The organism is Synechococcus sp. UW179B (assembly GCF_900474245.1).
In the GTDB taxonomy this organism is placed as follows: domain Bacteria; phylum Cyanobacteriota; class Cyanobacteriia; order PCC-6307; family Cyanobiaceae; genus Synechococcus_C.
On sequence record NZ_UCNZ01000002.1, the window covers coordinates 51,546 to 104,185 of the forward strand.

Annotated in this window: 70 protein-coding genes (1 of these 70 only partly in view); 53 read left to right on the forward strand and 17 right to left on the reverse strand. The window is 53.5% G+C overall.

Annotated elements, in window-relative coordinates:
* The 3 genes from DXY38_RS01210 to DXY38_RS01220 form a co-directional block, all read right to left on the reverse strand.
* Positions 1-116 carry the start of a glycosyltransferase family 2 protein gene (locus DXY38_RS01210; RefSeq protein ID WP_115070129.1) on the reverse strand. Its footprint begins 1,093 nt before the window's first position, so only the first 116 of its 1,209 coding nucleotides appear in the window; it begins with the start codon at positions 114-116; its stop codon lies off the left edge, out of view.
* A gap of 264 nt (positions 117-380) precedes the next feature.
* Positions 381-1,121, reverse strand: coding sequence for a DUF924 family protein (locus tag DXY38_RS01215; protein ID WP_115070130.1), 741 nt, complete (start codon positions 1,119-1,121; stop codon positions 381-383).
* Complete coding sequence (locus tag DXY38_RS01220) at positions 1,121-1,417, reverse strand: hypothetical protein (RefSeq protein ID WP_115070131.1); 297 nt, start codon at positions 1,415-1,417, stop codon at positions 1,121-1,123. Before DXY38_RS01220 ends, DXY38_RS01215 begins: the two co-directional genes overlap by 1 nt.
* Before the next feature lie 54 nt (positions 1,418-1,471).
* Here DXY38_RS01220 and DXY38_RS01225 point away from each other — a divergent pair, with 54 nt between their 5' ends.
* The 3 genes from DXY38_RS01225 (at position 1,472) to DXY38_RS01230 (ending at position 2,533) form a co-directional block, all read left to right on the forward strand.
* A complete protein-coding gene (locus DXY38_RS01225; protein WP_115070132.1) occupies positions 1,472-1,882 on the forward strand; it encodes a hypothetical protein in 411 nt (136 codons plus the stop codon).
* A gap of 104 nt (positions 1,883-1,986) precedes the next feature.
* A complete protein-coding gene (locus DXY38_RS13590) occupies positions 1,987-2,157 on the forward strand; it encodes a hypothetical protein (RefSeq protein WP_170952814.1) in 171 nt (56 codons plus the stop codon).
* Positions 2,158-2,179: 22 nt separating this feature from the next.
* Positions 2,180-2,533 (forward strand): hypothetical protein, encoded by a 354-nt coding sequence (locus tag DXY38_RS01230; protein WP_115070133.1) that lies wholly within the window; start codon positions 2,180-2,182, stop codon positions 2,531-2,533.
* A gap of 251 nt (positions 2,534-2,784) precedes the next feature.
* Here DXY38_RS01230 and DXY38_RS13595 read toward each other — a convergent pair whose 3' ends face one another.
* Positions 2,785-2,943, reverse strand: coding sequence for a hypothetical protein (locus DXY38_RS13595; protein WP_006853116.1), 159 nt, complete (start codon positions 2,941-2,943; stop codon positions 2,785-2,787).
* Between the two features lie 192 nt (positions 2,944-3,135).
* Between DXY38_RS13595 and DXY38_RS01235 the strand changes: the two genes are divergently transcribed.
* The 15 genes from DXY38_RS01235 to DXY38_RS01305 all read left to right on the forward strand — a co-directional run bounded on the left by DXY38_RS01235 (position 3,136) and on the right by DXY38_RS01305 (position 14,400).
* Positions 3,136-3,321, forward strand: a complete 186-nt coding sequence (locus DXY38_RS01235) for a hypothetical protein (RefSeq protein ID WP_115070134.1) — start codon at positions 3,136-3,138, stop codon at positions 3,319-3,321.
* 347 nt (positions 3,322-3,668) lie between these two features.
* Positions 3,669-3,827 carry a DUF2256 domain-containing protein gene (locus tag DXY38_RS01240; protein ID WP_071778021.1) on the forward strand — a complete coding sequence of 53 codons (159 nt, stop codon included), beginning with the start codon at positions 3,669-3,671 and terminating at the stop codon, positions 3,825-3,827.
* 63 nt (positions 3,828-3,890) lie between these two features.
* On the forward strand, positions 3,891-4,841 hold the full coding sequence (locus tag DXY38_RS01245; RefSeq protein WP_115070135.1) for a metal ABC transporter substrate-binding protein: 951 nt from the start codon (positions 3,891-3,893) through the stop codon (positions 4,839-4,841).
* A 14-nt stretch (positions 4,842-4,855) separates the two neighbouring features.
* Complete coding sequence (locus DXY38_RS01250; protein WP_038013367.1) at positions 4,856-5,608, forward strand: metal ABC transporter ATP-binding protein; 753 nt, start codon at positions 4,856-4,858, stop codon at positions 5,606-5,608.
* Positions 5,608-6,453, forward strand: coding sequence for a metal ABC transporter permease (locus tag DXY38_RS01255; RefSeq protein ID WP_115070233.1), 846 nt, complete (start codon positions 5,608-5,610; stop codon positions 6,451-6,453). The genes DXY38_RS01250 and DXY38_RS01255 overlap by 1 nt, the downstream gene beginning before the upstream one ends.
* 240 nt (positions 6,454-6,693) lie before the next feature.
* Positions 6,694-6,912, forward strand: a complete 219-nt coding sequence (locus DXY38_RS13930; RefSeq protein WP_371410975.1) for a DUF3721 domain-containing protein — start codon at positions 6,694-6,696, stop codon at positions 6,910-6,912.
* A 230-nt stretch (positions 6,913-7,142) separates the two neighbouring features.
* Positions 7,143-7,484 carry a c-type cytochrome gene (locus DXY38_RS01265; RefSeq protein WP_006853109.1) on the forward strand — a complete coding sequence of 114 codons (342 nt, stop codon included), beginning with the start codon at positions 7,143-7,145 and terminating at the stop codon, positions 7,482-7,484.
* 15 nt (positions 7,485-7,499) lie between these two features.
* On the forward strand, positions 7,500-8,459 hold the full coding sequence (locus DXY38_RS01270; protein ID WP_115070137.1) for a permease: 960 nt from the start codon (positions 7,500-7,502) through the stop codon (positions 8,457-8,459).
* Positions 8,460-8,463: 4 nt separating this feature from the next.
* Positions 8,464-9,153, forward strand: coding sequence for a TIGR03943 family protein (locus DXY38_RS01275; protein WP_115070138.1), 690 nt, complete (start codon positions 8,464-8,466; stop codon positions 9,151-9,153).
* A complete protein-coding gene (locus DXY38_RS01280; RefSeq protein ID WP_115070139.1) occupies positions 9,150-10,538 on the forward strand; it encodes a hypothetical protein in 1,389 nt (462 codons plus the stop codon). Before DXY38_RS01275 ends, DXY38_RS01280 begins: the two co-directional genes overlap by 4 nt.
* Positions 10,513-11,265, forward strand: a complete 753-nt coding sequence (locus DXY38_RS01285; protein WP_115070140.1) for a metal ABC transporter ATP-binding protein — start codon at positions 10,513-10,515, stop codon at positions 11,263-11,265. Before DXY38_RS01280 ends, DXY38_RS01285 begins: the two co-directional genes overlap by 26 nt.
* 28 nt (positions 11,266-11,293) lie before the next feature.
* On the forward strand, positions 11,294-12,040 hold the full coding sequence (locus DXY38_RS01290; RefSeq protein WP_371410977.1) for a metal ABC transporter permease: 747 nt from the start codon (positions 11,294-11,296) through the stop codon (positions 12,038-12,040).
* Between the two features lie 49 nt (positions 12,041-12,089).
* Positions 12,090-12,986 carry a metal ABC transporter substrate-binding protein gene (locus DXY38_RS01295; RefSeq protein ID WP_115070142.1) on the forward strand — a complete coding sequence of 299 codons (897 nt, stop codon included), beginning with the start codon at positions 12,090-12,092 and terminating at the stop codon, positions 12,984-12,986.
* 40 nt (positions 12,987-13,026) lie between these two features.
* Positions 13,027-14,091 (forward strand): hypothetical protein, encoded by a 1,065-nt coding sequence (locus tag DXY38_RS01300; protein ID WP_244278961.1) that lies wholly within the window; start codon positions 13,027-13,029, stop codon positions 14,089-14,091.
* A gap of 45 nt (positions 14,092-14,136) precedes the next feature.
* Complete coding sequence (locus tag DXY38_RS01305; protein WP_115070143.1) at positions 14,137-14,400, forward strand: 2TM domain-containing protein; 264 nt, start codon at positions 14,137-14,139, stop codon at positions 14,398-14,400.
* A gap of 281 nt (positions 14,401-14,681) precedes the next feature.
* Here DXY38_RS01305 and DXY38_RS01315 read toward each other — a convergent pair whose 3' ends face one another.
* Together DXY38_RS01315 and DXY38_RS01320 are read right to left on the reverse strand one after the other, a co-directional pair.
* A complete protein-coding gene (locus DXY38_RS01315) occupies positions 14,682-15,167 on the reverse strand; it encodes a hypothetical protein (RefSeq protein WP_115070145.1) in 486 nt (161 codons plus the stop codon).
* A gap of 344 nt (positions 15,168-15,511) precedes the next feature.
* Positions 15,512-15,910: a hypothetical protein gene (locus DXY38_RS01320; RefSeq protein ID WP_244278962.1), complete on the reverse strand. Its 399-nt coding sequence runs from the start codon at positions 15,908-15,910 to the stop codon at positions 15,512-15,514.
* 686 nt (positions 15,911-16,596) lie between these two features.
* On the opposite strand from DXY38_RS01320, the gene DXY38_RS01330 reads away from it, so the two are divergent.
* From DXY38_RS01330 to DXY38_RS13935, 3 genes are all read left to right on the forward strand, one after another.
* The gene (locus tag DXY38_RS01330; protein ID WP_170952815.1) at positions 16,597-16,872 is read left to right on the forward strand and encodes a Dabb family protein; all 276 of its coding nucleotides are present in this window, start codon (positions 16,597-16,599) and stop codon (positions 16,870-16,872) included.
* 185 nt (positions 16,873-17,057) lie between these two features.
* Positions 17,058-17,570: a hypothetical protein gene (locus DXY38_RS01335; RefSeq protein ID WP_115070148.1), complete on the forward strand. Its 513-nt coding sequence runs from the start codon at positions 17,058-17,060 to the stop codon at positions 17,568-17,570.
* 586 nt (positions 17,571-18,156) lie between these two features.
* Positions 18,157-18,345 carry a hypothetical protein gene (locus tag DXY38_RS13935; RefSeq protein ID WP_006853093.1) on the forward strand — a complete coding sequence of 63 codons (189 nt, stop codon included), beginning with the start codon at positions 18,157-18,159 and terminating at the stop codon, positions 18,343-18,345.
* Positions 18,346-18,461: 116 nt separating this feature from the next.
* On the opposite strand, the gene DXY38_RS01350 is transcribed toward DXY38_RS13935, so the two are convergent.
* On the reverse strand, positions 18,462-19,058 hold the full coding sequence (locus DXY38_RS01350; RefSeq protein WP_115070149.1) for a PCC domain-containing protein: 597 nt from the start codon (positions 19,056-19,058) through the stop codon (positions 18,462-18,464).
* Between the two features lie 94 nt (positions 19,059-19,152).
* Here DXY38_RS01350 and DXY38_RS01355 point away from each other — a divergent pair, with 94 nt between their 5' ends.
* Positions 19,153-19,389, forward strand: coding sequence for a CopG family transcriptional regulator (locus DXY38_RS01355; protein WP_115070150.1), 237 nt, complete (start codon positions 19,153-19,155; stop codon positions 19,387-19,389).
* An 8-nt stretch (positions 19,390-19,397) separates the two neighbouring features.
* Here DXY38_RS01355 and DXY38_RS01360 read toward each other — a convergent pair whose 3' ends face one another.
* Positions 19,398-20,462 (reverse strand): transporter substrate-binding domain-containing protein, encoded by a 1,065-nt coding sequence (locus DXY38_RS01360; protein ID WP_115070151.1) that lies wholly within the window; start codon positions 20,460-20,462, stop codon positions 19,398-19,400.
* A gap of 311 nt (positions 20,463-20,773) precedes the next feature.
* Between DXY38_RS01360 and pdeM the strand changes: the two genes are divergently transcribed.
* The 6 genes from pdeM to DXY38_RS01395 all read left to right on the forward strand — a co-directional run bounded on the left by pdeM (position 20,774) and on the right by DXY38_RS01395 (position 25,452).
* On the forward strand, positions 20,774-21,502 hold the full coding sequence (gene pdeM / locus DXY38_RS01365) for a ligase-associated DNA damage response endonuclease PdeM (protein WP_244278963.1): 729 nt from the start codon (positions 20,774-20,776) through the stop codon (positions 21,500-21,502).
* Positions 21,499-23,004 (forward strand): hypothetical protein, encoded by a 1,506-nt coding sequence (locus tag DXY38_RS01370; protein ID WP_115070153.1) that lies wholly within the window; start codon positions 21,499-21,501, stop codon positions 23,002-23,004. The genes pdeM and DXY38_RS01370 overlap by 4 nt, the downstream gene beginning before the upstream one ends.
* A gap of 89 nt (positions 23,005-23,093) precedes the next feature.
* Positions 23,094-23,294 carry a hypothetical protein gene (locus DXY38_RS01375; RefSeq protein WP_115070236.1) on the forward strand — a complete coding sequence of 67 codons (201 nt, stop codon included), beginning with the start codon at positions 23,094-23,096 and terminating at the stop codon, positions 23,292-23,294.
* Positions 23,295-23,888: 594 nt separating this feature from the next.
* Entirely contained in the window at positions 23,889-23,996 is a 108-nt protein-coding gene (locus tag DXY38_RS14150) for a DUF4278 domain-containing protein (RefSeq protein WP_071778020.1), read from the forward strand.
* Between the two features lie 426 nt (positions 23,997-24,422).
* Complete coding sequence (locus tag DXY38_RS01390; protein WP_115070237.1) at positions 24,423-24,722, forward strand: DUF3104 domain-containing protein; 300 nt, start codon at positions 24,423-24,425, stop codon at positions 24,720-24,722.
* Between the two features lie 379 nt (positions 24,723-25,101).
* Positions 25,102-25,452, forward strand: coding sequence for a DUF805 domain-containing protein (locus DXY38_RS01395; protein ID WP_115070156.1), 351 nt, complete (start codon positions 25,102-25,104; stop codon positions 25,450-25,452).
* A gap of 154 nt (positions 25,453-25,606) precedes the next feature.
* On the opposite strand, the gene DXY38_RS01400 is transcribed toward DXY38_RS01395, so the two are convergent.
* Together DXY38_RS01400 and DXY38_RS01405 are read right to left on the reverse strand one after the other, a co-directional pair.
* On the reverse strand, positions 25,607-25,885 hold the full coding sequence (locus DXY38_RS01400; RefSeq protein WP_115070157.1) for a hypothetical protein: 279 nt from the start codon (positions 25,883-25,885) through the stop codon (positions 25,607-25,609).
* Positions 25,886-25,900: 15 nt separating this feature from the next.
* On the reverse strand, positions 25,901-26,374 hold the full coding sequence (locus tag DXY38_RS01405; protein ID WP_244278964.1) for a L,D-transpeptidase: 474 nt from the start codon (positions 26,372-26,374) through the stop codon (positions 25,901-25,903).
* A gap of 78 nt (positions 26,375-26,452) precedes the next feature.
* Between DXY38_RS01405 and DXY38_RS01410 the strand changes: the two genes are divergently transcribed.
* Positions 26,453-27,640 carry a hypothetical protein gene (locus tag DXY38_RS01410; RefSeq protein WP_115070158.1) on the forward strand — a complete coding sequence of 396 codons (1,188 nt, stop codon included), beginning with the start codon at positions 26,453-26,455 and terminating at the stop codon, positions 27,638-27,640.
* On the opposite strand, the gene DXY38_RS01415 is transcribed toward DXY38_RS01410, so the two are convergent.
* Positions 27,637-28,107: a CBS domain-containing protein gene (locus DXY38_RS01415; protein WP_006853079.1), complete on the reverse strand. Its 471-nt coding sequence runs from the start codon at positions 28,105-28,107 to the stop codon at positions 27,637-27,639. The two genes, DXY38_RS01410 and DXY38_RS01415, sit on opposite strands and share 4 nt — an antisense overlap.
* 31 nt (positions 28,108-28,138) lie before the next feature.
* Between DXY38_RS01415 and DXY38_RS01420 the strand changes: the two genes are divergently transcribed.
* On the forward strand, positions 28,139-28,687 hold the full coding sequence (locus DXY38_RS01420; protein WP_115070159.1) for a CDP-alcohol phosphatidyltransferase family protein: 549 nt from the start codon (positions 28,139-28,141) through the stop codon (positions 28,685-28,687).
* On the opposite strand, the gene DXY38_RS01425 is transcribed toward DXY38_RS01420, so the two are convergent.
* Complete coding sequence (locus DXY38_RS01425) at positions 28,653-29,576, reverse strand: NAD-dependent epimerase/dehydratase family protein (protein ID WP_115070239.1); 924 nt, start codon at positions 29,574-29,576, stop codon at positions 28,653-28,655. The genes DXY38_RS01420 and DXY38_RS01425 overlap by 35 nt on opposite strands.
* A 107-nt stretch (positions 29,577-29,683) precedes the next feature.
* On the opposite strand from DXY38_RS01425, the gene hisA reads away from it, so the two are divergent.
* From hisA to DXY38_RS01500, 15 genes are all read left to right on the forward strand, one after another.
* Positions 29,684-30,454, forward strand: a complete 771-nt coding sequence (hisA, locus tag DXY38_RS01430) for a 1-(5-phosphoribosyl)-5-[(5-phosphoribosylamino)methylideneamino]imidazole-4-carboxamide isomerase (RefSeq protein ID WP_115070240.1) — start codon at positions 29,684-29,686, stop codon at positions 30,452-30,454.
* A 107-nt stretch (positions 30,455-30,561) separates the two neighbouring features.
* Positions 30,562-30,993: a Fur family transcriptional regulator gene (locus DXY38_RS01435; protein WP_115070160.1), complete on the forward strand. Its 432-nt coding sequence runs from the start codon at positions 30,562-30,564 to the stop codon at positions 30,991-30,993.
* 69 nt (positions 30,994-31,062) lie between these two features.
* Positions 31,063-32,712: a DUF3685 domain-containing protein gene (locus tag DXY38_RS01440; RefSeq protein WP_115070241.1), complete on the forward strand. Its 1,650-nt coding sequence runs from the start codon at positions 31,063-31,065 to the stop codon at positions 32,710-32,712.
* A 14-nt stretch (positions 32,713-32,726) separates the two neighbouring features.
* Positions 32,727-33,323 (forward strand): thylakoid membrane photosystem I accumulation factor, encoded by a 597-nt coding sequence (locus DXY38_RS01445; RefSeq protein WP_244278965.1) that lies wholly within the window; start codon positions 32,727-32,729, stop codon positions 33,321-33,323.
* Between the two features lie 59 nt (positions 33,324-33,382).
* Positions 33,383-34,549 carry a F420-0:Gamma-glutamyl ligase gene (locus DXY38_RS01450; protein WP_115070161.1) on the forward strand — a complete coding sequence of 389 codons (1,167 nt, stop codon included), beginning with the start codon at positions 33,383-33,385 and terminating at the stop codon, positions 34,547-34,549.
* Between the two features lie 17 nt (positions 34,550-34,566).
* Positions 34,567-35,631, forward strand: a complete 1,065-nt coding sequence (locus DXY38_RS01455; RefSeq protein ID WP_244278966.1) for a hypothetical protein — start codon at positions 34,567-34,569, stop codon at positions 35,629-35,631.
* 23 nt (positions 35,632-35,654) lie between these two features.
* Positions 35,655-36,110 carry a Holliday junction resolvase RuvX gene (ruvX, locus tag DXY38_RS01460; RefSeq protein WP_115070163.1) on the forward strand — a complete coding sequence of 152 codons (456 nt, stop codon included), beginning with the start codon at positions 35,655-35,657 and terminating at the stop codon, positions 36,108-36,110.
* Positions 36,111-36,129: 19 nt separating this feature from the next.
* On the forward strand, positions 36,130-36,675 hold the full coding sequence (locus DXY38_RS01465; protein WP_006853069.1) for a DUF3727 domain-containing protein: 546 nt from the start codon (positions 36,130-36,132) through the stop codon (positions 36,673-36,675).
* Positions 36,675-37,184 carry a YqeG family HAD IIIA-type phosphatase gene (locus DXY38_RS01470; protein ID WP_115070164.1) on the forward strand — a complete coding sequence of 170 codons (510 nt, stop codon included), beginning with the start codon at positions 36,675-36,677 and terminating at the stop codon, positions 37,182-37,184. The genes DXY38_RS01465 and DXY38_RS01470 overlap by 1 nt, the downstream gene beginning before the upstream one ends.
* Entirely contained in the window at positions 37,181-38,296 is a 1,116-nt protein-coding gene (gene proB, locus DXY38_RS01475) for a glutamate 5-kinase (protein WP_006853067.1), read from the forward strand. The genes DXY38_RS01470 and proB overlap by 4 nt, the downstream gene beginning before the upstream one ends.
* Before the next feature lie 4 nt (positions 38,297-38,300).
* Complete coding sequence (gene lpxD, locus DXY38_RS01480; RefSeq protein WP_115070165.1) at positions 38,301-39,341, forward strand: UDP-3-O-(3-hydroxymyristoyl)glucosamine N-acyltransferase; 1,041 nt, start codon at positions 38,301-38,303, stop codon at positions 39,339-39,341.
* Positions 39,342-39,371: 30 nt separating this feature from the next.
* The gene (gene leuB / locus DXY38_RS01485) at positions 39,372-40,445 is read left to right on the forward strand and encodes a 3-isopropylmalate dehydrogenase (RefSeq protein ID WP_115070166.1); all 1,074 of its coding nucleotides are present in this window, start codon (positions 39,372-39,374) and stop codon (positions 40,443-40,445) included.
* 74 nt (positions 40,446-40,519) lie between these two features.
* Entirely contained in the window at positions 40,520-41,422 is a 903-nt protein-coding gene (locus tag DXY38_RS01490; protein WP_006853064.1) for a phosphoribulokinase, read from the forward strand.
* Positions 41,423-41,473: 51 nt separating this feature from the next.
* The gene (locus tag DXY38_RS01495) at positions 41,474-41,803 is read left to right on the forward strand and encodes a hypothetical protein (protein WP_115070167.1); all 330 of its coding nucleotides are present in this window, start codon (positions 41,474-41,476) and stop codon (positions 41,801-41,803) included.
* 17 nt (positions 41,804-41,820) lie between these two features.
* Complete coding sequence (locus DXY38_RS01500) at positions 41,821-42,633, forward strand: A24 family peptidase (RefSeq protein WP_115070243.1); 813 nt, start codon at positions 41,821-41,823, stop codon at positions 42,631-42,633.
* A gap of 115 nt (positions 42,634-42,748) precedes the next feature.
* On the opposite strand, the gene DXY38_RS01505 is transcribed toward DXY38_RS01500, so the two are convergent.
* Positions 42,749-43,147, reverse strand: a complete 399-nt coding sequence (locus tag DXY38_RS01505) for a hypothetical protein (RefSeq protein ID WP_115070168.1) — start codon at positions 43,145-43,147, stop codon at positions 42,749-42,751.
* 534 nt (positions 43,148-43,681) lie between these two features.
* Between DXY38_RS01505 and DXY38_RS01510 the strand changes: the two genes are divergently transcribed.
* From DXY38_RS01510 to DXY38_RS01525, 4 genes are all read left to right on the forward strand, one after another.
* Positions 43,682-44,140, forward strand: coding sequence for an SET domain-containing protein-lysine N-methyltransferase (locus DXY38_RS01510; protein WP_115070169.1), 459 nt, complete (start codon positions 43,682-43,684; stop codon positions 44,138-44,140).
* Between the two features lie 339 nt (positions 44,141-44,479).
* The gene (gene accD / locus DXY38_RS01515; protein ID WP_006853059.1) at positions 44,480-45,358 is read left to right on the forward strand and encodes an acetyl-CoA carboxylase, carboxyltransferase subunit beta; all 879 of its coding nucleotides are present in this window, start codon (positions 44,480-44,482) and stop codon (positions 45,356-45,358) included.
* Complete coding sequence (locus DXY38_RS01520; RefSeq protein WP_006853058.1) at positions 45,355-45,753, forward strand: hypothetical protein; 399 nt, start codon at positions 45,355-45,357, stop codon at positions 45,751-45,753. The genes accD and DXY38_RS01520 overlap by 4 nt, the downstream gene beginning before the upstream one ends.
* A gap of 19 nt (positions 45,754-45,772) precedes the next feature.
* Complete coding sequence (locus DXY38_RS01525) at positions 45,773-46,852, forward strand: Gfo/Idh/MocA family protein (RefSeq protein WP_115070170.1); 1,080 nt, start codon at positions 45,773-45,775, stop codon at positions 46,850-46,852.
* Between the two features lie 533 nt (positions 46,853-47,385).
* Here the strand turns inward: DXY38_RS01525 and DXY38_RS13605 are convergent.
* Positions 47,386-47,529 (reverse strand): hypothetical protein, encoded by a 144-nt coding sequence (locus DXY38_RS13605; RefSeq protein WP_170952817.1) that lies wholly within the window; start codon positions 47,527-47,529, stop codon positions 47,386-47,388.
* A gap of 73 nt (positions 47,530-47,602) precedes the next feature.
* Between DXY38_RS13605 and fba the strand changes: the two genes are divergently transcribed.
* Positions 47,603-48,676, forward strand: coding sequence for a class II fructose-bisphosphate aldolase (fba, locus tag DXY38_RS01530; RefSeq protein WP_115070171.1), 1,074 nt, complete (start codon positions 47,603-47,605; stop codon positions 48,674-48,676).
* An 86-nt stretch (positions 48,677-48,762) separates the two neighbouring features.
* Here the strand turns inward: fba and DXY38_RS01535 are convergent, their stop codons facing one another.
* From DXY38_RS01535 to purS, 3 genes are all read right to left on the reverse strand, one after another.
* The gene (locus DXY38_RS01535) at positions 48,763-49,695 is read right to left on the reverse strand and encodes an LD-carboxypeptidase (protein ID WP_115070244.1); all 933 of its coding nucleotides are present in this window, start codon (positions 49,693-49,695) and stop codon (positions 48,763-48,765) included.
* A 255-nt stretch (positions 49,696-49,950) separates the two neighbouring features.
* Positions 49,951-50,610, reverse strand: a complete 660-nt coding sequence (purQ, locus tag DXY38_RS01540; RefSeq protein WP_115070172.1) for a phosphoribosylformylglycinamidine synthase subunit PurQ — start codon at positions 50,608-50,610, stop codon at positions 49,951-49,953.
* Entirely contained in the window at positions 50,607-50,861 is a 255-nt protein-coding gene (gene purS / locus DXY38_RS01545; RefSeq protein ID WP_006853053.1) for a phosphoribosylformylglycinamidine synthase subunit PurS, read from the reverse strand. The genes purQ and purS overlap by 4 nt, the downstream gene beginning before the upstream one ends.
* Positions 50,862-50,962: 101 nt before the next feature.
* Here purS and DXY38_RS01550 point away from each other — a divergent pair, with 101 nt between their 5' ends.
* From DXY38_RS01550 to DXY38_RS01560, 3 genes are all read left to right on the forward strand, one after another.
* Entirely contained in the window at positions 50,963-51,307 is a 345-nt protein-coding gene (locus tag DXY38_RS01550) for a hypothetical protein (protein WP_244278967.1), read from the forward strand.
* Positions 51,308-51,321: 14 nt separating this feature from the next.
* Positions 51,322-51,900: an isoprenylcysteine carboxylmethyltransferase family protein gene (locus DXY38_RS01555; RefSeq protein WP_115070173.1), complete on the forward strand. Its 579-nt coding sequence runs from the start codon at positions 51,322-51,324 to the stop codon at positions 51,898-51,900.
* Positions 51,901-51,979: 79 nt separating this feature from the next.
* Positions 51,980-52,612: a L,D-transpeptidase gene (locus DXY38_RS01560; protein WP_244278968.1), complete on the forward strand. Its 633-nt coding sequence runs from the start codon at positions 51,980-51,982 to the stop codon at positions 52,610-52,612.
* Positions 52,613-52,640 lie beyond the last annotated feature (28 nt).

Genomic DNA, 52,640 nt, shown 5'->3' on the forward strand with positions numbered 1-52,640 from the left:
TCGTTGTGGTGCCAGAGCGTTGGAGCTGAGGCAAACACGCGTTGTAGGCCGAGAAGAAGGATGCTCAGTCCAAGCGCAGCCGCTAGGGCTGTGACTCCTACAACGCAAGCCACCATCTGGAACAGGGTCAAGAGCTGGGCCGCTTCTGCTGCCTACTTTGACCAACTTCGGCCTCGATGTTGTCTTTGCAGGTTGAGCAAAGCAGATGACCCTTGTGTTTCCAATAGGTGCGGGTGGAACGTTCGATTGTCTGCTTGCAGAGCAAACACTGAAACATGGGGCTCATGGTTGAAATGCCAGCAGGTCTACCCCTTATCCCACGGGCCCCAAACACGTTTTGTTCATGGGGATTTTTTTCTTAGCTCAGATGGATTCGTTGTTTATCGGCGTTGTCGGTCGCGGCGGTTTGCTTTTCGCGTTCCCCCATATTGATAACCGGGATGGTTTTGCAGCTTGTTCCAGCAGCTGGGGCATGCCAATTGCCAGTGAGGTTGGGCTGCAGTTTTCACCCTGTAATGAATAGGCCCATGACTGGAGCATTGATCACAAGCATGAGATTGGGAGCGATTGCGTTTGCCACGGGATTGCCAATCCTTTAAAAACTTCAGTTCCTCGTCGCTGGAAGCCCTTCCCAGGGCGGCATTGCGTTGGGGATAACGTCCGAAACGCTGGATCAGATTCTTGTGGCGTGAGGCGACTGCAACGGTGGCTGGGTCGCTCCAGCGCTCCAGGTAGGTGACCGCTTCCTGAATCACTGCCCAGTCCTCACTGTGCAGCATTGGCATCAACCAAAATTGGCGACGCACCCGTTCTGGTTCTTCGGCGATCCATCCCTCCGTGATCGCTTTGCGGGTAAGCCTTAGGGCATAAGCATCGCCAGCAAACGCACGGGGTTCGTGCCTCCATATCTGCCGGGTGAACTGATCCATCATCAAAACCAGTGCCAAAGCACTGGTCGCGTTTTGCTCCCAGTGGGTTAGTTCACCTTTCAATGCTGATGACGTGATCTTGCCGAAGCGGTCCAACACCACCTGATCAAACTCCGCATTGCTGCGAAACCATTGGTGCGGGCGACAGTCTTGAAACCAGAAGTGGAGCACCGCTTTCGGGCTGGTCTCCATCAGTTGTCTTGACGCACTGCCTTCACAGCCAAGCCTGCTTCCGCGCTCGTCACAGCGGCGAGAACAATCAAACCGATCAGTCCAACGAGTTGGTTTTGCGGTTCAGCTGCAGTCGCGGCGTTTTGAGCCAAGACGGCACCCACCACAAACCAGGTTGTGGCCAGGAGCGAGGTGATCCAGTAAGCCTTCCAGCGTCGTTGGTACAAATAACCAGCCCCAAGACCGGGCACCACGTTGAGCACAACAGCCACCCAGCCAGCGGATGCGGCGAGCACCTGTTCTCTTGTTGGAGTCATCAAAACGCTTTGTCTTCACGACACTCTGTCGTGTTCAGTGCTTGGGTGGGGTGAATGACTTCGCCTGCCTTGCGCTCTCTGTTTTCGTTGTGTTTTGTGGCTTTGTGTTGGCTCGTGCCCTGTGCGCCTGTGTTTGCAGACAGCTATTGGTGTGAAGGAGACCTGCTGACGGTGGAGCGAACCAATTTGGGTCGGGAGGCGATCGGCGCTGTGGTGGAACCGATCCCTAACAGTGCCGATGGAACAGTGCCTGGCGATGGGATCTTGATCCATTGGCGAGACCTCAGCCTGCAACTGCCACGCACCAACAATGCAGGTCCACCCAGCTACACCGATGGCCGTTGGTGGTGGCGGGTGGAAGATGCGGATCATCCTGAATTCCGTCAGAGGAAAGCCTCGATTGAAACCTATGCCTGTGAGGCTCAGGTGGAGGGGGCTAACCCTCTCAACAACAAGAATTCATAGATCGCGACTGCGCTGACTAACAGTCCAATGGCTCCAACCACGAGCTTGCCGTTCATCGCAGAAATCCTCACAGCCACCATCATGGAGGTATTCACAATGTTGTCGTGCACGGTTCTGCTTGGATCTTGTTGGCTTGGTTCGTCGTCGCGATTGCCTGCGCAACCCGTTTCTGGCGGATCACAGCAGCCTTTCGTCGAAACAATGGATTGGCTGAGCCCTCTAGCAAAGCGATGAGAGAGGCCCTCGAACGGGCATGGGAGCGCAGTCCGCGCTGAAAACGGAGATAAAATTGGGGGTATGGAACCCTCCTTCACTACGGACAAACTTGAACAAGAGCTCAAGCAGGCACAACAGTTCGGACGCTGGCTTAGCGATGAAGAACGTTTGGCCTTGGAAGAGGAGAAGACACAAGCGTTGAGAATGATCGAACAGCAGCGTCATCGACGCCTGCGTCTCATCGTGTTGACGGCTGTTTGTCTAGTCATTCCTCCTCTTTGGGGTATTGCTGCAGGTCTCAGTTTTTATTTGCTGTTTCCAGAAACTGCAAAACGGCTCGCTTTGATTGCCAGTGGTGGGCTGATTGTTCTTGCCATGTTGTCGGCCTTAATGATTGGATTCTTGCTAATAACCATTGCTGATCTACTGTTTTGAATTTTAGATTGATTGAATTTAAGTTAATTTGATTTTGTATCACAACCGCCAGGTCGCAGACTAAACTGTGTCTGTAAGCGTTTGAAACTGAATTCAAAAATTAAACTAAACAAGAAATTGCAAGCGAGATTTAAATTTTAAGAATCAGCCAAGCGAGTGAGCAACTTGCGACCAATGAAATAATTCCAGCAAGCGCTCTCCAGAAACGGGGGTCATTCGTTTGATACATGGAGACTCCCTCTACAGATCGTTCAGGATGACAGCTGAATCGTTCCTGCTTCAATGCGTTTTAAGAGATTGCTTCTCAGTTTTTGGTCTTGTTCATCCATTCCGCGGTTCAGTAAAACCTCGCGATAGTGCTCAACACTGATCTGGTTGTGCAAGGTGGCATCCAGGTAAAGCTCGACCATGACGTGTCAATGAGAAGTTATGTAAAGCTATGCGCCTCAATCGGCGTCTGCGTGCAATTTTTCGTTCGGTTCTCCACCGCTCAGGGATGGCAGCAGCTGAAAGCTGTTGTGTTTGGCGGTCGTTGTGCAGGTTTTGCTTGGCTCCTCCCTCGCTGCACCCTGCTTGGACTTCGATGATTATTGCTTTCGCTTATGGACCATCGCTTGCGTCAATACAGCCGTTTTGGTTTAAAAGCGTTGCGCATCGCGGCAAGCACTTTGGCCTTGATTGAGTTGCTCCGCTCTGATTGGGTGGCGGGAGCAGGAGCCTCGTTGGCTTGGTTTCTGTTTGTTCAAGTTGAGCGCCGATGGACAGATTCAGCAGATGTAGATTCCTGATCTTTGGAAGTTGCGGCTCGTGAAGACGTCACGCATCTGACGCTTGATCATAAAGAAGCGAGCACCCCTGATTGAAATCCTTGATTGGGGTGTGAATTGAATTCATCCTTGGAATGATCTAGTCATGATTTCTGTTGATTGACTTGCCATTCATTGGCAGGAATGAAAGCAGCAAATAAACAATTGGTGCTCAAGAGACATTGCCGGCCATTTGAAGCAAAACCAACGTGGCCTCCTCCTCTGCTTCATCATTCAATGAGGCTCAACTCAGCATCATCAGCCTTTAAAATGGACAGGATCGGGGTTTTCTAAGCCTGATTAGCCGTTCCTTAGGGTGTTCTCATCTGATGGCGCCATCGCTGGATCGCCCCACAAAAATCTGTGCCGTCTGCGGTCGCCCATTCCAATGGCGACGCAAATGGAAAGATGTTTGGGAAGAGGTGCGTTATTGCTCTGAGCGCTGCAGACGCCGGCGTGGGGAAACTTCAGCACAACGGCCCTCATGAACCAATGATCTTTCCGTCACCTATTCAGCTGTTTTGAAGATCATCAGCATCTACCTAGCAAGGATGTTTGGACGTCGTTTTTTGCGACGCTTTACTGCACTTGCTATCGCTTTACCCCTTGCTGTTGCTTGCACAAAGCAGGATTACTTGTCTGGGAAACGAAGTAATCATTCTGATGATCGTCCGATTGTTTTGACAACATTTACGATCCTCGCTGATATGGCCCGTCAGGTTGCGGGTGATCGCTTACAAGTTAAATCCATTACGAAACCAGGAGCAGAAATTCATGGATATGAGCCTTCTCCCAAGGATTTAGAGCAAGCATCAGGAGCAGATTTAATTGTAGAAAATGGGTTGGGATTGGAACTTTGGGCTCGTCGTTTTGTTCAATCGGCTGGTGATGTACCCACGGTCACTCTCACCGAGGGGATGGAGCCCTTGCTCATTGAGGGGGATGCCTATGCCGGTAAGCCCAATCCCCATGCCTGGATGTCACCTCTTCGGGCTAAGGGATACGTGGATCGACTTGTGGATGCTTTTTCTCAACTTGATCCAGAGGGGGCCGAGTTGTATCGAAACAATGGCAACCGCTACAAGCTCCAGTTGGAACAATTGGATACTGAGTTACGCAACCTGCTCGCTGTCATTCCCAAGCAACAGCGTGTCCTTGTCAGCTGTGAAGGGGCATTTTCTTACCTCGCCCAAGACTATGGATTTGATGAGGCGTATTTGTGGCCGGTGAACGCTGAAAGTCAGATCACTCCAAAACGCATGGCCCGTTTGATCGAGCGTGTCAAGAACGATCAGGTTCCCGCCGTGTTTTGTGAAACCACAGTGAGTGATAAGGCCCAACGGGAGGTGGCTCGAGCGTCGGGTGCTCGATTTGGTGGCAGCTTTTATGTGGACTCTTTATCAAAACGCAACGGTCCTGCGCCAACGCTGCTCGACCTTCAACGCCACAATGTGAAACTTCTTAGGCAGGGGTTGGCTGCGTCCGCCGAAAAGTCCTCATGACTCAGAGTGAATTGATGCGGATTGAAGCCGATCAGATCTGTGTTGACTACAACGGCACAGTGGCTCTCTACGACGCTTCTCTTCATTTGCCTTCGGGATGCATCTGTGGATTGGTGGGCATGAATGGGTCCGGCAAATCGACCCTCTTCAAGGCGCTAACTGGCTTTATCCGCCCCTCTCGCGGCCACATCAGAATCAATGGCCGCAGTGTTGCCCGGGCTCAGCGCGATCAAGCCGTTGCCTATGTGCCTCAGAGTGAAGGCATCGATTGTGATTTCCCCGTCTCTGTTTGGGATGTGGTGATGATGGGTCGCTATGGAGCCATGAATGTGCTCCGGATTCCACGACAGTCAGACAGGGTGGCCGTTCGCGATGCCCTGGAGCGCGTTGAGCTTCTTGATCTCAGGGATCGTCCGATCGCTGCTCTCTCTGGAGGTCAAAGGAAGCGCACATTTTTGGCAAGAGCCATTGCCCAGCGTGCATCGGTGTTGTTGTTGGACGAACCCTTCAATGGCGTGGATATACGTACGGAAAAGTTGATGGCCGAACTGTTTTTTCAGTTGCGTACGGAAGGACGCACCATTTTGATTTCCACCCACGATCTCAGTCATGTCAGAGACTTCTGCGATCTCACAGTTCTGATCAATAAAACGGTCTTGGCTTACGGTGAAACCTCTGAGGTGTTCACTCCGGAAAATCTTTCCCTGGCCTTCGGGGGCCTTCCTCCAGATTTATTGACCGGCCATAGTTCCTCGGAGGACGCTTGATCACATTTCTGCTTGAGCCTCTTCAGCACGCCTTCATGGTGCGGGCTTTGCTGATCAGTGCCACCGTCGGTGGTGTCTGTGGTCTCCTCTCTTGCTATATGACCCTGAAGGGTTGGGCTTTGATGGGTGATGCTGTTTCGCATTCTGTCTTGCCAGGAGTGATCTTGGCCTATGCATTAGGGCTACCTTTTTCGGTTGGGGCCTTTGTCTTTGGCGTGGGATCAGTGGCCACGATTGGTTTCGTTAAGCAGAAATCTCGAATCAAGGAAGACACCGTGATTGGCCTCGTGTTTACAGGCTTTTTCGCTCTGGGGCTGGTGTTGGTCTCTAAGACGCGTAGCAATATTGACCTCACACATATTCTTTTTGGCAATGTGCTTGGCATCTCTATTGCAGATATCCAGCAAACCATGCTGATTTCAGCCCTTGTAACGGCTGTTCTTTTGTTGTTTCGTCGTGACCTGCTTCTGTTTTGTTTTGACCCTACGCATGCACGCTCGATTGGCATTAATACCGGCGTTCTCCACTATTTGCTTCTCTCCGTTCTTTCTCTAGCGGCGGTTGCTGGCTTGCAAACCGTAGGCATTATTTTGGTCGTTGCCATGTTGGTGACTCCTGGAGCTACCGCTTATTTACTCACCGATCGCTTTGATCGAATGAGTTGGTTGGCGATAGGAAGCAGCATCCTTTCCAGCATTCTTGGGGTTTATACAAGCTATTGGACGGATAGTTCCACCGCTGGTTGCATCGTTCTTGTGCAGACCGGCTTGTTCTTGGTTGCGTTCCTCTTTGCGCCCAAGCATGGAATTTTGCGCCATCGATTCGCATCCTCAATGCCAATTTGAACAGTGCCTAATCCCTGAGGATTTGCTAAAGAAGATTGCTGAAGAAGAAAAGTGTTTTGAGGATCATTGGGTTGTTTTTTCAACTCAATCGGAACTGCGATGATGGCTGGGTGCAAAACGGGGGTATCGCTCTCTTTTCGCCTTGTTAAGCCGTGAATTCGTCCAGCGGGCTTGATGCATCAAACTGAATTTGTTGCCAGTCATTCTGAGATGCGTCTATTTCGATCAGCTCAACTGCTCATGAGCTTGCTGGCTTTGACAACTCCGTCCATAGCTCTTGCGATGGGGGAAGAGCCCTCCCCATCGAAACTCGGCACTGCGCCCATCAAAGCGATGTATGACACCAAGGCAGAGGCAGAGGAGGCCGCAACCTTGTTCAACTGCAAAGGCGCTCATCAGATGGGGGCGAAATGGATGCCTTGCGACGCTCATAATCACGGCCCCAACGCAGGCCCCTGAATAATCCCCCCATCCCCCTCCCTTGCCCTTCTCTTGCTGGTGTTGATGGGTGTGCAGGGTCTGCGCTGGCTGAACTGATTGTTGGCGCTCAATCCAGACGTCTGCTCGCCTGCTTGTTTGGATGCCCTAACGATGGAACCGCTGACAGATTCATTCCATAACGATCTGCAGCAACGTCAGCACCGGTGCTTCAGATCTCCTGAGAATGGTGAGGATTGATATTGGGAACCATGCGTTTTTTGCTATCTGCAGCTTTTGCTTTGCTGCTGGTCTTAAGCATGCCAATGCGTGCGATGGCTTCTGACACCGTGAGGGGTGGTCAGATTTTTAATACCAATTGCGCCGCATGCCATGCCGGCGGTGGAAATATTGTGAAGAGTGAGCGGACGTTGCGGCAGGCCGACCTTGAAGCTTTTCTCCCCAACTACGTGACTGGGCATGAAACCGGAATCGTGGCTCAGGTCACCTACGGGCGTAACGCAATGCCAGCATTTCTGGATGTGCTCAGTGAAAATGAAATTGCCGATGTTGCGGCCTACGTTGAAGATCAAGCCAGTCATGGCTGGAGTTAGCCACTTCAAGGGTTGATGACTCGTTTCGCCACTGGCTGGGCCATTTTTCAAGGTCTGTTAATCGAAGCGCTCCCCTTCTTGCTTCTGGGCGTTGCGATTGCTGGTTTGGCGAGATGGCTGGTCCCCCAGTCATCATGGATCAAGCGATTGCCACGCCACCCGCTTCTGGCCCCAGTTGTTGGGGCTTTGCTTGGATTTGCTTTGCCCGCCTGTGAATGCGGGAATGTTCCCGTTGCACGACGTCTGCTTGCAAGCGGAGCACCGCTGGGCACTGGTTTTGGTTTTTTGTTTGCAGCGCCAGTTCTCAATCCGATCGTGTTAGCGAGCACTTGGGCAGCCTTTCCAGACCAGACCTGGTTGCTTTGGGGACGACCCATTGGTGCCTTTCTGATTGCGATCGGGCTCAGCGCTCTTCTCGGCTTGCTGCCTGAATCACGTTTGTTGGCGTCTGCCTTGCTCGAAGAGCGAAGACTGAGTCAACCCCTCTCTCGCGTTGGACTGCTCGAACGTCGTAGTGGGCTGGTGGGTGTGGACTTCAATGCTTCGGAACGTCGGCTGGAGGAGGTTCCGCTGCGACCTGCAGAGCTGCTTCAACACAGCACGCGTGAATTCTTGAGCTTGCTCACCCTGCTCGTGTTTGGCTGTGCCCTTGCCGCTGCGGTTCAAACCTGGTTGCCACGAAGTTGGCTCTTGGCTTTGGGGTCAGGCCCTACCGTTTCGGTGCTGGCTTTGATGGCCTTGGCACTCGTGGTTTCGGTGTGTTCCAGCGTTGATGCCTTTCTTGCGCTTGGCTTTGCAGCTCAGGTCACACCGGGAGCTTTGCTGGCCTTTCTGCTTCTTGGTCCAGTGGTCGATCTCAAGCTTGCTGGCTTGTTCACGGTGCTTCTCTCCACGCGGGCCATTGCAATCACCGCAGTTGCAGCAACGTTGTTCGTTCTTCTGATTGGCCAGTGGGTCAATCTTGTGATGCTCTAAAGCGATGCCACGTCTGAACGGGATTCGACAAACGCGATATCTACCACCCCTTGTATTGCTGCTTTGGGGATGGGTGTTGGTCTGGAGCAGTGTGTCGGCTCGTTTGGATCTGCTTCTGAATGCGATTTTTCATCCAGTGGTTGCGATTGCAGGCGTTGTTCTGATGGTGCTCGGTGCTCTTCAGCTGCGCTTTGCTTCACGCTCAAAAACGTCTCCAGCTCCTTTGAGCTGGCTGATTTCGGTTGCGGTGGCCTGTTTGGTTTTGCTGTTTCCCCCATCACCCTCCTTCAGTGATTTGGCTTCGAATCGCAGCGATAACTTGCCTGAGGCGCCGCGATTGAGTTTTTTCCTACCTCCTGAACAACGCACGTTGACCGAATGGGTGCGGCTGCTCCGCAGTCAACCCGATCCCAATTTGCATGCAGGCGATCCCGTGCGGATTAGCGGCTTTGTGCTTCAACGTCCAGGGATGCAACCCCAGCTCGCCCGTCTCACCGTGCGTTGCTGCCTGGCTGATGCCACCCCTGCTGGACTGCCGATTGAATGGCCTGAGAACGCGGATCCAAAGCCGGATCAATGGCTGGCCATCGAGGGGACGATGACAACGCAGACCCAGGATGGACTGCTGATCAATGTGGTCAAACCCACCACGATTCAATCCATCCCGCGACCTGAGCGGCCTTTGGAACCATGAGCTCAAAGGGGGTTGGCCCATCAACGGGCAAGGTTCGACTCTTGAGCATGGCTCTGCTGGGCCTGGGTCTTGTCGCTTTGGTGCAGCAGCAGATTTTGCTGCGTCGTCCCCCGCGTTTGCGATCCGTCGCGATTCAATCCATTCGTTCAGGTGCTGCAGCCCTTGACGTGCGTTTCAGTCGGACGATGAACCGCGCGTCGGTGGCTCAAAACAGTCGTCTTGTCCCCCATCAGCCCCATCAGTGGTTTGGCCAACAGGATCAGTTCCGCCTGCTGCTCGATCCTGATGCCCTGATTCGTTCGCCCCAGAAGCTTGTTCTTGCTGCTGATGATCAACGGGGGCTGGTCCTGCCTAGCCGTTCACTTTGGTGGGATCCTCGTTCGTCTCTCGTGGCAGTGATGGTCGAGAAGGAGGGAGAGCAGGTGAAATTGCGCCGCAAGGATGGCAGTTGGTTGCCGCTGTCGTCTATTGAGCAGCGCATTCTTCAGCTTGAGCCCTTGGGCAATGGAGAGGGCGTTGCCTTCGTGACCGATAACGATGCTTCCAAGCTTGAGGTGTTGCTTCGCCAGCTCACTCCGCGGGCCATTAGCCATCAAGCGGAAGGATTGGCAGATCCCCTCCCAGGTGCCATCCAATCCTTGGCGTCTGGGTCGCTTTTGTTTGCCCACTTAAGTAGCAATCAGCGAGGGGAATTACTCGTGCAGGTGGGAGGTGTTGAAGCTGGTAGCGATCGAACCTGGGTTCGTTCAGCTAACGCCAAACGCCGTGACCTCAACCTGGAGGTTGCGGGCGCGATCCGTCTGCTTCCGGATGGCAGCGGAATGGTTGTTCCTTCCTATGACGGTCTTGATCTCTTGCCCATGAACCCTGATGGGAAAGGGACTTCTCCCCAAAGCCTCCCCGGCAGCCGCGAACTCAAGTCGTTTTGCTCTGGTTCCGGCCGTGCGGTGTTGTTGAGAAATTGGCCTGATTACCGACGTTCGATTGAGCTGGTGATTCCCGGACAACCTCCACGAGAGGTCTGGTTGGGGGAGGCGGGGGTCATGGCCACAGCTTGTGATAACAGGGGAGAAAATATTTGGATTGTTCTTCGCGATGCAGAGCCAGCCCTTCAAGACGAATTACTCCTTGTCAATAGTTCTGGATCAGTGCTCAAGCGAAGGACTATTCCGGGATGGTTTTTAGCTTCAGGAGCGGTTCTTGATGTGGATCCCGCCACGAATCGTCTTCTTACGGTGATGACGAATGGCGATGGCGAAAGACGTCGAGTTGCCCTCATTGATGGCAGCAGTTTGGATTTTGAACTCCTTAATCCACAAGTTGTGTTGGCAAGATGGTTGCCTGCGGCTGGTGAGTTGGATGAATTTCATCCAGTCCGTCGATAGGTTGAGCCAACTTGATGGTTCGATTTTGGGAGAGCCAGTTCTGAGAGCAGAGGGCGTTGATGTGCAATACGGCGATCGTGTTGTGCTCGAAAACGTGGCAATGACGCTGCACTCAGGCACGTTGACGGCGCTGGTTGGTGCGAATGGAGCCGGTAAATCCACCCTGCTGCATGTGCTCCAGGGGCAACTTCGTCCCCGAGGTGGCTCGGTTTACTGCGATGGAGATCCGATCGAGGAGTGTCGCGAACGGGTGGTGTTGATGCCTCAGCGCAGTCGGATTGATTGGTCGTTTCCGATCAGCGTGCGAGATCTTGTCGATCTTGGATCGATGAATGGCCAATCTCTTGGATGTTGCGATCGGGAGGCAGCACTTCAACGCGTTGGCCTTTCCGCTCTTGCCAATCGACGCCTTGATTCTCTTTCAGGCGGACAACAGCAACGCGCGTTGCTGGCCCGTTCGCTGGTGCAACCCTCTCGAATGCTTCTCCTCGATGAACCCTGTGCCGCGATCGATCCTCCTTCCCGTGATCAACTGTTGCTTCTGATGCGTCAGTTGGCTGATGCCGGTCATACCTTGTTGGTCAGCAGCCATGACTGGGGCGAAGCGCTTGATTCCTACGACAGAGTCATCGTGCTTGATCGGAGTGTTCTTGCCGATGGACCTCCCGCTGAGGTGAGGCGCTCTCTCAAGGGTTTGGTGAATCCGGGGAATCATCACTGTGGATGAGGTTGTTTTTTGGTTGATACCTCTGCTGATGGCAGTGTTGGTGGGGATTTTGTGTCCTGTCACTGGCACGCTCTTGGTGACCCAACGCCGGGTGCTTCAGGCCAATCTCATTTCCCATGCCGTGCTTCCAGGCTTGGCGCTCTCGGTTGCCTTCGGCTTTGATCCAGCCTTGGGGGGCGTGGTAAGCGGCATCCTTGGGGCCTTATTGGCGGAACGATTGCAGCGCAGCTCGAAGCTGAACGGGGAAGCGGTGATCAATACGGTGCTTGCTGGCTTTCTTGGCCTCGGAGTTCTGCTCATCCCTTTGCTGAGTCTGCGCCTTGACCTTGAGGCCTTGCTGTTTGGTGATTTGCTGACGGTGGGTTGGCTTGATGTGGGTCGCGTGTTGGTTGCTTGCCTGGCCTTGGCCATCCTTCTGGGCACTCGCTATCGCGAGCTTGTTTATTTGGGGGTTGATCCAGAGGGTGCTGCCTCGGCGGGATTGTCGGTGCGTGGGCTGCGGCTGGCCCTTTCTGCCGTCACAGCTGTGGTCATTGTTAGTGCCATGGCAGCGGTGGGAGTGATTTTGGTGATTGGTTTGCTGTGTGCCCCCGTGCTTCCAGGGCTTCATCGGGTGACCAGTTTGCGCGCTGCGATGGTTCGGGCTGCATTGGTGGGTTTGGCCCTCAGTGGCGGTGGATTTCTTTTGGCCTTGCCCCTCAATCTCCCTCCCGGACCGTTGATTGGAGTGGCTTGCGTTGTGTTGCTTTGCCCACTGGCCCGGAAAAGCACCTAGGCAGCGGTTTTGAGAATGATTATCATTCTGGGAAGTTCCAAGCTTTCTTGTGCCACTGCCTGTCTCCGTACCTTTTGCCAGTGTCTTGCTGGCGGCAGCCAACACTGCGAGTCCAACAGTGGTGGCCGCGGATGGGATTCTTTGCGATCTCACGCGCACCCTTGCTGGGCCTCAAGCCAACGTGATTTGCTTGACCAAACCCGGCTCAGATCCTCACACCCTGGCGTTACGCCCAGCTGATCGAGGCAATCTCGCGAAAGCCCAACTTGTGTTGCTGAATGGATATAACCTCACGCCAGCGCTTAACAAGATCAAAACCCCTGGGACTGTTGTAACGGTTGGAAATAAAGCAGTCCCTAAGAACCCTCTCAAAGATCCTCACATTTGGCATGACCCAGCCAATGTGAAAGCGATGGCCAACTCCGTGGCATGGTGTTTGAAACCCTTATTTGATGCCAAGGGTGATGCTGCAATTGATCAACGCCGAGCGAAGGTTGATGGTGTACTTGCCTCTCTTGGTGGCTGGATTGGTCAACAAATTGCCACTGTTCCACAAAAACAGCGCGTTCTGGTGACCGGGCATCGAGCCTTTTCTTTTTTAGCCAAGCGTTACGGAGTGCGTGAATTACCCGTGCTTGATGACTTCACCACGGGGGGAACGCTCCGACCCTCGAGTTTGTCTGCGATTAGCAAGTCGATCAAAGCATCTGGAAGTAAGGCCATCTTCGCTGAGTCAATTCCACCGTCTAAAACGATGCGACGAATTAGTCGTAGCAGTGGCGTTCCAATCGCCAAGCAAGCACTTTTCGCTGATGGTCAAGCACCAGGCAAAAGTTTGGTTCAAACAGCTACGAATAATGTTTGCATTTTCGTCGTGGCTCAAGGAGGTAAATGTGATCGCAATGCTGCTTCTCAACTGCAGCGGCGATGGTCTGCGATCCAATAAACCTTTTTGACTCTCTTTTCACTAATCAGCCTTTTTTCCCATGAATTTGTTTTTGCGTCGTGTGTTCCAAGGAGGAGCTGTTGTTGGTCTATTGCTAGGCGGTGATCTGGCGCTTCGATCCGTGCGGGCGCATAGTTCCGCTGGTGGGGAGCCGCTCGAACCAGGCGAATTTGTCGCAAGGCCTGTGGTCACCATTGAAGGCCATGGTGGTTTTGAAACCAATCTCGAGGGCCGTCCAGAGCACTACGCCATTGATGGTCAATTTGGTGCTGTCTTGGAATGGGGCCTACCCAACAGGGGAAGTTTTGCGATCGAAGCACAAATCGGTCCCGCACTTGTTTGGGGAGAAGCGGAACATTTTTATGGTCGCGTGCATGTTGAGGAGGGCGCTCATGACGACCATGCGGAAACCGATGGCGAAGAACATGGCGATGATCATGAAGATGAACATGCTGACGATCATGGAGATGATCATGGAGATGATCATGGCGATCATGCGGAAGCTGATGGTGAGTCGCATGCTGGCCATGAAGGGCATGGCCATGGATCGGGAGCTCCATTCCGGCGCACCGATATCAAGGGCTTTGTGCAGGCCCGTTATCAACCCAATGACCGCCTCGCATTGTCATTGTCTTGGTGGCCTTATTACGTCACAGGAAATCAGGGTGAAGACAGTGTTGGTCTGAAAAATGAGGTCGGTGCCAAGCTCGTTTATGCCTTTGGAGATGGCGATCTCAACTTTGCCCTTGGAGATGGTCTTGAATCCGTTCTAGATGGCCTCTTCGTGTCTGTTGAAAATCGCAGCGGCTGGGAGACCGACGGTCTTTTTATTGGTAACTACACAGATCCTTGGCTTGGATTTGGTTTCTTTGTTGACCAGCTCAACGTGACTCTGACCGCTGGTCCTCGCTTCTATTCACCTGGTAATTATTCAGGACTCTCCCAGAGGACAGATTGGGGTGGCGAGATTGAGATGGAATATCCACTTGCAGAAAGTGTGGTGTTATTTGCCCATTGGAAGCCTATCTACAGCACCGCAGGTGGAGAAGGTTGGGGTAAGGGTTGGAGTCATCATGTGGGCACTGGTGTGAGTTTTAGTTTTTAAGGGAATTTCTAGCTATAGAAAGAATCAATTGATCCTTTTGCACGGATGACGATCGACGAACAATCACGGCGTCATGCCATCAGCCGTCTTAGCCGCAAGAGGGCCTATCGGCATCAAGTGATCAATTACCTCTGGGTTAATGCTCTCTTGATTGTTGTGTGGGCTTTGAGTGGATTTGGCTTTTTCTGGCCGATCTACTCACTTCTCGGCTGGGGGGCTGCTCTGCTGATTCAAGGATGGAAAATCACTCACCCTCATCGTCACGCGTTCAGTGAAGAGGAGATCAATCGAGAGATCGAGAGAATCTGAAATCAATTGGTGTTGGGTGCGTGTCTCTTAGATCCGCACTTTTCCAACCTCCGCTTTGATCGGCTCCCTTCCGGTCCCTACAAGAATGGGGAGACGCGTGAAAATTTCAACTCGAATCCCCATTCTTGCAATCACAATGAGGGCACGACTCACAAAAAAGAAGGAAAGAACGATTGCGATCGGCCATCTCCAGCTTGCTAGAGAGTACAAAAAATCGCTCATCTGCTGATGGTATTGGGTTCTCTTTGCAGTGATAGCAAGCTTTTCAGGGGATGAAATGCTTAGAGCGTTTCGGGGTTGAGTCGGCTTGGTCGGTAGGCAATCAGAAATTTCTGCACATGTCCGTTGGTTCGTTTCACGGCTGTGATCAGGTCCTCACCTGTGTTCCAGACCCAGAGCTGATCCTCATAGCTGTCTTCTTTGATTGATGTGCTGATTGGCTTGCCGTGCCGAGCACTTAAACCAGCAAGGACTTCTGTCATGTCATCCATGCTGAACTCGTAAGCCAGTGACTCCAGTCCACCTTGCTCGTTCATGTCCAACGTGAGCTGTGGAACAGGTAATTGATCGAGATGGACGTTACGAGCGATCAAGCGTTGAGAGTTGAGGTCTTCCTGTTTGATGGCACCGTGGAGGTGGTCGTTGATCTCTGATTGGGGCATTCCCCAAGCCAATCCTTCAACACAAGCGATGGCAGTGGACGGATAGATGACGAAGCAGGCCACCAGTGCGAAGGCGAAAAGTGCAGAGTGCACAGTTCGAATCATGGCTCAGTTGATCAAAGGTCCAGAATCAGTCTGTTCGATTTTGGTCTTGACTTTACAAAACAAAAATGAAGCTCTTTCGCGGCGAGTGCCTGACGTCGTGCATTAGATCATTTCCAATGGTTTGGAGACTTTCGAGAGCCTGAAGATGCGCTTGTTTGAGATGAATGCCTCTTTTGACGTTCCATGTTCTGATGCATTCTATTTTTTATTTGCTTTTGTCTGCCGATGTAGATCGAAAGGCTAAGGAATCTATTTTTACGGAGGTTGATTCGCGGGATTTGTGTTGGTATGTTTGGATTTTTACTTTTTATTTTGAGATTATGTCTTAATTCAGATCAATCTCTTTAATTGTTATGATTGTTGCACACAAATTCGCTTTCTTGTTGTGCTTGTGATTGGGGAGTTGCTCTATGCCATCGCATCTTGCTCGTAGCCTCTTCTTTGCTGTAGGTGTCGATTTTGGTGATGTACCAATATCTCATCAAGGTTTTGTCGTCTTTGCATTTTACAAGAATAATGTTGTTGTCTGAGTTTTGATAGGAAAACTCGTTGTCCCCCAACTCTCTTATTTTTTTGATAGAGATCTTTTCGCGTTCTTCTGATATTCCAATATCAACCCATTCTTCATTTTTTTTGTTGTCTGCAGAGACCGGATTTAGGACTGAGAATACTACCAATAGCAAAATGATAAAAGCTTGCATTTTGGGGATAAAAATTTGCATTTCATTGTCCTCACTGGGCAAATTCTACAGACTCATGATTGTATTGTCCTTGGGACCTTGGTTTCTTGGGCTTTTCATGGAGATGTTGTTGATTGCAAGCTGCGAGCATTCGTTAGAACGCATTCGAGCTTTTGTTGAATCATTCAATATTTCTGAAGAGACATGTATTCAGAGTAATTGGACTTTTTTTGAATCTTTGTTTGCGTCGAATATGATGAATGACACGATGCATGCATGCATGCTGCTGCCTTCAGGCAACCGTCTCTATGTGAGCTCATGGCATTGAGCGATCTTGGGTTTTTCTCATTTTCGCCTGATCCGGCCTTGCATGCACTCCTTGAGATCCATTGGCCTTACTGGATTTTTTGGATTGAGATGAGGAATTGAGATATCTTTCGCGAAGGAATAATAAGAATTCGTCACGATCTTTTATTTGTCGTATTGTCTTGATAGCTCCCAAAATAAAAATTATGGCTGAAATTCAAAGACGCATTCGTTTTAACACCATCAGCATGAGCGTACTAATGATCACAATTGCTGTAGGAGTGATGACTGCGATGTGGATGTATGCAGATGCAGGTGTTTGACTCCTAAGCCCAGGCAGGCCAGGTTGAATGCTCAATGAGCTGGTATTTCAGCTCATTTTTTGGTGCTAATGCTTTAGATTTGTTTCTTCAAACGATTATCAATTGATGATTAGGCACATCTTGCTTCTGCAGTTTGCTGCAGATACCTCTGAAGATCAAATCGCTGATATGTTTTCTCAATTCTGTGATCTTCAAACAAGTATCAATGGCATCCAATCAATTGATTTTGGTGTGAACAATAATCCAGAAGGGCTTCATAAGCAATTTACTCATGCCGCTGTTGTGACTTTTACTACTAAGAAAGCTCGTGATCAGTATTTGCCGCATCCTGTGCATCAACAATTTAAGAATACTCTCATGCCTCTATTGGCTGATCTGATTGTACTTGATATCTGAAATGGTGTTGATCTGAGTGAAAAAATTGGCTCCTATATGCTTAGGTCTCGTATTACCCCTTATCGATTGCCTCTACTTTGCGCTGTTGTTCAGTGACCTGTTGACCCGCTTGTTTAAAGCACTTTTGGTGTTGTCACTTGGACAGAGTCGTTACAGCTGTCGTTTCTAACCGTTATTTTGTATGCATGACTATTTCAGAAGACCGTGTCAAGCGATTGGTGGAGCAGTTGTCTGAGCCTTTGGCTGTCGTTGCCTCTGACGTGAGAAAGCGCCTGGTATGGGATTTCAACCTTCCTGTAGCTGTCATTGATGCGCGACAAGAACCACCTGTGTTGATGCAATCGTCGGTGGGTAGTTTGGGAAATGTATTGCGCGTCTCAACCAAGATTGACCATCCTTTAATTCGTCAATTATTTGATATTTACCCTGATCGTGGCTCTGATGCTGCTATCGATGAAATGCTCAACGGTCAGCACGGAAAAGAGTTTGCTGAAGTTTTTGATGAATATCAAGAAGAGAAAAAAGCTGGCACATTGATGTGGGGAGCTGATGATTTAGCTGGTTTTGTTGTTAAATCGCGCACTTGCTTTGAAGATGACGAGTTGGCCATTGCAGCGGTCTTTCCTGCTGAGACAGGTGACAATGGTCATGCACTAGCGACATTTGGTATTCCTTGGAGATACTTTACTGCCCCGTGAATTTAATTTGTTGACGTTTGTTTGGCTTTCTGACGGATTCTTGGTGGGCAATATTAACTGGATTGAATCATAATAATAATAAGCAGGGTTCCGAGTCCGATGGCCCACCAAATCCAGGGCCGATTAACTGTGCGGAATGATTGTTGATTGGCTCTGTAGGTTTGTCCTTGACCAACTGGCGTACCACAATTTGTGCAAACGATGCGTCCACCAAGGGAGCGATCGGCCCGGAGAGAGTTTGATCCACAGCGCGGGCAGGACCGATTGGACATTGACTGTTTTCTCCTGGAGTTATTAGCCCTGCAGGGTACATACTTTGCATCAAAATTATACTCGTTCTAATTGCGGCTTCTCCCATCAGGAATGGGGTGCAGTGATTAATCTCGTCTATTTTACTCAGGCTTTTTGTGGTTAAACCCTTGCTGGATTCATGTTGTCTGTGATAAATGCATTTTTGGTCCACGCTTGAATAGCTTTTTTGCCTTTGGTGGTCTGCCTTGGCTCGCTCAGTACCACTGCTTCGGTTACAAATGCTTCTCAAGATCCCAATGGTGTCATAGTCTCTTTTTGTGAGACACACTCGGCTATGAATTTCACAGCAAAAATTGATGCGTTGCAGCTGATGCTGACGGATCTCAGAACGCGAAACGAGCCGATTCGCCATAAAGCTGCGTTCCGCGGTTGCCAGCCTGAGTTTCAGGCGCTTGTTACGAAGTTGATTCAACAACTAGAAACTGAGTTGCTTCATGAGAAACAGCAGTTTAGAGAAAAGTAATTGTTCACCTTAAAACAACCATCCATTGTGAGAGACTTTTTGTTTTTTCCGGGGCAATCAGAGGATGTTTCTTTTTTAAGTGTTATTTAAATCCTTGATTTTGATGAGTACTGTTCTTATTTGAGTGCGATCAATTCGCCTGATCGCTGTAGCTTTTCAAGACTGTCGAAACCACCCATTGTTGTTCCGTCAATAAAGATTTGTGGGAACGTATTCATCCCACTGCGTTGTTTGCATTGTTGAAAGGTGAGGTCGTTGTCAACAGTGATGACTCGGTGTGGAATGTTGTAAGCCTCTAATAGGCGTAGGGCACTGTTGCACCATGGACATCCAGGAAGGACGGCGATCTCTAAGCGTGTTTTGTGGGCACTTTGCGCTTCTTGACCCTGTTTGAGAATGCCTAGAAGTAGATCGGCACCTTTCATGATCAGCGAGCCCTGTTCGAGATGCCCGCCCCAAACCTGACATGCTCCATCGGAAAGGCTTAAGTGGAGATGAACCCCATCGGCATCAAAGGTGCCATTTAAGGTGATGATCTCTAGTTCACCTTCTAGAACGGTTGGTTTGTCGCGTCCTGGACACTGAAAAGATGCTTTTGATAAATTTCCAACAACCCCGAGTAAAAATCCGCTGATTCGTTTCTCTTGGGCTATCGCCGAAAGTGATAGCAGCAGGTCTTGGCCTGGCTCAAGATGAAGCGTCAGCGTATCCATTCGTCGAGTTGGTCTCCCCTTCAATAACAAAGAGACTAACCGGAGCCAGATGGCTTAATACGGTACGCTTTGGTATCGCCTGCGTAACGTTATCGTGTCATTCCTCGAAAGCCTGCTCCATGAGTTGCAGGATCAGCTCCTTCCTGGGGACTCTGCAATCAGCGCAGGTCAAGTGGCCGAGGCAGCCACGTCCGAGCGGCTGAACGTGACGCTTCCGGTTGGCATTATGAACCGGCTCAAGCAGCAGGCTCTCAAGGAGGGGAGGAGCTGCAGCAGCTTGGCAACATTTTTGATCGAAGATGGTTTAAGACGGCACACGGTTATTCAATAAGAGAATTCCTAGTCCAATAATCTGTTTTCAATTCGTTCTGTTTCTCCATTCCGTTCCATTCCTAGTAGCTCAATATTTAATGGATTCCTTAATGGGCTTCCCATTGGTAGGACGAATCCGTAGGTTTGGAAGGCTAGTGGAAAGTTGGCTAGTTTCAAATGACTCTCTTTGTTTTTTTTGAGATAGTGGCGTAGGGGGGCTTCGTCGAAGATAATTCCTTCCACCTTTCCCTCCTTTAAAATTTCGATTGCTTCGTCGAGATTTTTGGTTAGGAATGGATTGATTTCATATAATCTCCCCCATTTTAGGCTTGTTGTTCCTTCTACGACAGCTATTTGTTTTCCCCTTAAATCACCTTTGTTTCGAATGGATGGAGGTGCCAGTTCCGCTAGTGACAATGTAAATGCTGATGCAAGACCAGCGGTGATTGATGAAACCGCTACCAGTGATATCACCATCCAAACACCAGCAATTGTGCGACCACTTCTTGAAAGTGGTGCCCGATCGCCGTATCCGACCGTGGTGAGAGTGACGAGCCCAAACCACATTCCGTTCCCAACGCCATGCAGGTATTCACGAGGAAACTGTTCCGTGTTTTTACGTCGCTCAGCTAGCCATATGAGATTTCCAAAAATGAATAGAAGTGAAATTAAGATGCCAACCGATGATAAAGCCGCCCAGCCAACAAAAGGTCGTAGACGTGCAATCAGTCCTGGCGCCTTTTTGGGGATGAGTAATCCTTCGTAGCCATGGAAATAGGGTTGGGTGAAATCGATCTTTGGATTGGCTAATCGCTTTGGAGTAATGCTGATGGGGCCAATGGCTAGATCAATTCTGCCCTCTGCGACAGCTTGCACATTTGCATTCGTGTTCGGCTGAGCAACAAATTTGTACTGGTGATCGAGACGGTTGGCGACGTCTTTCCAGATTTCAATACTGATCCCACTCAGCACACCATCCTTTTCCATCACAAAGGGAGGCGATCCGCTGACCCCCACGCGCAACTCTTTGGCGAATCCCTGAATGGGAAGCGAAATCAGGACGATTCCCGTTAATAGAAGAGTTCGGATCACTGTGACCTCGTCTGGTTAGCCCCTTTCAAGGCGTCGAATAATCAAACCCATGGCCATCAACGATCCAAGGAGGGCCAGTAGCAATGCCAGGGTCATCAATTCAATGCGTCTTACTCCAAAGACTCTCATCACAGCTGTCTTCAGGGAACTCCCCAAGCAAGGGATGTGTGATATCTGCAATCAAATGGCTGCCTGAAACCCGTGCTGTGGGATTGGAGGGTCTTGGCAGAAATCCTTTCTGCTTTCCTGGCTTTCACCGGCCTGCTGAAGACGTCAGGATGGTGTGAGGGGGTCACCTTTTGAGTGCAGAGTTGAGCCGATTACCAAACGGTGTCCCTTCGCAAGAAGGGTATGGCACGTCCTGGACCTGGGAGCAGGAGCGGCTTGTGTTGCTCCCTGAGAAAGCTCTCTGGCGTCCTGAAGGGCGTGAACTTCTGATTGCCGATCTGCATTTGGGCAAGGCGGAGGTGTTTCAAGCCCACGGCATCCCCCTGCCCAGTGATGGCGATCGCGGCACGCTCAATCCACTGTTGGATCTCTGCGCGCGCGTGAAGCCCAAGACCCTGATCATCCTTGGTGATTTGGTTCATGGCCCGCTTGGCTTGACCCACTCGCTTCGCGAGACGTTGAAGGCATTGCCTGAGCTCACCGGTTGTGCCATCACCCTGGTGGGTGGGAACCACGATCGACCCTGCCAACTCGTGGGGATGCCTCAGCATCCGAGCTATCAACTCGGACAGCTTTGGTTGAGCCATGAGCCTGAGCATCCACCGGATCATTCCAGCCAAAAAGCTTGTTTGCTTAATATCTGCGGGCACATTCATCCTGTTGCGACCCTCAGTTTTGGGGGTGATCGCCTTCGACTTCCCTGCTTTGCCTACGACGCCACTGAGGAAAGAATGTTGATTCCATCCTTTGGTGAGTTGACGGGAGGACATGAATGCGGTCAGCTTGATCGCAAGTGGCTGGTGGCTGAGGGCACCATCGTTCCTTGGCAGAACCCCGAATCCCGAGCTCGAAAAGGAAGGCTGGTCCGTTGATTCGAAATCGGACGTCCGTTTCTGCTGCAGACACCTCCTCTCAGAAAAAGAAACGTAAGCGCAAGCCCACGCCCCACCGTTCACGCCTCTGGCGCAAGCGCTGGTTGATTGTCGTGATTCCAGTCACGGTGTTTGCGGGCCTGATTGCTCTTGCGCCCGGAACCCCCGAAAAAAAGCAGACTTCCCCTGAGTTCGAGCCTGTTGAAACGTCTAATGCCTTAGCAGGGCCTTTTGCATACCAACCAGACGATGAGGTGTATGCCCTTGATTTCGATCCTCGCGATGTGCGCCTAGGCCTGCTTGAGGGCTGGGATCGTGAACAGGATGCCTTTGAAGATACCGCCGCTCTGGCCTACGTCTCTGGACCGATGTACGAGCGGCATATCGATGAGTTTGGGCAGGAAATCACCGTTCCACTCGGTGACTTGAAACTTGGGAGCAGGGTCTGGCGTGGACGCAATCGAACGGCCTCAAGGCAACGGGCCTTCATTGGCATCCTCAAGGATGGAAGCGTTGACTTTGGATACGGAGAATTAACCCCCGCCCGGGCGAAGACCTACGACATGTTTGTGGGCGGTCTGCACAGCATTTACAACGACCTTGAGGAGCCACCTGAGAGCTACAAGGGGGCTTACAGCATCAGCATGGGGCAACGGATTCGTTACTACCTGCCACGCATTCGCATGGTCTACGGCTTGAAATCTGATGGCCGAATCGAAATGCTGATGAGTAAGGATGGCCTCACGCTGGAGCAGACGAAGGATCTGGCCCGCAGGCGAGGTCTTGTGGCGGCCTACATGCCCGACCACGCATCCAAAAGTCGTCTGATTATTCCGGGAGTGAAAGGTTTCACGGAGGAGGACGCCAACTGGATTAGCGGTGGCGCCACCAGTTTTGTGCATGTTCCCTACTTGCTGCGATTGAGTGAGCGTCGTGTCCCGCTGAAAGGTGGGCTGATGGCTGACTTGACCCGACGGATCGAAAGCAGCAAGAGCTGTGAAGGCCCATCGGACTGCGCCTTTTTCTATGGGGGGCAGCTGATGGACCGCGCCTTGGCTGGTTTGAACCGTGTCATGGAGCAAGGTGTTGAGCCGATTGCGCGCATGATCTGGGCACCTAAGCCCTCACCACGCCTCGATCACAACCAGACCACGCCTGTCACCGAAACGCTTCCTACCAGGCAACCGCTCCGGGAACCACCGATTACTGCTGACCCACTTGTGCTCCGAGAACGGCCTGATGTGGAGGCCGAGCAGGACGAGTCGTTCCAATCAGATGCTGAGACCCAGCCATGGGATTTCGATCTGCCTCCGGATTTACCGCCACCTGTGTTGCTTCAGGAGGATCAGATCCTTCCAGAGGATCCGGAAGCGTGGCCTCAGCCCATCCCTCCAGCCCCTGCGCTCAAAGAACCGGAACCCGTGTCCTCAGCTGATGAGCAGGAGAGCATCATCTATGGAGCACCACCTCCTCCAGTGCTTCCTCCTCCGCCTTTGCCCTGAGGCTGCTGATACCGGGTGGAATGGATCCTCTGACATCTCTGGCTTTTGGGCCGACAGCACGAGATAACTCGGTGATCTTCATCAGATCAATGCCTCAATTCCTCTTCCGCGATGGCTCCCGCGTCACTGTGGAATCAGACCCAGCTGCGTTTGACGTGTGCAGCTATGAGAAAGCCTCTGGTGGTGCCGTGCATGCGGCCCTCTCCCCCCAGGCTGAGAAGGCCGTTCTTCGATCAGTGGATCTGGACAATCTCGTTGGATTGACCAAGACCGCCCCCTCCTTGCTCTGAGGGCGCTGCTGCCATGCCTTGATCTGCCATGCCTTGATCGGCCATTGCTTGATCGGCGATTGTTTGACCTGATCTTTCTTGAGGCTTGATGCCGCATTCAGGGCAGGCATGCCTCAGCCCCGAATGGAAATGTCCGCAATGGATGCAGCAAATCAAAGCCATTGCTCAGCTCGCTCTCGATTACTGAATTCTCGTTGCCTTCCTTGAGACGACAATCAAGTTGAGTGATTTGACTTAAACCAAGCGTTAGAAAACCCGATGAGTCCGGGCTGGCGTTTGGGTGCGAGCCTTAAGCCTCCCCCCTTGTGGGTGGAGGCCTTTGTTTGTTTTGTATCTTGTAAGCAAAAAATCATGGCTTGAACGAAAACTCTGTAGTGAATTGAACAATGGCTGTGTAGCTTTCAGTTTTGTTTTGTATTCATAAGGCACATAAAATCGCCTTCTTTGTATCATGCTGAACGAGATTTGTGTTGACTTGATCGGTATAAAAGAGTGGTAGCTCATCTACTCCTAACGTTCACCTCGTATCCCCATCTGCGAGGCGCAGACAATCCAGGCCAAGGAACGGGGGCCTGTCTTTCTGAGGAACCTCTCATGACTTTGACCTATCGTGGCAAGCAGTATGCACCTGCTAAGAGTGCATCGAGCATCGCTTCTAATAAGATCCGTCTTACTTACAGGGGCGTTGTTTACGCCAAGTGATTGAGTCAGTTCACTTCAAGTTTCCTTCACCGAATCGGTGGGGGTTTTTTATTGCCTCAAGCCGATCTGTGAGCAAGATCACAGATCGGCTTGAGGCTGGTCATCATCTACTCCAAGCATTTGAGAGATGATATTAAAGGCGACGTTGAATGCAAAGTGCCCCCATCTTTAAAGGACGTTATCCTTAAGCCATTGGGTGGTGAAGGAGTGTTCCTGGGACCGCTCGGAGGTGAAGGCGTTTTCAGCGGCGGCAAGATGGAGGCTAAAGGAAGTTATATTGTGGGAGATAATCACTTCCGAGCTTTGTAAAAAGAATGTCAAAAAAGACTCTGCTTGTGATGGCGAAGTCTTTTTTTTGGAGATTAAAGAGTGGCAAAGCTGGAATTAGACATTGTTTAGAACTTGCTCAGCAGATCAGGCATATTGGTGAGCGTTGATCATCTCTCCCCAGCTGTCAGCCCGCTCGTTGGGACACGTCCACCAACATTGCTGAGCCTCAAGCCTGGTGACTTCGTGATCGTCGAAGCAGAGCAGCAGGTCGCATGCCAAATGAATGACGATTGGTGCATGGGGCAGGTTGTCTTCTGTGAAGGAGGTGCCCGTGATCCAAGGGTCAACACACTGTTTCAGGTGTCGAACGTCGATGACGGGTTGATCACCTGGGTCAACGCTGATGAGGTGACACACGTTGTCCGCCCACCCGATGGACTTGCGCTCAAGGCTTGAGGTCGCTTAGGCGTTTGCTGCCAGGTTTGCGAAGGCTGCCATCACCATGATCGCGATGATCACCGTGCCGCCAAAGAAGGCGATGTTGGGATTGCGGTTCATCTTCTGATCCTGAGTCTCGCCACCCTAGTCAGATCGCTTTGCATTCCGTTACATGCGTATTAGGTTCCTGGCAGCGACCTTTGAACGGGATCCGCAAAGAAAAAGGTCCTCGTGCAAGGGGACCTTTTTTAATGTCTGCTTCTGAGCGGTGGCAGTATTTGCTGACCACTTGATGGGCTGCTCGTGAAATAAAAAAGCCTCTTTGGAAAAGTGAACCTTTGGTTTACGATCAATCTGATGACCTGTAGAACAGAGAACAAATAAAAAGCGTCGAATAATGGAACCAATTGAAGCATTCACCACTGCTTGGAGGAGGTCATTTAACTACGGCGGCAGAGCAACAAGAGCCGAGTATTGGTGGTTCTGTCTCTTAGCGTACTTGATTCAATTTTTCTTGCCTTTTCTTTTGGCTTTTGTTCCTGCAATTGGTACAGGTCCAGTATTTGTCTATACGCTCGCACAAATATTTCCTACTATCTCGATTACTGTTCGTCGGCTTCGCGACATAGGAAAAGACTGGAAGTGGCTATTGATTAGCTTTGTCCCATTCATTGGTATTTTCTGCCTTATTTATTTGCTGTGCCAACCCAGCGGCCGTTATGAAAAGGAAGTTCAGCCCATCGTTTAATCACTAGATAGCCTGGTGCTCAACGCTTGGAAGCGACCGACTCGTTCTGTTCTAACGCTTGTTGGATACAAGCTTTGTCCCTTGTTATCAGGCGGTCAACCTCGGAATGCACCGCTGCATAGGCAGACAAGGTGGATGTGCTGCAGCTAGCTGATTATCGAGTGAACAATCCATTGCAATCACCTTTGGGGGGATTGCTGAAACACACATTGTCTGGAGACCAATAGCCCACGGCAGGAAATTTCAGGCCTTTACGGCGGGCTTCAGCGTTCACCGCATCAGCACCACGGGCTGTAATCAGCACATGGCCAGGAGCTTCAACTTGATCTAAAAACTTCTGCTCCGGCATCTCTTGGCTCGATGAGCCTTGAGCTGAAAGTGGGGCGGCGATGCAAGCTGAAATCGCAACCAGAAGAAGTGGATTTAAACGCATGGCTTGATGAAGTGGTTATTTGGATGTCACAACGACGGGCGTCCCGACGTCGACTTGATTGAACAGGTTGATCACATCTTTGTTGAGCATGCGAATGCAGCCAAGGCTGACAGCCGCTCTGAGATTGACCCAGTTGGGCCAGGCTGTTCCATGAATGGCGTATTCACCAGTCCCAAGCTGGAAGTAAGCCATGTAACGGACCCCAACAGGATTCTTTGGACCTGGAGCGATCACTTTCCCTTTCTTGTGATAGATCGGCGCATCTTCCATGCGGGTGATCTCGTAGCTCCCTGCTGGCGTCGGTGATTCCGGCGCACCAATCGCAACGGGATAGCGAGCCACCACAACCCCGGAATCCAGCAGCTTCAAGTAACGATCCTTCAAGCTGATCTCAATCGTCTTCTCAGCGCGTGCTGGAAGCTGTGTCGCTGAAGCGACAACAGTGAGACCGATGCAAAGCGCCATTCGGCGCACCCAAGAACTTGACATGCGGCGCTCGTAAAACTGTGCGTATTTTGACTCATCAAAATAGGGAGCTACCGTCTCTGCACGACAGATGTTCAACCAATGATCCGCCCATCGCGCCAGAAGTCCCGTCACCAACTCCATGGCCGAGTGCTGCTGATCTGTTCTTTGCTGGCGTCAGCTTTGCTGACTCCCCCTCAGCGTGCTCTTGCTGGGTTCACTGAAAAGCAACTGGCTGGTTTTGAGGTGACGGAGCTCACAGGCACCGTGAGTGAAGCTCTGTCCAAAGAGAAGGTGATCGAAATTGTGGATCCTGAGGGGCACACCGAGATCTACACGGTTGGCCTGGATTTAGCGCCCCTCGGCTTACAACCTGGGGATGAGGTGAGCCTCTCCGTTCTCGATGGTTTGTTAGTGGACCTTGAGCCGAGTCAAGATCAAGAGCTGAGCTTTAGTCGTGAAGACATCATCCTTCCCACCGATATGGGGAAGTTGAAAAAAGGAATGCGTGTTGCGCTTGCCTCAGGAACGGGAAGGGTGGTCAAGCTTGATCGTCAAGATGGAAGTCTGAGCCTGATGGGTCCATTTGGCGGCATCAACAATCTCGACGTCCTAGTGACGCCAGAGAATGATCCGCTTGAGGATTTGAAGGTTGGCGAGTTCGTTGATTTCCGCCTGGTTCAGCCCGTCGCCGTAGACGTTCGCAAACTCCCTACTCCTGTGCGCGGCCCTTCTGTTTTCACTCCCCCCTTGGCCGCCGATTTGCTTCGGTCTGGAACCACTCTGAAGGCGGAACTTCTTGAGTCGTTTGAAATCACTCACCTACACGCCACCGTGACCCGCCTTCTTCCAGACCAGCAGGTGCTGGAAATTGAAGGCCCCGAAGGGCACAACATTCTTGTGACCTCAGCCGTGGATCTCAACACGTTGAGGTTGCGTCCTGGAAGCAACATTTCCCTGGATCTTCTCGATGGCTTAGTGGTGGATCTACGCCCTTCCACCAGCAAAGCCCTGAGTTTTGAGCGCCAGGATGTGGAGATCGCTGGAGACTTTGGTCCCGTTCCGAAGGGCACGCGCGTGGCGATGGCCACGGGCAGCGCTGAAGTGGTGAGGATTTCGCGGACCGATCGCACCTTGAGTCTCCGCGGGCCATTCGGGAAGGTTCACAATCTCGACGTCAGTAAGCGAATGCCTGGAACGGTGTTTGACGAGCTAGCGCTCGGCGATTTTGTGGAGTTCCGTTTCATCAAGCCAGTGGCGATTCGAATCACGCCACTCGCGTCTCGTTAAGGCTGCCCTGAGGCCAATGCTCGGACGATGTCCCCCCGTGTCAAAACACCCACGGGGCGTTTGTTGTCGTCCACCACAATCAGGCGCTGGGTGCTGCGTTCATGCAGCAGGGATGCTGCTTTGGGCAGAGGAAGACTCTCTGCGCAACTGTGAAGATCACGTCCCATCAGATCGCTCACCGTGGTGCCCAGCACTTGATGAACCTGCTTATCCCAATTGAGTGGATTCTTCAGATAGATCACGCTGTCCAACAGCATCACGTAGGGGCCGGCATCAACTCCGCTTTCGCGCACCATCAGGTCTTGCTCGGTGAGCTCCCCAATTAAGACTCCGCTCTGATCCACCACTGGCAGGCCACTGATGTGGTGATCGCTCAGCAGACTCACGGCATCTTTTAATGCCGTTTCTGGTGTCACAGTCAATACGGGCGATGACATCACCTCCTTAACCGTCTGCTGAAGCACCATGGAATCCACGCATCTCAATGCATTCTGAGCCTTGATCTCTCCCTGGCGCCTCTGGGCTGATCGACTCACCTTGGTTCGAGCCCTGATGGGACTCCCGCTGCTTCTCGCCCTAGCGACGGATTACGACGCTTTGGCCTGGTGGTTATTGCTGATTGGAGGTTGGAGTGATGCAGCGGATGGCTGGTTGGCAAGACGAGCCGATGGAGGCAGCACCTGGGGAGCTCGCTTGGACCCTCTCGCTGACAAGTTGTTGATCAGTGCCCCTCTGATCTGGTTGGCGTCAGAGGGAATCCTTCCTGTTTGGGCGGTCTGGCTTTTGCTGGCCCGTGAATTGCTGATCTCGGGGTGGCGGGGTGACAGCCGTGATGGGGCCCCCGCATCCACGGCAGGGAAAGCCAAAACAATCCTTCAATTCCTCAGCCTTGCGCTCATGCTTTGGCCCCCCTTTTGGGGGGATCCAGCCATGGTTCAGGGTTTAAAACTGGTTGGTGTGGGTTTGTTTTGGCCCTCGTTGCTGTTGGCTCTGTGGTCAGCCTGGGGGTATCTCAAGCCTCACCGATCAGAGCCTGGTCAGCGCTGAAGTCGGGATCGGACGTGGGCTGATCCTTGTACTCCCGTTGGTAGCTGTCAGCGAGCGAGGCAAAGGCATCAAAGCGTGGTTCCCAGGCCAGTTCACGCCTGACGCGGGTGGTGTCGGTTAAAAAGTGACTGAGCCTTAGAGGAAACGCTTTGCGGGCTTTGGGGTCGAGTCCGCTGGGGTCAAAGGGGCGTAGATCCAGTCCTTTGGGGTCGCGGCCACAGGCCACGGCTGCCGCTTCGATCAAGCCCCGGAAGGTGATGCCCCGGCTGGCGCTGCAGTTGTAGATCCGATTGCTAGCGGCATCCACTTCAAGCGAGCGAGCCATGGCCTCAGCTAGGTCTTCGGCATGGCCGATCTGGGTGATGGTTTCGCCTGATCCTGGAAGAGGAATCGGTCGATCATTGACGATGCGGTCAAAGAACCAACGCTCCACCGGGTTGTAATTTCCAGGCCCCACGATGTAAGTGGGACGGAAGCTGGTGAAGGGAATCCCTTGCTCTTGCAGCCATTGTTCGGTGTCAGCTTTGCCGGAATGGCGACTGGCGGGATCGATGGCAGCTGTTTCATCCAATGGCCACTGCGTCGACGCGGCGTAGACCCCGGCGGAACTCACGTACAGAAAGCGGTGTGCTGGGGCGCCCGTCACGGCCAAAACGCGACGACTGTCGTCCAAACTGCGCCCCGAGCTGTCGATGACCACCTCAAAGGTCCGTCCCTTGAGTTGGTCGAGATCAGCATCAATGCTGCGATCTCCCCGAACGGACTCCACACCTTCGGGTGCGGGAAGTCGACCTCGTGTGAACAGGGTGAGTGCATGCCCCTGCTCCTGAAGCCTTGCCACCAATGGCTTCCCGACAAAGCGGGTGCCACCCATTACGAGAATTTTCATCAGCAAGCCGCTCAACCCAGCCATTGAAGCGCGGCCCTTCAACAGCAGTCATGAACCATGCCCCTCTGGCCTGCAGGATGGGGAGAGCGAAACGTGCCACCGGCGTCATGGAGATCATCCCCGCCATTGACCTCTTGCAGGGCAGCTGTGTTCGTCTGCATCAGGGGGACTACGACCAGGTCACTCGCTTTAGTGATGACCCTTTGGCCCAGGCTCAACAATGGGTGAAACAGGGAGCAACCCGCCTCCACCTGGTGGATCTCGATGGTGCGCGAAGTGGTGAGCCCATCAATGATCAAGCGGTGCGCTTGATTGCCAAAGAATTAGCGATTCCCGTGCAACTGGGTGGCGGAGTGCGCTCGTTGGAGAGGGCTGAAGAGCTGCTCAGCTGTGGACTCGATCGGGTCATTCTCGGCACCGTCGCGATTGAGAAGCCCGAGTTGGTGGTGGAGCTTGCCAGCCGTCACCCTCACAAAATTGTGGTGGGCATTGATGCACGCAACGGTTTTGTGGCCACGCGAGGATGGGTGGAGGAGAGCAACGTCGAAGCGACAGCTCTGGCCAAACGTTTAAGTGCGGCTGGTATCGCGGCCATCATCAGCACCGATATCGCGACAGATGGCACGTTGGCTGGGCCGAATCTCGACGCATTGCGCGCCATGGCTCAAGCGAGTGCGGTTCCAGTGATTGCCTCTGGAGGGGTGGGCTGCATGGCAGATCTCCTGTCACTCCTAGCCCTGGAACCATTGGGCGTGGAGGGTGTAATCGTGGGTCGAGCGCTTTATGACGGTCGCGTCGACTTGCATGAAGCCATCCAGGCCATCGCGGCTGGCCGTCTTCAAGACCCTCTTCTTGGGCAGAGCCGCACAATTGCTTGATTCGAATGCTTGATTCGAAGCTCGCGACGAAGTCTTGAATAGGGTTTTAAGATGCGATCAATAAAATTGCATTAGTGGCGGTCGATAGCACGCATCAAAGTTCGGAAATGTCTGCTGCTTCCAGTGGACTGCAAGCCACTTTTGAGTTGTGCCGAAAGCTTGGGATGCGCCTCAGTCAGCAGAGGCGAATGGTTCTCGATCTGCTTTGGACTGAAGCCAGTCACTTGAGCGCGAGGGATATTTTTGAGAAATTGAATGACCAGGGACGAAGGATTGGACATACATCGGTGTATCAAAATCTCGAAGCTCTTCAGAGAGCTGGCGTGATCGAATGTCTGGATCGGGCCAGTGGTCGCCTCTATGGCTATCGAAGCGACCCACACAGTCATCTCACCTGCCTTGAGAGCGGACGAATCGAAGACCTCGATGTGCAATTGCCTGATGAACTCGTGCGGGAAATCGAGGACCGCACTGGCTACACAATTGAGACTTACACGCTGCAACTCAGCGGACGTCCAAGAGCGTTAGATGGCGATTGATCCCGCCTGCAGGAGCATTTGCTCCTTCACCATTTCCTTGCGATCATTTGTGCGGGACGGATTACAGCGGTGAACGGGATTCCAAACAAGATTTTGCTTATCGCAAGGAATCTGCTTGCTGAATCTCTTTTGTCCGGGCTGGCTGGCAACAAAGAGCTCGTCATTTCTGTTTCAACGGATCAGCTGGATGGCCAACCTGATCTGGTGATCTGGTCCATTGAATCGATTGCCTCGCCGGCCCTTCTTCAGCTTGAGGTCTTGAAGCTTCAAAGTCGTTGGGGATCAACTCCTCTCCTGCTGTTGCTTCCCGCGAAGCTTCCCTGCGATCCCACGGAGCTTTTGTCGCTGGACTGCGCAGGATTGCTTCAAGATCCTGATCTCGCGCAATTGCAGCAGGGCATTGAAACCTTGCTGTCTGGGGGCAGGGTGGTCGAACTGACAGCGCACAGTTCCTGGGAACGAAGCTCTGAGACGTTTGCACCGTTCCCGTCACCAGGGCTGGGTCCTTGGTTGTTGATGACTGGGCTGCAGCAAATCAATCACGACCTGCGCATGATCGAGGTCCTGTTGAATCCCCCTCCAGAGAATCCGCTGTTGCGATTCATGCTGGAGGGTCGCTGTCGTGAACTGCGCAGTGCCCGTCAGCTGTTGCTCTGGATTTGGGGTCCCTTGCAATTAGGTCTTGACGGTGCTGTTCCTCTCCAACAATCGTCTCCTTTCCACGAACCTTCAGGAACCTCGATTCAGTTGAAGGAGAGGAATGGTGCTGCCGTCTGGGATGCGATTCATCAACGTCTAGAAGCAGCGGTGATTGGAGGTTTAAGCAACGCCACGGGGCAGATGCTGGCGATTGAAGGTCTCCAACCTGAACGACGACGCGAGCTCTTGCTGGCCCTTTTGCGACAGCTCAATGAGGTGCTGGATCGGTTGCGCTCTGATCAGCAAGCCTCCGTTGAAAAACGATCGGATCGCGCGCTCTCGGAGCACTGGCAGGCTCTTCAACCTGAATTGCGCCAGCAGGCTCTTTGCACGATGGCGGGTCATTACGTACGCCTTCCCATGGGCGAGGAATTAAGCGGTGTGGCCGATCACCTGCTTCTCAACACAGAGCTCGAAGACACCGACGAGGAACTGCCCAATCCGAAGCGAATGTTGGCCCCTTTTCTCGACGACCAGCCCGTTCTGGTGGATGGGCAACTGTTGCCTGCCGATGATCCCCGCGCCTTGCTGCAGCTCGAAACGTTGGTGAGCAATTGGTTGGTACGCACGGCGGAACTGATTGGTTCTGAGCTTCTTGGCGTCTGCGGAGACTGGCCTGAGTTGAGGCGCTACCTGCTCGATCAACGCTTGATCTCCACCCGTGAGTTGGAACGTCTACGCAACCAACTCAATACCCAGTCCCGTTGGCAAACCTGGATTCAACGTCCGATTCGCCTCTACGAAAGCCAGCGGCTTCTGTATCAACTCAACGATGGAACGATTGCACCGCTCCTGTTAACGGAACCCAGAGACGACGAGTTGCGTCGTCTTGGCTGGTGGCAACAACAGGTTGCGCTGCTATTGGAAGCGCGAGATGCCCTGGCTCCTCAGGTTCAACTACTCGTGCGCAAGGTGGGGAATCTGCTGGCGGTGGTCCTGACCCAAGTGATCGGTCGAGCCATTGGACTGGTTGGTCGAGGCATCGCTCAAGGGATGGGCCGCAGCTTCAACCGAGGCTGATCCCAGCGGTCAGAATGCTGCATCCAGTGTTCGGCGCCATGCCTTTGCTCAGCACCATGCCTCTGCTCAGCATCTTGCGCTCGGTCCTGCGTTCTCTCGTCGCTGCAGGATTGTGCTTGCTGCTGATGGCGAACCCAGCTGAGGCGGCGAGGGACACCGACAGTTACGACGGCAATATTTTTGCGCTGTATGCAGGCAATGGATCGCTTGTTCCTCCCGCGACAACCCTGAAGGACGCCTTAGAGAAAGAACGCACCAGCGTGATCGTTTTTTACTTGGATGACAGCAGCACCAGCAAGATTTTTGCGCCTGTGGTGTCTGAACTTCAGCGTTTGTGGGGGCGTGAGGTGGACTTGCTTCCCTTCACCACCGATGCCTTTCAAGGGGATGCCAGCCAAGACCGATCCGATCCTGCGACCTACTGGCATGGCACGATCCCGCAGGTTGTGGTGATCGATGGCAAGGGCAAGGTCCTGCTCGATGAGGACGGACAGGTTCCTCTGGAAGCCATCAACGCTGCCATCAGTGCAGCCACAGGAATTGAGGCCCCTGCCGAGGGCAGCACCACCATCAGTTTCAACGAGCTCAATACAGAAGTGCTGTCGCGCTGATCAATCCACCGGAACCCTTTACGCTGCTTGATTGTTTCCGGTCGGCTGACCGTTTTCCTATGTGCACGCTGCTGCTGATCTTGCTCCTGCTCGGCATCGGTGTGCTTTGGATTGAGGCGCGGCATCGGCTCAGGCCGTCGTCACCCCTTCAATTACGGGCCCACGATTGGCAGGTGCAGCACACGTCCAAGAGCCTCGTTCTTGAAGGTTGGTTGACGATTACCAACCCCCATCAGCGCATGGAAGTGATGGTGCCAGAGCTGGCCGTGGAACCAACATTGCTCGGGAACAACGACCTGAGTTCCGTCAACGTTCAAACCAAAATCACTCCGCATCACCCTGATGAGGACGCCCGCCCGGATGGGTATTGGGCTGCTTACATCGTGAAAGGTCGTAAGAGCACCCGGGTGAAGGTGCAACTCACCTTCAGTGCCGATCAAGAGGTTGCCATCAACGATCGGGTCGACAGCGTTTGGGTTGATGTGCATTGGGTGAATTACGGGCCCTTTGGCCGTTTGCATCGCCGTCAAGGCATGGTGGTTCCAACCCATCAACCAGAACCCCTTCAGGGGGCTGATGCTGCATTCCGTCAGGGGGATGGATGCGCGGTTTTGCCGATCAAAACGCACTTGCTCGGTCCCTTAGATGAAACGGTTGATGTGCTCAAGCACTACGCAGGTGGTTTGATTCAGCCTGGAGATGTGCTCACGATTGGGGAAACACCCGTTGCGGTGATTCAGGGTCGATACGCTCACCCCTCCACGGTTCAGCCGAGTTGGATCGCCCGCTTGCTCTGTCGTGTGTTCCATCCCACGAGCAGCTTGGCAACAGCCTGCGGCATTCAAACCTTGATCGATCAGGTGGGACCAACACGGGTTCTGGTGGCTTGGAGTGTGGGGTTCGTTTTAAAACTCGTGGGTCTGAAGGGTTGGTTCTATCGCCTTGCAGGTGACCAAGCACGACTGATTGACGACATCACTGGCACCACGCCTCCCTATGACCAAACCATTGTTCTTGGTCCGGACTCACCTGCAGAGCTTTGCAATCTCGCCGCAGAGACGCTTGGCGTGTCGGTGGCGATTGTTGATGTCAACGATCTCGGTCGGGTCAAAGTGCTGGCCTCCAGCCGTGGCTGCGATGAAGCGTTGCTCCACCGAGCCCTGAAGCCAAACCCTGCTGGCAATGCCAACGAGCGGACGCCTCTTGTCTTGGTTCGACCGGCCTAAATCCTCGGCGGCCCGAGGTGAGCGATACATTTATGGTCTACAGCGGACGCGATGTGGATCAAGCATCCGGCAGCTCTCCACGGGTGGAAGCTCTCAACGCAGCCCACATGCGATTGCTGTTGACGTCTGCTCAGGTCAGCACATCGAATCAGTGGGCCGATCAACCGCAGGCCTTGATGCTCCAGACCTGGCTTCTCCGCAAGCTGAGGGTGCTCGTCGCCTTGGAGCAGGACGCCACAAAAGCGGATCGTTTGCTGTCTCTTGTGATTTTGCGGTCGCTCAACCGCCGCAAGAGTTGTTGGCAGCTGGAGCTCGAGGAACGGCAAGAGCCAACGGGTACCAGCAGAATTTCTGTGGTCCGGCAGTTGCTCCATGAAGCCCTGAGCGATGGGGTCGCCCGTTCACAGAGTTGGTTGATCCGATGCGATAGCAACGATCAAGACCAGCTTGACCTTGCCCGTGAACTGGGATTTCAACCGCTGAGACGATTTGGGGTTTGGCGGGTTGATCCGCCGTCCGTTTCGGGGCCACCCGCCTCTGAGTTACCGAGTCAGTGTCGTTGGAGCGCTCTCGACAACAGCACCGCAAGACAATTGTTTGCTCTCGAGCAAGCCTGTTGTTCGACGCATCATCGGCAAATTCTTGATCGCCAATGGCAAGACCTTGTGGATCAACGTTCGAAGGGTTGCGGCCTTTTGGAACGAATCGATTCTGATCAAAATCAAGTGCTTGCAGGACTTGTGGCAAGACCCTCTGGCTTTTCCAGGCCAAGGCTTGAACTGTTGCGTGGTGTGGCCTGGGATGACCGGCTCATGGATGCCTTGCCTCCTGCTTTGGAGCGCTTGGCCCGGCTTCAACCCGCTCCTGAACTCCTGGTGGATGAGGATGATGAACGCCTCCAGGTCATCGTTCAGCGTTGTGGATTCCAGTCGCAGCAAACCCAGCTCGTCCTGGGTCGAAGCCTCTGGCGCAAGCTTGGTAGCCGAGAGCTCAGTGGCATCCGTCCCCTGGAATCGATGCTGGGACGTCTCCAGCCCCAGCAGCCGCCGTTGCCGACGCCAACACTGGGTCGCGAGCGCTGATCTTGAGCCCATCACCCCGATCGATGTTGAGCCTGGATGTGGGCCGCAAGCGCATTGGCTTGGCAGGGTGTGATGCCCTTGGCATCACGGTGCGTCCCCTCCCTGCGTTGTTCCGCAGGACGTTTAAGCTTGACCTGGAGCATTTGGAACAGGTCTGTCTGACCCGTCGAGTGCAGGGCTTGGTTGTCGGTCTACCCCTGGATGCAGAGGGCCAATTCACAGAGCAAGCAGGCCATTGCCAGCGCTACGGACAGCGCTTGGCCATGGCTTTAAAGCTGCCTCTGGCGCTCGTGAATGAACACAGCAGTAGTTGGGCCGCGGCCGACCGACATGGCTTGCAAGGCGATCGCAGCGGCCGACTCGACAGTGCAGCCGCTGCACTGCTTCTTGAGCAATGGCTCTCTGATGGGCCAGAGCCCGAACCGGTCGACATGGCGACCCCGTCTGCTAGCAAGACGGACGGCAATGAAGGATCCTGAAGGTAATGATTCTTGAGCAATGAGTTCTAGCGGCCCGAACAACAGCGGAGACGTACCAACTCTGCTGGTAAAAGACAGTGAAGGGCGTGATCTTCTTTGTTTTCTTGAGCAGCTCATTCCCCTCGATGGTCAGGACTACGCGTTACTCACCCCTGTCGACACACCGGTGTGCTTGTTCCGGTTGAAGGACGGTGATGAGCCTGAGCTGATCGACAGCATCACCAGCAATGAACCGATTCTTTCGGTGGCTGATGTGGTGCTCCAAGAGCATGACCTCACCCTTGTGCGCTCCGCGGTCACCCTCACGGTGAATGGTGAGCTGGATGAGCCCGATCCTGAAGATCTCGATGAGGATGAGGCGGGTGACGATGAATCGGAGACCTATGAATTGCTGGTGAGCTTTTTGGCCGATGACTTGGAATATGGGCTTTACATCCCCTTAGATCCATTCTTTGTTGTCGCCCGCATGGATGATGGCGCTGCGGTGTTGGTGGAAGGGGATGAGTTCGACCAAATTCAACCTCGCATCGAGGCTGAGCTTGATGAGCGTGAGCTATCCGAGTGATGCGTCGTGAATGGCTGCGACCTGACTGGGATCCAGGCTTAACCCTGGCCCATCTTCCTTTGGAACCCTTGCTTGGCAGAGGCATCAAAACTTTGTTGCTTGATGTTGATCGCACGCTCCTTCCAGGGCGCGATGTGGCCTTGCCTCCCTCCGTTCTTCACTGGGCTCAATCAGCTCAACGCCATACGCACCTTCATTTGATTAGCAACAATCCCTCCCGACAGAGAATCGGGGCTGTGGCTGAGCAGCTTGGGATTGAATTCACCAGCTCAGCTGCCAAACCGCGTCGAGGAGCGATCCGACGCGTCATCCAAACATTGGATCTCAAGCCGGAGCAGATCGCCATGGTTGGCGATCGTTTGTTCACCGATGTTCTGGCTGGAAACCGGCTTGGTTTGTATACGGTTTTGGTCAGACCTCTGCGTGAAGACGGAACCCCTTGTCGTCACGATCGCGTTCAAGTGTTGGAGAGGCAACTCGCCCGATGGCTTGGAGCAGGCCACGCATGAGCCTGCGGGTGGTGAAAGTTGGAACGAGTTTGCTGCGCAGCACGGACCATCGCAGCACGGCTGATGCCATCTCAGCCTTGTGTCTGAATCTCGCCCAATGTCTCCAGCGCGGTGACCGAGTCGTCTTGGTCACAAGTGGTGCTGTTGGACTCGGCTGTCAGCGCCTGGGCCTGAAGGCCAGGCCTTCAACGTTGAGCGGTCTTCAAGCGGCTGCGGCGATCGGTCAAGGCCATCTGATGGCTCTGTACGAAGAAGCGATGGCCGTTCATGGCATTCCCGTCGCGCAGGTTTTGCTCACCCGATCTGACTTGGCCGACAGTCGGAGTTATCAAAACGCTTCCGCAACCCTGCATCAGTTGCTCGAATGGAGGGTTTTGCCGGTCATTAACGAAAACGACACGGTGTCTTCGGCAGAGCTGCGTTTTGGCGATAACGACACGCTCTCAGCCCTCGTCGCAGCAGCGATTGATGCGGATGATCTGATTCTGTTGACCGATATCGATCGCTTGTACTCCGCTGATCCGCGCAGTGACGCCTCGGCTCGTCCGATTTCGGACGTTCATCACCCAGCAGACCTGCAGGCCCTTGAACAAGGTGCAGGAGACGGAGGTCGTTGGGGAACGGGGGGGATGACCACCAAACTCGCGGCCGCTCGGATTGCCACCGCGAGCGGAATCACCGTGCATTTGGCGGATGGTCGCGATCAGCAAATGCTGGAAACCATGTTGGCTGGGGGGCGCGGAGGAACGGTTTTTCATCCCCACCCCCAGCCCCTTGGTCATCGAAAAAGCTGGCTGGCCCATGCGTTGCAACCCCAAGGAAGCCTGCAAATCGATCACGGTGCCTGCCAAGCGTTGTGCGACAGAGGTGCCTCCTTGCTGTTGGTGGGAATTACGGACCTAACCGGAGACTTCACGGCCAATCAACCCGTGAGGATCGTCGATCAGGAGGGCCTTGAAGTAGCCCGTGGCTTGAGCTCCCTCAGCAGTGAGTCCCTTCGACGTCTTGTCAAAGAGCCAGCGCGACCCGATCGGCAAGGCAGCTCGCCTGTTGTGGTTCATCGAGACGTGCTTGTCCTCAGCACGCCTACGATCCGCCCATCAGACCCCTGAATCGATGCGTTTCAGCCAGTTAATCGCCGTCCTTCAGGACGGAGAGGCAGGTCTGCTGGAGCATCAGCTCGGCAGCGATCCTGAGCTCCGAGGAGCGGCCTCTTTGGAGAGAGCCGAAGCCGATCAACTCAGCTTTCTTGAAAAGGGCAACGCTCTGATTCAGAGCCTGGAAACCAGCCATGTTGGTGCCGTTTTGATTCCCAATCAGGACGACCTCAAGGCGATGGCTGAGCAGCGCGGGCTGGCTTGGGCTGTGATGGCTGATCCCCGTTTGGCCTTTGCTGAAGCCCTCGAGCGCTTGCATCCTCGCCCCAGACCAGAAGCCACCATCCATTCTTCGGCGGTGATCGGTGACAGGGTTCAGATCGATGCTGGGGTCTCGATTGGCCCTCACGTTTGCATCGGTGACGACACACGCATCAGTGCCAACAGCACCCTTCATGCCGGTGTGGTGATTTACGGGGATGTGAGGGTCGGTCAATTCTGCGAACTGCATGCCAATGCGGTGCTGCACCCAGGCGTGCGATTAGCCGACCATTGTGTGGTCCACTCCAACGCGGTAGTGGGCTCCGAGGGGTTTGGTTTTGTTCCGACCGCCAAGGGGTGGCGAAAAATGCCTCAAACGGGTCTCGTTGTTCTGGAGGAGGGTGTTGAGGTGGGGTGCGGCAGCACGATTGATCGTCCCTCCGTGGGTGAAACCCGGATTGGGGCGGGAACCAAGATCGATAATCTCGTGCAAATCGGCCATGGCGTAGTCACCGGACGGGGCTGTGCTCTGGCCTCGCAGGTGGGCATTGCGGGCGGCGCTCGCCTTGGCCATGGGGTGATTTTGGCTGGACAGGTTGGTGTGGCCAACCGAGCGATCATTGGCGATCGTGCGATCGCCAGTTCCAAGAGCGGGATCCATGGAGAGGTGGAGCCCGGCGAGGTGGTGAGTGGCTATCCGGCGATTCCCAACAGGCTCTGGCTGCGTTGTTCGGCCGCGTTTAGCAAATTGCCTGAGATGGCGAAGCAGATCCGGGAACTTAAGAAAGCCGCTCAGTAACCTCTCTTGTTCTCCCCCCTCTGAGTTCCAATGCCACTGCATCGCGTTGTTTTGCTTCCGGGTGACGGCATTGGACCAGAGATCACGGCTGTGGCGAGGCAGCTCCTGGAAGCCGTGTCGCGCAAGCATGGTTTCACGCTCGAATTCAGTGAAGCGCCGATCGGTGGCTCTGCCATCGATGCCACCGGTGAACCCCTACCAGCGAGCACCCTTGAGGCGTGTAAGGCTGCCGATGCCGTTTTGCTGGCAGCGATCGGGAGCCCTCGATTTGATGCCTTGCCTCGGGCACAACGGCCCGAGAGTGGATTGCTGGCCCTGCGCTCTGGCATGGAGCTGTTTGCGAATCTCCGTCCAGTCAAAATTGTCCCTGCCCTGATTGGTGCCAGCAGCCTGCGACCCGAAGTTGTGGAAGGGGTGGATCTGATGGTGGTGAGGGAACTCACCGGAGGCATTTATTTCGGTCAACCGAAAGGTCGTGTGCAGGCCGACGGTGAAGAGCGTGCGTTCAACACCATGACCTACTCGGATTCTGAGATCGACAGAATCTCCAGGGTGGCGTTCAAGCTGGCCTGTGAGCGACGTGGGCAGCTCTGCTCAGTGGACAAGGCCAATGTGCTCGATGTCAGCCAACTGTGGCGTGATCGCGTGGAGGGCATGAAAGGCGATTACCCCGCAGTGGATGTCAGTCACTTGTATGTGGACAATGCGGCGATGCAACTGGTGAGAGACCCTCGTCAGTTCGACGTGGTGCTCACTGGCAATCTTTTCGGAGACATTCTCAGCGATATTTCTGCCATGCTCACCGGCTCGATCGGCATGCTCCCTTCCGCCTCTCTGGGAAGTGAAGGGCCTGGTTTGTATGAACCCGTTCATGGCTCAGCCCCTGATCTCGCTGGTCAAGACAAGGCCAATCCGATGGCCATGGTGCTCTCCGCAGCCATGATGTTGCGGACCGGTCTCAAACAAAACGCAGCAGCGGACGATCTCGAACAAGCTGTTGACCGTGTTTTAGCAGCCGGATTCCGCACTGGAGATTTGATGTCTGAAGGCTGTACTGCCCTGGGCTGTCAGGCGATGGGGGAGGAACTTCTCAAGACACTCTGATGCGACCTGGCAGGAAAAATGTGGAATTTGCCCTTTGACCTGCCAAACTCATTTGGCCAGATCTTCCTCCGTCGATGTCGAAGCGTCACCCCGTCGTGGCTGTCACGGGTTCCTCAGGTGCAGGCACCAGCACTGTTAAGAGGGCTTTTGAGCACATCTTCGCTCGGGAGAACATCACTCCTGCAGTGGTGGAGGGCGACAGCTACCACCGCTTCGAGCGGATGGCGATGAAGACCGCCATGTCTGAATCGCTTGCGAAGGGTGAGAATTTCTCCCACTTCGGACCCGAAGCCAACCTCTTCGACAAACTCGAAGAGCTCTTCCGCGTCTATGGCGAAACGGGTGGAGGTCAGAAGCGTTATTACCTCCACAGTCCAGAAGAGGCTGCTGAGCACAACGCTCGCCTCGGCGTGAACTTGGATCCAGGTCAGTTCACCCCCTGGGAATCCATCCCTGGTGGGACGGACGTGTTGTTCTACGAAGGCCTCCACGGCGGCGTTGTCGGAGACGGCTACGACGTGGCTTCCCTCGCCGATCTGCTGGTGGGTGTTGTTCCGATCACCAACCTTGAGTGGATCCAAAAGATTCACCGTGATAACGCTGAGCGCGGCTATTCAGCCGAAGCGATCGTGGACACGATCCTGCGCCGCATGCCGGATTACATCAATCACATTTGTCCCCAGTTCAGCCGCACGGATATCAACTTCCAGCGGGTGCCCACGGTGGACACCTCCAACCCATTCATCTGTCGCAACATCCCGACGCCAGATGAAAGCTTCGTGATCATTCACTTCCGCAAGGGAGCTCGTGAGAAGTGGGGAATTGACTTCAGCTATCTGCTGAGCATGATTCATGACTCCTTCATGAGCAGTCCCACTAGCATTGTTGTGAATGGAGGGAAGATGGGCTTCGCGATGGAACTCATCTTGACTCCCATCATTCACCGCATGATTGAAGAGCAAAGCAAGGTCTCCTGATTGTTTCTGCCGAACATCTTGAGCAATCACATCTATCGTGGACTCATCTGAATGATCAGGTGGGTCTTTTTTTTGTCCTCTCCCTCCTTTGAAATTGCAGGTGCCGGTGGATCAACAACTCCATCACCACGCTGGGACAGAGTGGATAGTCGTCGTCTGATTGCCTTGGCACGACGGATCTACTTCCGCTTTTTAAGTGACTCTGGGCAGCAACTTGAACCGATGGGTGTTGTTGTGAATGAGCGCTTAGATGAAGGCAGGGTTGTGTTCGAAAGCCCCACTCTGTTGCTACAAGAACATTTCATCAGCATCGATCTCATCGGCCGTCGGCTGCGTCGCCAGCGTGGCTGGCGAGATCGACCAAGAGGGTCAGGGCTTTGACCGGTTTGCTCAGCCTGATGCTTGTGGTGGGTGGGGCCTGTGTGGGGAGCTTCGCCAATGTGGTGGCCTGGCGGTTGCCGCGCCAAGAATCAGTGGTTTGGCCTGGTAGTCACTGTCCGAAGTGTGGTCAGGCGGTGCGCTGGCACGACAATGTGCCGGTGCTGGGCTGGGTGTGGCTTCGGGGCCATTGTCGCGATTGCCATCAGGGCATCTCGGGCCGTTATCCATTGGTGGAACTCATCAGTGCCCTTCTTTGGTTGAGCGCGTTGTGGGGCCATGGATTGCTTGCCGCGTCTGATCAATTAGGCCTGGCTTTGCTCAATGTGTTGGCGGGGATTGTTCTGATCAGCGTGCTTTTGCCCCTGGTGTTGATTGATATTGATCATCTCTGGCTGCCCGAACCTCTTTGCAGAATCGGGGTGTTGCTCGGCCTTGCCTTCACGGGTGCTCTGTATCTGGTCATTCCAGGGCCGGAAGCGAGTGCCGTGCTCCTCAATCATCTGTTGGCGGCTTCCGCAGGATTGCTGGTGCTGGAAGGATTAAGTGCTCTTGCTGAGCGCATGCTGGGACAACCTGCGCTCGGACTTGGTGATGCCAAATTGGCAGCTGTCGCAGGCGCTTGGCTCGGCTTGGGCGGTGTCTTGGTTTCTTTGGCAATCGCCGTTTTTAGCGGTGCCTTGTTTGGCACGATTGGACGTCTGTCTGGACGGTTAGGGCCGAGACAGCCATTCCCCTTTGGCCCCTTTATTGCCCTTGGAATCTGGCTGACCTGGATCGGAGGTGCTGAGTGGTGGGGTCAGCAATGGTTCGGCTTGTTTGGGGGCATTTAAATCAACAGCTATTAGCACTTGTCCTTCAGCAGAAAGTAAGCTTTTTCTTGCTCACCAAATGAAGAGAGAGAATTCCCTCGATGTTGATCAAGCGGTGTTGATGGCAAGGATGTGACTACTCAGGCCCCTCATACCAGCCATCTTCTATCGCTCTGTGCCATTGATCGATGGAGGCGATGGCCAATTTCCTGGCAGATTCCAGTCCAGGCCAAAACATCAGGGTCAACAGTGTTCTTGCGCTGGTTGACTCGTAAATCTCTAAAGCTTCATTTCTACGGCTTTCAGGGTCAAAGATCACCTGTAAGTTGATCTCCCGATTGACCGTGATGTCAAGCCGGGACAGTCGTTTGGTAATCGTGTTGTCCAGATGGCCGAGATGACTGCAGTTGGTGCCCTCTGAGATGCTCCAACTCCCATCAGGGCAGGAACGAGACTCTCCTTTGACCCAATCGATTTTTTCGCCACCTGCTGACATCAGGGAGTGAATCACATTGTCGATCGTTTCAATGGGCATAAGTTCACATCCAATTGCTTGTGTTTATGTATACAAAAATAGATTTTTTTGTGGCAGCTTATTCGCTCAAAGGAATTCCGTTGGGGATGAGATGTTCTGCTTGAAAGGTTGTCCTGCTTGGCTGAGGCTTGGAGCAGAAAGGTGTTGAAACTCTACGCTTTAGCCATGAAATTCAAGGCCTTATGCATAGTGCTTTTGCCAATTGATCGTAAAAAGCCTAAGAGTGTTGTCGTTTGCTCGGGGAGAAGGTCGCCGTAAAGAGCGACTCAAAAATGTTTGAAGAGTTGGAGTGAATTTTGGTGATAATAACACTAGTTGAAATCGTGTTCTCTCGCGCTACTTGCGTTGGAATAAGAACAATCAAAAGCCGTTATCAAAGCTTGATTTTGCTTGAAAATTTGTTTTTCGTAGAGCGTGGAAAATTCATGCTAAGATAAAAATATTTATTGAAAAAATTGATCCATTAATGGGTACTATTGCTTATTGCAGTAATGTAAAAAGTGATGAGAATGAAGACGTCTTTAAGGTCCTATTTTGTCCGTTGGATATGAAATCAAAGTCACTCCGTTGAGAGGTGATGGGATATTTGCAACCAAGTCTTTCCAGGTTGGTGAAACTGTGATGATTGGGGTGATTGAAAAAGTCTTATCCGCAAATCACTCGCATGCTTCTCAGGTGTCGGCTTCTCAGCATGTTCAGCATGCGGGCTTGATCAGCAAAGTCAATCACTCATGCAATCCTTCCTGTGGTATCTCGCTGAATGCATCTGGAGCGCATGACTTTATTGCGTTTAGGGTTATCGAGAAGGGCGAAGAAATTACCTTTGATTATGCAATGAGGAATTATTCAATCGATTACTTTCCTGACCCTTGTTTATGTGGAGAAGTCACTTGTAGAGTCCATGTGAATGGTTGGAAGGGGTTATCAAGCGAAAAACGGCTTGAATACCAAGGTTTTGTAGCCCCTTATCTCTTGGCCATGATTGAGCAATAGAGCCTTTACGATCCTTGGCTTTTAGGGTCACTTTCGCCGATAGGTTGACCCCTTGATTCACGGCTTGGTTCAAGGCTCGGTTCACGGCTCGTGGGCGATCACTGCTCGTTCTGCAAGGCCGTCAAGAGGGGTGAGCCAAGGAAGGGCTGACCTAAGCCTCAAGAAGACGGTCTTTCTGTGCCGAAGGATCCTCGATCTAGGATCGCGAAATCAATAGAAAACCTTTCCCCTCTTGCCTGGTCATTTGGTCCGTGCTTTTCAAAAGATACTGGTGCATGTATCGGCTGAAATCCACTGCGGCAGCTGGGATTGCTTGCCACTACTGCGGAGTCAAAAGTCATGAGCCTCTTCGACTGGTTCGCTGATCGCCGTAAGGGTCAGTACGTCGGCAAGGTGAATCAAGAACCGGATGAAGGGGATGGCCTTTGGAGCAAGTGCCCAGAGTGCGGTCAGGTGGTGTACCGCAAGGATCTGCTGAGCAACGCCAGTGTTTGCAGCAACTGTGGCTATCACCATCGCATCGATAGCACCGAGCGCATTGCGGTGCTGGTGGATCCCAACAGCTTCGTGGCGATGGATCAAGAGCTGCAACCCACGGATCCATTGGGTTTTAAAGACCGCAGGGCCTATGCGGATCGACTTCGCGAAACCCAGGCCAGCACAGGGCTTCGAGACGGTGTTGTCACTGGGCTTTGTGAGGTTGAGGGGATTCCGATGGCCCTTGCCGTGATGGATTTCCGTTTTATGGGCGGTTCGATGGGGTCGGTGGTTGGTGAAAAGATCACTCGCTTGGTGGAAGAAGCAACCGCCAAAAAGCTGCCGCTTCTGATTGTGTGTGCATCAGGTGGAGCGAGGATGCAGGAGGGCATGCTCAGCCTCATGCAGATGGCCAAAATTTCTGGTGCGTTGGAACGCCATCGCGAGGCGGGTGTGTTGTACATGCCACTGCTCACCCACCCCACCACAGGTGGCGTTACAGCCAGTTTTGCGATGCTTGGTGATTTAATTTTGGCGGAGCCAAAAGCTCTCATTGGCTTTGCTGGGCGGCGCGTCATTGAACAGACCTTGCGCGAAAAGTTGCCGGATAATTTTCAAACCGCTGAGTATCTACAAGACCACGGATTTGTGGATTCGATTGTTCCGCGAACGCAATTGCGCTCCACTCTGGCGAGTCTGCTCAGATTGCATGGCTGTGAATCTCGGGTCCCCAGCTCATGATTCCTGTTTTGGCTTCACGGTTTAGGGCCGTCGTTGTTCTTGTTTTGGCCCTGATTCTTTGGGCGGCTCCTGTTTGCGCAGGTCAGGTCGAATGGAGAGAAGTGCCCTCCAGTGGCGAGGGACAGCAATGGTGGGATGCTGGCAGTTTGCGGCTGAAGAAGGATGGCACCGTGTCAGTGCTGAGCCGCTACAGCTTGCGTCAGGAGGATGATCGCCCCGCCTTGGGAACCCTGGTGGTGATGGAGATCGACTGCAGCCAGCAGTTATATCGAGACAAGCAAAAGAATGGATTGCCCCAATTCAAAGCCGAATGGCAACCTTCTGGTTCTGACCCTTTGATCGACGGCGTTCTTTCCGGTGTGTGCTCATCGGACGAGCTTTCCGCGCTCTCCTGATCCCCACGCGGCTTTTCCTATGGCTCTCCCAACCTCAAGCCCATCTCCCATTGGAGTGGCCATTGCGGGTCTCGGTTTTGGTGAATCGGTTCATCTCCAAGCCCTTGCCTCTCAAGCTGATCTCAAGGCGGTAGCGCTCTGGCACCCCCGTCGTGAACGCTTGGATCAGGCCTGTCAGGAGCACAACCTTCCGGGTTATGACGATTGGGAGGCTCTGCTCAGCGACTCTCGCGTGCAGGCCGTGATCATTGCTACCCCTCCGGAGCCACGCTTTGCCTTGGCCCTTCCAGCGCTGAATGCTGGGAAACACTTGTTGCTGGAAAAGCCTGTCGCCCTCAAGGCGGAATCGGTGGCCGAGCTCCAACGCTTGGCCATTCAGAAGCGGCTCAGTGTTGCGGTGGATTATGAATATCGGGCTGTGCCTCTGTTTATGCAGGCCGCAAGGATGTTGGAGGCCGGTGCCGTAGGCACTCCCTGGCTGGTGAAACTTGACTGGTTGATGAGCAGCCGAGCCGATGCCTCACGACCATGGAACTGGTACTCACAACGGGAAGCCGGTGGGGGCGTGATCGGTGCCCTTGGGACCCATGCCTTCGACATGTTGGCCTGGTTGATCGGACCGATTCGATCCGTTCAAGGCCTCAATAGTGTCTCGATCAAGGAGCGTCCTCGCCCCAGCGGGGGGATGGCCCCAGTGGATGCCGAAGATGTTTCCCTCATTCAGATGCAGCTGGATTGGCAGGGGCGCACGGACCAAACGGTTCCAGCCCAAGTCAATTTGTCGTCTGTGGCGCGCAACGGTCGAGGTTGCTGGCTCGAGATCTACGGATCTGATGGCAGCCTCACCCTCGGTAGCTCCAACCAAAAAGATTATGTCCATGGCTTTGGGCTGTGGCATATGCCCGCGGGAGAGCCCACACGCAATATTGAAGCGGACGTTGACTTCGTCTTCCCCACCACCTGGAGCGATGGCCGCGTGGCGCCGGTGGCTCGCATCCAGAGCTGGTGGGCTCAAAGTATTCGAACCGGAACCCCTATGGTTCCAGGCCTTTCAGAGGGTCTGCTTAGTCAGCAAGCATGCGATCAATCGATTGCATGATCCAATTGGATCGCACAGATTCTCGAACCAATGATCATTTTTTGCGGATCTTGATCACGGATCTGGGTACAAATCTGAGTGTCAATATTGGGCTTCGGCCGAGATTTTTTGGGTAGGTTTTGGCCTGCTTCATTGTTCGTTCGTCATCCCAAGTTCTTTGTTGTCCCAAGCTCTTTGTTGTCCGGAGGTCTTTCTGCGCGTCCTCCAAAGAGTGCAGGGCCCTCGCCAACATTTTCGGACGATCCATACATAATTAGGCGGCATTCATTGGGCAAAGACTGCTCCAACGCAAGAGCCGATTGTTCTTAGCAATCCGATTTTTAAATGGTTGCAAGCATGCGCATCAAGAGTTCGTGCCTTGTGTTGTTGACGAATGCACCTGGACTTGTTCTCTGATCAGGCGGGTTGCAAGGGCGTCTCTACACCTCAGCAACACGAAAAAAGAGGAAACGAATAGCGCAAGGGACTCTCTTGGGCCTTTTGCTGGTTTCGATGGGAGCGAAACACGGGCCAAGCCGTCTGTTGGTGCGGGCTTAGGCCAATTCAGAGATGTAAAAAGCCTGCCGCTTAGCCCCTGAACCATCAGCGGATGAGCAGCTTTTTGGGGCGGGCCCCACTGCCTGAGCGATCAGTTGCTGGCACTCCAGCGTGATTTCTGCAACGGAGTGTCGTGACATTCACACGACTCAAAGGTAAAGTCGCGCGGTTACGGACCTATGTCCGTTGATCGGCCTTCGTTAGGACTTCACTATGGCGCTCGTTCCGCTTCGACTTCTGCTCGACCATGCCGCGGAAAACGGCTACGGCATCCCTGCTTTCAACGTCAACAACCTTGAGCAGGTGCAGTCGATCATGGAGGCGGCTCACGAGTCTGACTCTCCTGTGATCCTCCAGGCTTCCCGTGGGGCTCGCACCTATGCAGGTGAGAATTTCCTGCGTCACCTGATCCTGGCTGCTGTTGAGACCTATCCCGACATTCCCGTCGTGATGCATCAGGACCACGGCAATAGCCCTGCAACTTGCTTCGGAGCAGCCGCCAATGGCTTCACCTCCGTGATGATGGACGGATCCCTTGAGGCCGATGCCAAGACGCCTGCGAGTTACGACTACAACGTCAACGTCACGAAGGAAGTCGTGGATGTTGCCCATGCCATCGGCGTGAGTGTTGAAGGTGAATTGGGTTGCCTCGGCTCCCTTGAAACTGGCAAAGGCGAAGCCGAGGACGGACACGGTTTTGAAGGTGAGCTTTCCAAGGATCAGCTGCTAACCGATCCAGCTGAGGCTGCCGACTTTGTGGCCAAAACCAAGGTGGATGCCTTGGCGATCGCCATTGGTACAAGCCACGGTGCTTACAAGTTCACCCGCAAGCCCACGGGTGAAGTGCTCGCGATCAGCCGAATTGCTGAAATCCACAAGGCCATCCCCAACACTCACCTGGTGATGCACGGCTCCTCCTCCGTTCCCCAGGAATGGTTGGAAATGATCAACAAGTACGGCGGTGCGATTCCTGAGACCTATGGCGTTCCCGTGGAAGAAATTCAGGAAGGGATCCGTAACGGTGTTCGCAAAGTGAACATCGATACCGACAACCGTTTGGCCTTCACCGCGGCTGTGCGTGAAGCTGCGATGGCTGATCCTGCCAACTTCGATCCCCGTCACTTCAACAAGCCGGCTCGTAAGTACATGAAGCAGGTTTGTTTGGATCGCTACCAGCAGTTCTGGGCTGCCGGTAATGCCAGCAAGATCAAGCAACGCGACATCAACTTCTACTCCGGCCTTTATGCAAAAGGCACCCTTGACCCCAAGACAGCAGTTGCTGCCTGATTGTTCGGTCAAAGCCAATCAAGCGGGGGGGCGTGAGCCCCCCTTTTTTGATGGGTTGATCGATGGGTGTCCTATCGATGCCTGTCCTATCGATGGGTGCGCTCAGGATTCAGTTGCAGCGTTCCTCGGTTCGCGTCGAGCGTGGCTGCTGCACCAAGGGGGAGAGCCATGTTGGGAAGTCCATGCCCAAGGGGCAAATTCATGACCAAGGGGATGCCTAGATCAGAGAGCCGCTCCTCGAGGATCCCATCCATGGAGAAATCACCTGGCTCCACCTCCCCTTTCCAGCTGAACCGTCCCGTAGCCACGCCGGCAAGGCCACGAAGCAGCCCAGAGCTGCGCCACTGCGTGAGCATGCGATCCACTCTGTAGGGAGCTTCTCCCACATCCTCCAGCACCAGGATGGATCCACGCAGATCAGGCAACCAGGGGGTGCCAATCAAATGGGTTGCGACCGTGAGATTGGTCACCACGAGCGGACCACTGGCCAGCCCGGGTCGTACGGCACGGCCTTGCAGTGGCGCGACCGGTTCTCCCTTCAGGAGATGGACCGTTCGTTCCCACTGTTGGTCCGGTCCAGTTGTGGATCCGTGGATGGCGCCATGCAAACCCGCCGACCATTGCGCCAGCAGCATCGAGCTGGTGTCAGAAAATCCCAAGGTCCAGAGCGGTCGCTTGGGAAAGCGAAAGCCAACTTCTAAAACCCTGGCGCCTCCCCAGCCAGCACCGACATAAATCAGACCATCAAGAGAAGGATTGTTCCAGGCACGCTCAAGATCATCGGCTCGCTGTTGATCGGTGCCTGAAAACCATTGCCATTGACGCCTCACTGATTCTGGGAACTCAAGCGTCCATCCTTCAGCCTCACAACGCTGCACGAGGAGGCCAAAATCAGTATCAGGATCGATCCAAGTTCCGGCATTGACCGCCCGAAGCCTTGAGCCCCTTTTTAAAGGACGTAGGAAGGATTTTTTTGGGGTCGATGCCGCCAATCCATTCGCAGAAAATGGAACGGCCATCGCCAACGCCGCCGGGATTCCCAACGTTAAAAATGATCGACGACGCATCAAAGGCCTGATTCACCATTGCACTCAAGTCTGACCATGCTATTTAGGGTTACATTCGATCTTAAGAAGATCTTATCTTTGACGTGCAAAAGATGATGGTTTTGTTTATTGATGCAAGCGAATCAATGTGTTTGTTGAATAAATTTCAAGCCCGCATGGATAAAGAATCTTTTTGATTCCCTGTCTTCTTAGAGCTGATCATTCTGGTCATGATTGATCAATCAGCGCCTCGATTAATCGGCGTCCGTCGACGCCACCTGTCGCAGGATCACAAGCCCGCTCAGGGTGAGGCATGAGTCCAAGAACATTGCCAGCTGGATTGGTGATTCCAGCAATATTGGCAACGGAGCCATTGGGATTGTTGGTGTAGCGCAGCGCGATGGCGTCACTGTCTTGAAGGGATTTAAGAGTGTCTTCGCTGCATTGATAACGGCCCTCTCCATGGGCGATCGGCAGCTGGATGTCACTTCCTGCTTTGAACTGAGACAGCCAGGGCGTACGCGCACTCACCACCTCGAGTGGAGCGTCTTCGCAGATGAAATGGAGGCCGCTATTGCGGGTGAGTGCTCCTGGCAATAAGCCGAGCTCAGTGAGCACCTGAAATCCGTTGCAGATGCCCAGCACCCGCCCGCCCTTGTTGGCGAATTCGATCAACGCTCCCAGCACGGGGGCAAATCTGGCGATTGCGCCACAGCGCAGATAGTCGCCATAACTGAAACCTCCCGGCAGCACCACAGCGTCTAGGCCGCTGAGATCTGTCTCCTCATGCCAGAGGTATTGGGTTTGCATACCCAGGCATCCCTGCGTCGCCCAACGGACATCCCGGTCGCAATTGGAACCAGGAAAGACAACAACACCAATGCTCATGACAACTTGAGCTCCATGGTCCAGTTCTCAATCACAGGATTGGCGAGGAGTCGATCGCTCAAGAGTTCAACCTGTTGGCGTGCATCCGCTTCATCCGATGCCTCTAGCTCCAGCTCGACAGCCTTCCCGATGCGGAGCCGCTCGACGCCTTCCACCCCGAGTCGGCTGGCGGCTGAACGGGTGGCCTCACCGGCTGGATCTAGGACAGAAGGGCGCAGATGCACCAGGACACGAGCTTGATAACGCGGCACTGGCTCGGAGCATGAATTGTTAAATCTTGGCAGGCCGTAGTCCCGTTCCAGTCACTTTCTCTTCAGGTTGAAAACAGACCACGACTCCATGTCCTTTGTCTGTGATCCCATCCATCGGATTCACACTCACTCTGATCACACCATTGGTGCTGATCGCACCGGGCATCGTTCGACCTGCACAGGCTGAGCCGGTGGCCGTCGACGTGGAGTGTCGCTGGAGTCATGAGGCTTGGGAACCATGCCGTTTTGAGGCCGATCCCGTGGGTAGCCGTTGGAATTTGGCGTTTAATGACCACCGGATTCAGTTCGAGCATGACGGCACTGGCTTGATGCGGATGCGGATCAATGAGCGTTCTTCTTGGAACAGCGTGCAGGCCAGTTGGAGTGATGAGGGTGCGCTTTGCTGGGGTGAGGTCTGCGCTCGCGGCGACCTACCGATGGATTAATCCTGCGGATCACGATGGAAAAGAAGGGTCTTCCGCTCAAGGAGCCAGGGCTACAGGTTGATTGGCGTGAGAGCTTTCAGGGTTGGGGGCTGAGCTGGATTGGATTGCTCAACAATCAAAAGGGGGAGTGGTGGTTGCTGGCTCAAGTGGTCCTGATCTGTGCTCACATCCTTCCGAGCTGGTCCCCTGAGCTTCTCGATGCCTGGAGTTGGCCTGCATGGCTTCATGTCAGCGGGTTGATGCTGTTTGTTGTTGGGCTTGGCCTGGCTCTGCAGGGTTTCTTGGCGTTAGGCCCCAGCCTTTCTCCATTACCGGATCCCAAGCCCAATGCAGCTTTAATCACGTCTGGGGTGTACGGCCGTTGCCGGCACCCTCTCTATCGCGCTGTTGTGATCTGTTCTGTTGGTGTCGTGCTTGCGAAGGGAAGCCTGCTTCACCTGGCGCTGTTTTTGCTGTTGGTTGCGCTGCTCAACGGCAAGGCCCATCGCGAAGAAAAGCGGCTTTGTGCCGTCCATCCCGACTACTTGATTTATCGCTCCAATACGCCAGCAATTCTGCCCCGCATTCCTGGCTTGGATTGGCGCAAGGGCTAGGGCCAGCTGAGCAACCGTTTCTTTTTTTCAAAAGAACGCAAAAATCCTCTTAGGAAAGGTTCGTTTTCGATCATTTCGGATGCCTCGGTCTATGCCCTTTCAGCGGCTGACGAGCAGGGCCACTCCTTCCCTGATGCTCTTCAGTGCTGTCTGCGTAGGTCTCGGGATCAGTGCTCCGAGTTGGGCCAACGACTTTTTGCTGAACAGCTCCGAACCTGTTGAGGTGAGTTCAAGGTTGTTGGCGATTTTGGAGCCTCCGGTCGCCATACCGGATCCTGAGCCTCAGCTTGTCCTTGGCCGCACCAAGAGACAGATTCGCTCCACTGGAGATCCCATTTGGGATTTAAGGCTTGAGATTCCGGGGGAACCGGCCCGTCACTTCGATGCAGTGAGCGGACGTGCCCACCGCCAGAACGCGGACCGTGATCAGATGGGCAGTAAGGCTCCCCTTCCAACGGGGAGCTACACCCTCGGACCGGTGGAACCCTTGGCCGAGGGTGCTTATCCAGAACTAGGCCCCGTTTGGATTGGCATTGAACCAACCTTCACCACGGGCCGAAGGGTGCTCGGGATTCATCAAGACCCCAGCGCAGGGCTCAATGGAAACAGCGGAACCTTGGGATGTATTGGGCTGATTCGTAAACACGACATGTTGGAACTATCTCAGCTAATTAAAGGCCGTGATGTGCGTTTATTGGTTGTTGAAGACTGAATAAGAAAAAGGTCTAGAGCTTGTTTTA

Excerpts from the sequence above, each read along its gene's own strand:
- DXY38_RS01215 (WP_115070130.1), bottom strand. The coding sequence starts at position 1,121 with ATGGAGACCAGCCCGAAAGCGGTGCTCCACTTCTGGTTTCAAGACTGT.
- DXY38_RS01220 (WP_115070131.1), bottom strand. The coding sequence starts at position 1,417 with ATGACTCCAACAAGAGAACAGGTGCTCGCCGCATCCGCTGGCTGGGTG.
- DXY38_RS01225 (WP_115070132.1), top strand. The coding sequence starts at position 1,472 with ATGACTTCGCCTGCCTTGCGCTCTCTGTTTTCGTTGTGTTTTGTGGCT.
- DXY38_RS01230 (WP_115070133.1), top strand. The coding sequence starts at position 2,180 with ATGGAACCCTCCTTCACTACGGACAAACTTGAACAAGAGCTCAAGCAG.
- DXY38_RS13595 (WP_006853116.1), bottom strand. The coding sequence starts at position 2,943 with ATGGTCGAGCTTTACCTGGATGCCACCTTGCACAACCAGATCAGTGTT.
- DXY38_RS01235 (WP_115070134.1), top strand. The coding sequence starts at position 3,136 with ATGGACCATCGCTTGCGTCAATACAGCCGTTTTGGTTTAAAAGCGTTG.
- DXY38_RS01240 (WP_071778021.1), top strand. The coding sequence starts at position 3,669 with ATGGCGCCATCGCTGGATCGCCCCACAAAAATCTGTGCCGTCTGCGGT.
- DXY38_RS01245 (WP_115070135.1), top strand. The coding sequence starts at position 3,891 with ATGTTTGGACGTCGTTTTTTGCGACGCTTTACTGCACTTGCTATCGCT.
- DXY38_RS01250 (WP_038013367.1), top strand. The coding sequence starts at position 4,856 with ATGCGGATTGAAGCCGATCAGATCTGTGTTGACTACAACGGCACAGTG.
- DXY38_RS13930 (WP_371410975.1), top strand. The coding sequence starts at position 6,694 with ATGAGCTTGCTGGCTTTGACAACTCCGTCCATAGCTCTTGCGATGGGG.
- DXY38_RS01265 (WP_006853109.1), top strand. The coding sequence starts at position 7,143 with ATGCGTTTTTTGCTATCTGCAGCTTTTGCTTTGCTGCTGGTCTTAAGC.
- DXY38_RS01270 (WP_115070137.1), top strand. The coding sequence starts at position 7,500 with ATGACTCGTTTCGCCACTGGCTGGGCCATTTTTCAAGGTCTGTTAATC.
- DXY38_RS01275 (WP_115070138.1), top strand. The coding sequence starts at position 8,464 with ATGCCACGTCTGAACGGGATTCGACAAACGCGATATCTACCACCCCTT.
- DXY38_RS01280 (WP_115070139.1), top strand. The coding sequence starts at position 9,150 with ATGAGCTCAAAGGGGGTTGGCCCATCAACGGGCAAGGTTCGACTCTTG.
- DXY38_RS01285 (WP_115070140.1), top strand. The coding sequence starts at position 10,513 with ATGAATTTCATCCAGTCCGTCGATAGGTTGAGCCAACTTGATGGTTCG.
- DXY38_RS01290 (WP_371410977.1), top strand. The coding sequence starts at position 11,294 with ATGGCAGTGTTGGTGGGGATTTTGTGTCCTGTCACTGGCACGCTCTTG.
- DXY38_RS01300 (WP_244278961.1), top strand. The coding sequence starts at position 13,027 with ATGAATTTGTTTTTGCGTCGTGTGTTCCAAGGAGGAGCTGTTGTTGGT.
- DXY38_RS01305 (WP_115070143.1), top strand. The coding sequence starts at position 14,137 with ATGACGATCGACGAACAATCACGGCGTCATGCCATCAGCCGTCTTAGC.
- DXY38_RS01315 (WP_115070145.1), bottom strand. The coding sequence starts at position 15,167 with ATGATTCGAACTGTGCACTCTGCACTTTTCGCCTTCGCACTGGTGGCC.
- DXY38_RS01335 (WP_115070148.1), top strand. The coding sequence starts at position 17,058 with ATGACTATTTCAGAAGACCGTGTCAAGCGATTGGTGGAGCAGTTGTCT.
- DXY38_RS13935 (WP_006853093.1), top strand. The coding sequence starts at position 18,157 with ATGAATTTCACAGCAAAAATTGATGCGTTGCAGCTGATGCTGACGGAT.
- DXY38_RS01350 (WP_115070149.1), bottom strand. The coding sequence starts at position 19,058 with ATGGATACGCTGACGCTTCATCTTGAGCCAGGCCAAGACCTGCTGCTA.
- DXY38_RS01375 (WP_115070236.1), top strand. The coding sequence starts at position 23,094 with ATGCCTCAATTCCTCTTCCGCGATGGCTCCCGCGTCACTGTGGAATCA.
- DXY38_RS14150 (WP_071778020.1), top strand. The coding sequence starts at position 23,889 with ATGACTTTGACCTATCGTGGCAAGCAGTATGCACCTGCTAAGAGTGCA.
- DXY38_RS01395 (WP_115070156.1), top strand. The coding sequence starts at position 25,102 with ATGGAACCAATTGAAGCATTCACCACTGCTTGGAGGAGGTCATTTAAC.
- DXY38_RS01400 (WP_115070157.1), bottom strand. The coding sequence starts at position 25,885 with ATGCGTTTAAATCCACTTCTTCTGGTTGCGATTTCAGCTTGCATCGCC.
- DXY38_RS01405 (WP_244278964.1), bottom strand. The coding sequence starts at position 26,374 with ATGTCAAGTTCTTGGGTGCGCCGAATGGCGCTTTGCATCGGTCTCACT.
- DXY38_RS01410 (WP_115070158.1), top strand. The coding sequence starts at position 26,453 with ATGATCCGCCCATCGCGCCAGAAGTCCCGTCACCAACTCCATGGCCGA.
- DXY38_RS01415 (WP_006853079.1), bottom strand. The coding sequence starts at position 28,107 with ATGGTGCTTCAGCAGACGGTTAAGGAGGTGATGTCATCGCCCGTATTG.
- DXY38_RS01425 (WP_115070239.1), bottom strand. The coding sequence starts at position 29,576 with ATGAAAATTCTCGTAATGGGTGGCACCCGCTTTGTCGGGAAGCCATTG.
- hisA (WP_115070240.1), top strand. The coding sequence starts at position 29,684 with ATGGAGATCATCCCCGCCATTGACCTCTTGCAGGGCAGCTGTGTTCGT.
- DXY38_RS01435 (WP_115070160.1), top strand. The coding sequence starts at position 30,562 with ATGTCTGCTGCTTCCAGTGGACTGCAAGCCACTTTTGAGTTGTGCCGA.
- DXY38_RS01445 (WP_244278965.1), top strand. The coding sequence starts at position 32,727 with ATGCTGCATCCAGTGTTCGGCGCCATGCCTTTGCTCAGCACCATGCCT.
- DXY38_RS01450 (WP_115070161.1), top strand. The coding sequence starts at position 33,383 with ATGTGCACGCTGCTGCTGATCTTGCTCCTGCTCGGCATCGGTGTGCTT.
- ruvX (WP_115070163.1), top strand. The coding sequence starts at position 35,655 with ATGTTGAGCCTGGATGTGGGCCGCAAGCGCATTGGCTTGGCAGGGTGT.
- DXY38_RS01465 (WP_006853069.1), top strand. The coding sequence starts at position 36,130 with ATGAGTTCTAGCGGCCCGAACAACAGCGGAGACGTACCAACTCTGCTG.
- DXY38_RS01470 (WP_115070164.1), top strand. The coding sequence starts at position 36,675 with ATGCGTCGTGAATGGCTGCGACCTGACTGGGATCCAGGCTTAACCCTG.
- proB (WP_006853067.1), top strand. The coding sequence starts at position 37,181 with ATGAGCCTGCGGGTGGTGAAAGTTGGAACGAGTTTGCTGCGCAGCACG.
- lpxD (WP_115070165.1), top strand. The coding sequence starts at position 38,301 with ATGCGTTTCAGCCAGTTAATCGCCGTCCTTCAGGACGGAGAGGCAGGT.
- leuB (WP_115070166.1), top strand. The coding sequence starts at position 39,372 with ATGCCACTGCATCGCGTTGTTTTGCTTCCGGGTGACGGCATTGGACCA.
- DXY38_RS01490 (WP_006853064.1), top strand. The coding sequence starts at position 40,520 with ATGTCGAAGCGTCACCCCGTCGTGGCTGTCACGGGTTCCTCAGGTGCA.
- DXY38_RS01495 (WP_115070167.1), top strand. The coding sequence starts at position 41,474 with ATGATCAGGTGGGTCTTTTTTTTGTCCTCTCCCTCCTTTGAAATTGCA.
- DXY38_RS01500 (WP_115070243.1), top strand. The coding sequence starts at position 41,821 with ATGCTTGTGGTGGGTGGGGCCTGTGTGGGGAGCTTCGCCAATGTGGTG.
- DXY38_RS01505 (WP_115070168.1), bottom strand. The coding sequence starts at position 43,147 with ATGCCCATTGAAACGATCGACAATGTGATTCACTCCCTGATGTCAGCA.
- accD (WP_006853059.1), top strand. The coding sequence starts at position 44,480 with ATGAGCCTCTTCGACTGGTTCGCTGATCGCCGTAAGGGTCAGTACGTC.
- DXY38_RS01520 (WP_006853058.1), top strand. The coding sequence starts at position 45,355 with ATGATTCCTGTTTTGGCTTCACGGTTTAGGGCCGTCGTTGTTCTTGTT.
- DXY38_RS01525 (WP_115070170.1), top strand. The coding sequence starts at position 45,773 with ATGGCTCTCCCAACCTCAAGCCCATCTCCCATTGGAGTGGCCATTGCG.
- DXY38_RS13605 (WP_170952817.1), bottom strand. The coding sequence starts at position 47,529 with ATGTCACGACACTCCGTTGCAGAAATCACGCTGGAGTGCCAGCAACTG.
- fba (WP_115070171.1), top strand. The coding sequence starts at position 47,603 with ATGGCGCTCGTTCCGCTTCGACTTCTGCTCGACCATGCCGCGGAAAAC.
- DXY38_RS01535 (WP_115070244.1), bottom strand. The coding sequence starts at position 49,695 with ATGGCCGTTCCATTTTCTGCGAATGGATTGGCGGCATCGACCCCAAAA.
- purQ (WP_115070172.1), bottom strand. The coding sequence starts at position 50,610 with ATGAGCATTGGTGTTGTTGTCTTTCCTGGTTCCAATTGCGACCGGGAT.
- DXY38_RS01555 (WP_115070173.1), top strand. The coding sequence starts at position 51,322 with ATGGAAAAGAAGGGTCTTCCGCTCAAGGAGCCAGGGCTACAGGTTGAT.
- DXY38_RS01560 (WP_244278968.1), top strand. The coding sequence starts at position 51,980 with ATGCCTCGGTCTATGCCCTTTCAGCGGCTGACGAGCAGGGCCACTCCT.